Source organism: Streptomyces diastatochromogenes (genome assembly GCF_002242805.1).
Taxonomy (GTDB): Bacteria; Actinomycetota; Actinomycetes; order Streptomycetales; family Streptomycetaceae; genus Streptomyces; species Streptomyces diastatochromogenes.
In genome coordinates, this window is record NZ_MCGQ01000007.1 from 1 (window position 1) to 55684 (window position 55684).

Annotated in this window: 55 protein-coding genes (1 of these 55 cut by a window edge); 17 read left to right on the plus strand and 38 right to left on the minus strand. The window is 70.0% G+C overall.

What is annotated here, in order from left to right; genetic code table 11:
- Positions 1–40: 40 nt before the first annotated feature.
- Positions 41–922: an alpha/beta fold hydrolase gene (locus tag BEK98_RS04595; RefSeq protein WP_094215080.1), complete on the plus strand. Its 882-nt coding sequence runs from the start codon at positions 41–43 to the stop codon at positions 920–922.
- 35 nt (positions 923–957) lie between these two features.
- Here BEK98_RS04595 and BEK98_RS04600 read toward each other — a convergent pair whose 3' ends face one another.
- Positions 958–1854 (minus strand): NYN domain-containing protein, encoded by an 897-nt coding sequence (locus BEK98_RS04600; protein ID WP_167444088.1) that lies wholly within the window; start codon positions 1852–1854, stop codon positions 958–960.
- Between the two features lie 204 nt (positions 1855–2058).
- Between BEK98_RS04600 and BEK98_RS48880 the strand changes: the two genes are divergently transcribed.
- Positions 2059–2211 (plus strand): hypothetical protein, encoded by a 153-nt coding sequence (locus BEK98_RS48880; protein ID WP_094215082.1) that lies wholly within the window; start codon positions 2059–2061, stop codon positions 2209–2211.
- Between the two features lie 44 nt (positions 2212–2255).
- Here BEK98_RS48880 and BEK98_RS04610 read toward each other — a convergent pair whose 3' ends face one another.
- The 4 genes from BEK98_RS04610 to BEK98_RS04625 form a co-directional block, all read right to left on the minus strand.
- A complete protein-coding gene (locus BEK98_RS04610) occupies positions 2256–2861 on the minus strand; it encodes a MarC family protein (RefSeq protein ID WP_094215083.1) in 606 nt (201 codons plus the stop codon).
- Between the two features lie 57 nt (positions 2862–2918).
- The gene (locus BEK98_RS04615) at positions 2919–3776 is read right to left on the minus strand and encodes a PHP domain-containing protein (protein WP_094215084.1); all 858 of its coding nucleotides are present in this window, start codon (positions 3774–3776) and stop codon (positions 2919–2921) included.
- A gap of 189 nt (positions 3777–3965) precedes the next feature.
- Positions 3966–4607, minus strand: a complete 642-nt coding sequence (locus BEK98_RS04620) for a DUF6758 family protein (RefSeq protein ID WP_094215085.1) — start codon at positions 4605–4607, stop codon at positions 3966–3968.
- Positions 4608–4881: 274 nt separating this feature from the next.
- The gene (locus tag BEK98_RS04625) at positions 4882–5466 is read right to left on the minus strand and encodes a suppressor of fused domain protein (RefSeq protein ID WP_094215086.1); all 585 of its coding nucleotides are present in this window, start codon (positions 5464–5466) and stop codon (positions 4882–4884) included.
- Positions 5467–5933: 467 nt separating this feature from the next.
- Between BEK98_RS04625 and BEK98_RS04630 the strand changes: the two genes are divergently transcribed.
- On the plus strand, positions 5934–7064 hold the full coding sequence (locus BEK98_RS04630) for a magnesium and cobalt transport protein CorA (protein ID WP_094215087.1): 1131 nt from the start codon (positions 5934–5936) through the stop codon (positions 7062–7064).
- Positions 7065–7086: 22 nt separating this feature from the next.
- Complete coding sequence (locus BEK98_RS04635; protein WP_094215088.1) at positions 7087–7599, plus strand: hypothetical protein; 513 nt, start codon at positions 7087–7089, stop codon at positions 7597–7599.
- Between the two features lie 78 nt (positions 7600–7677).
- Here BEK98_RS04635 and BEK98_RS04640 read toward each other — a convergent pair whose 3' ends face one another.
- A complete protein-coding gene (locus BEK98_RS04640; RefSeq protein WP_208643005.1) occupies positions 7678–8415 on the minus strand; it encodes a hypothetical protein in 738 nt (245 codons plus the stop codon).
- Positions 8416–8605: 190 nt separating this feature from the next.
- Between BEK98_RS04640 and BEK98_RS04645 the strand changes: the two genes are divergently transcribed.
- Genes BEK98_RS04645 through BEK98_RS04655 form a run of 3 tightly spaced genes read left to right on the plus strand, consistent with a single transcriptional unit; the run spans position 8606 to position 11694 of the window.
- The gene (locus BEK98_RS04645) at positions 8606–9925 is read left to right on the plus strand and encodes a magnesium transporter MgtE N-terminal domain-containing protein (protein ID WP_094215089.1); all 1320 of its coding nucleotides are present in this window, start codon (positions 8606–8608) and stop codon (positions 9923–9925) included.
- A complete protein-coding gene (locus BEK98_RS04650) occupies positions 9915–10517 on the plus strand; it encodes a DUF1003 domain-containing protein (RefSeq protein WP_094215090.1) in 603 nt (200 codons plus the stop codon). Before BEK98_RS04645 ends, BEK98_RS04650 begins: the two co-directional genes overlap by 11 nt.
- A gap of 43 nt (positions 10518–10560) precedes the next feature.
- Positions 10561–11694, plus strand: a complete 1134-nt coding sequence (locus tag BEK98_RS04655) for an Mrp/NBP35 family ATP-binding protein (protein WP_094215091.1) — start codon at positions 10561–10563, stop codon at positions 11692–11694.
- An 88-nt stretch (positions 11695–11782) separates the two neighbouring features.
- On the opposite strand, the gene BEK98_RS04660 is transcribed toward BEK98_RS04655, so the two are convergent.
- Complete coding sequence (locus tag BEK98_RS04660) at positions 11783–12181, minus strand: hypothetical protein (RefSeq protein ID WP_094215092.1); 399 nt, start codon at positions 12179–12181, stop codon at positions 11783–11785.
- A 209-nt stretch (positions 12182–12390) separates the two neighbouring features.
- On the opposite strand from BEK98_RS04660, the gene BEK98_RS04665 reads away from it, so the two are divergent.
- On the plus strand, positions 12391–14994 hold the full coding sequence (locus BEK98_RS04665; protein ID WP_244201778.1) for a DUF6185 family protein: 2604 nt from the start codon (positions 12391–12393) through the stop codon (positions 14992–14994).
- Between the two features lie 60 nt (positions 14995–15054).
- Here BEK98_RS04665 and BEK98_RS04670 read toward each other — a convergent pair whose 3' ends face one another.
- The 5 genes from BEK98_RS04670 to sigE form a co-directional block, all read right to left on the minus strand.
- A complete protein-coding gene (locus tag BEK98_RS04670) occupies positions 15055–15726 on the minus strand; it encodes a hypothetical protein (RefSeq protein ID WP_244201747.1) in 672 nt (223 codons plus the stop codon).
- Positions 15727–15950: 224 nt separating this feature from the next.
- Complete coding sequence (locus BEK98_RS04675) at positions 15951–16397, minus strand: sec-independent translocase (RefSeq protein ID WP_094215095.1); 447 nt, start codon at positions 16395–16397, stop codon at positions 15951–15953.
- 86 nt (positions 16398–16483) lie between these two features.
- Positions 16484–18157 (minus strand): S1C family serine protease, encoded by a 1674-nt coding sequence (locus BEK98_RS04680; RefSeq protein ID WP_425276594.1) that lies wholly within the window; start codon positions 18155–18157, stop codon positions 16484–16486.
- Between the two features lie 688 nt (positions 18158–18845).
- Complete coding sequence (locus BEK98_RS04685; RefSeq protein WP_094215097.1) at positions 18846–19805, minus strand: zf-HC2 domain-containing protein; 960 nt, start codon at positions 19803–19805, stop codon at positions 18846–18848.
- A complete protein-coding gene (gene sigE, locus BEK98_RS04690) occupies positions 19802–20515 on the minus strand; it encodes an RNA polymerase sigma factor SigE (protein WP_094215098.1) in 714 nt (237 codons plus the stop codon). Before sigE ends, BEK98_RS04685 begins: the two co-directional genes overlap by 4 nt.
- A gap of 249 nt (positions 20516–20764) precedes the next feature.
- Here sigE and BEK98_RS04695 point away from each other — a divergent pair, with 249 nt between their 5' ends.
- A complete protein-coding gene (locus tag BEK98_RS04695; protein ID WP_279635451.1) occupies positions 20765–21448 on the plus strand; it encodes an O-methyltransferase in 684 nt (227 codons plus the stop codon).
- A gap of 87 nt (positions 21449–21535) precedes the next feature.
- Here the strand turns inward: BEK98_RS04695 and BEK98_RS04700 are convergent, their stop codons facing one another.
- Positions 21536–21703: a DUF3117 domain-containing protein gene (locus BEK98_RS04700; RefSeq protein WP_018544333.1), complete on the minus strand. Its 168-nt coding sequence runs from the start codon at positions 21701–21703 to the stop codon at positions 21536–21538.
- Between the two features lie 374 nt (positions 21704–22077).
- Here BEK98_RS04700 and chcB point away from each other — a divergent pair, with 374 nt between their 5' ends.
- Positions 22078–22881: a 2-cyclohexenylcarbonyl CoA isomerase gene (chcB, locus tag BEK98_RS04705; protein WP_094215100.1), complete on the plus strand. Its 804-nt coding sequence runs from the start codon at positions 22078–22080 to the stop codon at positions 22879–22881.
- A gap of 4 nt (positions 22882–22885) precedes the next feature.
- Here chcB and BEK98_RS04710 read toward each other — a convergent pair whose 3' ends face one another.
- Together BEK98_RS04710 and BEK98_RS04715 are read right to left on the minus strand one after the other, a co-directional pair.
- Positions 22886–23482: a DNA-3-methyladenine glycosylase I gene (locus tag BEK98_RS04710; protein WP_094215101.1), complete on the minus strand. Its 597-nt coding sequence runs from the start codon at positions 23480–23482 to the stop codon at positions 22886–22888.
- A complete protein-coding gene (locus BEK98_RS04715) occupies positions 23479–23832 on the minus strand; it encodes a DivIVA domain-containing protein (protein ID WP_094215102.1) in 354 nt (117 codons plus the stop codon). Before BEK98_RS04715 ends, BEK98_RS04710 begins: the two co-directional genes overlap by 4 nt.
- 138 nt (positions 23833–23970) lie before the next feature.
- On the opposite strand from BEK98_RS04715, the gene folP reads away from it, so the two are divergent.
- Positions 23971–24831, plus strand: coding sequence for a dihydropteroate synthase (gene folP, locus BEK98_RS04720; protein ID WP_094215103.1), 861 nt, complete (start codon positions 23971–23973; stop codon positions 24829–24831).
- Between the two features lie 30 nt (positions 24832–24861).
- Here folP and BEK98_RS04725 read toward each other — a convergent pair whose 3' ends face one another.
- Positions 24862–25620, minus strand: coding sequence for an LOG family protein (locus BEK98_RS04725; protein ID WP_094215104.1), 759 nt, complete (start codon positions 25618–25620; stop codon positions 24862–24864).
- 104 nt (positions 25621–25724) lie between these two features.
- Positions 25725–26804, minus strand: coding sequence for a succinyl-diaminopimelate desuccinylase (gene dapE / locus BEK98_RS04730; RefSeq protein WP_094215105.1), 1080 nt, complete (start codon positions 26802–26804; stop codon positions 25725–25727).
- Positions 26805–26901: 97 nt separating this feature from the next.
- On the opposite strand from dapE, the gene BEK98_RS04735 reads away from it, so the two are divergent.
- Positions 26902–27894: a VldE C-terminal domain-containing protein gene (locus BEK98_RS04735; protein ID WP_208643006.1), complete on the plus strand. Its 993-nt coding sequence runs from the start codon at positions 26902–26904 to the stop codon at positions 27892–27894.
- Between the two features lie 276 nt (positions 27895–28170).
- Positions 28171–28623 (plus strand): ATP-binding protein, encoded by a 453-nt coding sequence (locus tag BEK98_RS04740; RefSeq protein WP_094215107.1) that lies wholly within the window; start codon positions 28171–28173, stop codon positions 28621–28623.
- Between the two features lie 93 nt (positions 28624–28716).
- Here the strand turns inward: BEK98_RS04740 and BEK98_RS04745 are convergent, their stop codons facing one another.
- Entirely contained in the window at positions 28717–29814 is a 1098-nt protein-coding gene (locus BEK98_RS04745; RefSeq protein WP_094215108.1) for a bifunctional succinyldiaminopimelate transaminase/glutamate-prephenate aminotransferase, read from the minus strand.
- 124 nt (positions 29815–29938) lie between these two features.
- Positions 29939–30256, minus strand: a complete 318-nt coding sequence (fdxA, locus tag BEK98_RS04750; RefSeq protein ID WP_010047804.1) for a ferredoxin — start codon at positions 30254–30256, stop codon at positions 29939–29941.
- A gap of 141 nt (positions 30257–30397) precedes the next feature.
- Here fdxA and BEK98_RS04755 point away from each other — a divergent pair, with 141 nt between their 5' ends.
- A complete protein-coding gene (locus tag BEK98_RS04755) occupies positions 30398–31450 on the plus strand; it encodes a GNAT family N-acetyltransferase (protein WP_094215109.1) in 1053 nt (350 codons plus the stop codon).
- 29 nt (positions 31451–31479) lie between these two features.
- On the plus strand, positions 31480–32346 hold the full coding sequence (locus BEK98_RS04760; protein WP_094215110.1) for a transglutaminase family protein: 867 nt from the start codon (positions 31480–31482) through the stop codon (positions 32344–32346).
- A gap of 23 nt (positions 32347–32369) precedes the next feature.
- Here BEK98_RS04760 and BEK98_RS04765 read toward each other — a convergent pair whose 3' ends face one another.
- The 8 genes from BEK98_RS04765 to BEK98_RS04805 all read right to left on the minus strand — a co-directional run bounded on the left by BEK98_RS04765 (position 32370) and on the right by BEK98_RS04805 (position 39879).
- The gene (locus tag BEK98_RS04765) at positions 32370–32984 is read right to left on the minus strand and encodes a response regulator transcription factor (RefSeq protein ID WP_094215111.1); all 615 of its coding nucleotides are present in this window, start codon (positions 32982–32984) and stop codon (positions 32370–32372) included.
- A complete protein-coding gene (locus tag BEK98_RS04770; RefSeq protein ID WP_425276587.1) occupies positions 32981–34174 on the minus strand; it encodes a sensor histidine kinase in 1194 nt (397 codons plus the stop codon). Before BEK98_RS04770 ends, BEK98_RS04765 begins: the two co-directional genes overlap by 4 nt.
- The gene (locus BEK98_RS04775; protein WP_094215112.1) at positions 34171–34911 is read right to left on the minus strand and encodes an ABC transporter permease; all 741 of its coding nucleotides are present in this window, start codon (positions 34909–34911) and stop codon (positions 34171–34173) included. Before BEK98_RS04775 ends, BEK98_RS04770 begins: the two co-directional genes overlap by 4 nt.
- A complete protein-coding gene (locus BEK98_RS04780; protein WP_208643007.1) occupies positions 34908–35837 on the minus strand; it encodes an ABC transporter ATP-binding protein in 930 nt (309 codons plus the stop codon). Before BEK98_RS04780 ends, BEK98_RS04775 begins: the two co-directional genes overlap by 4 nt.
- 138 nt (positions 35838–35975) lie before the next feature.
- A complete protein-coding gene (locus tag BEK98_RS04785) occupies positions 35976–38219 on the minus strand; it encodes a hypothetical protein (RefSeq protein WP_167444089.1) in 2244 nt (747 codons plus the stop codon).
- Positions 38220–38374: 155 nt separating this feature from the next.
- A complete protein-coding gene (locus BEK98_RS04795) occupies positions 38375–38791 on the minus strand; it encodes a DUF6113 family protein (protein WP_094215116.1) in 417 nt (138 codons plus the stop codon).
- A complete protein-coding gene (mshB, locus tag BEK98_RS04800) occupies positions 38788–39648 on the minus strand; it encodes an N-acetyl-1-D-myo-inositol-2-amino-2-deoxy-alpha-D-glucopyranoside deacetylase (protein WP_094215117.1) in 861 nt (286 codons plus the stop codon). Before mshB ends, BEK98_RS04795 begins: the two co-directional genes overlap by 4 nt.
- 36 nt (positions 39649–39684) lie before the next feature.
- On the minus strand, positions 39685–39879 hold the full coding sequence (locus BEK98_RS04805) for a hypothetical protein (protein ID WP_030346161.1): 195 nt from the start codon (positions 39877–39879) through the stop codon (positions 39685–39687).
- A gap of 201 nt (positions 39880–40080) precedes the next feature.
- Between BEK98_RS04805 and BEK98_RS04810 the strand changes: the two genes are divergently transcribed.
- On the plus strand, positions 40081–42192 hold the full coding sequence (locus BEK98_RS04810; protein WP_094215118.1) for a S9 family peptidase: 2112 nt from the start codon (positions 40081–40083) through the stop codon (positions 42190–42192).
- A gap of 129 nt (positions 42193–42321) precedes the next feature.
- Here the strand turns inward: BEK98_RS04810 and BEK98_RS04815 are convergent, their stop codons facing one another.
- The 5 genes from BEK98_RS04815 to BEK98_RS04835 are packed head-to-tail and all read right to left on the minus strand — an operon-like array spanning position 42322 to position 47891.
- Positions 42322–43380 carry an ABC transporter ATP-binding protein gene (locus BEK98_RS04815; RefSeq protein WP_094215119.1) on the minus strand — a complete coding sequence of 353 codons (1059 nt, stop codon included), beginning with the start codon at positions 43378–43380 and terminating at the stop codon, positions 42322–42324.
- Positions 43373–44347 carry an ABC transporter ATP-binding protein gene (locus BEK98_RS04820; RefSeq protein ID WP_094215120.1) on the minus strand — a complete coding sequence of 325 codons (975 nt, stop codon included), beginning with the start codon at positions 44345–44347 and terminating at the stop codon, positions 43373–43375. The genes BEK98_RS04815 and BEK98_RS04820 overlap by 8 nt, the downstream gene beginning before the upstream one ends.
- Positions 44348–44353: 6 nt before the next feature.
- Positions 44354–45334 (minus strand): ABC transporter permease, encoded by a 981-nt coding sequence (locus tag BEK98_RS04825; RefSeq protein ID WP_094215121.1) that lies wholly within the window; start codon positions 45332–45334, stop codon positions 44354–44356.
- The gene (locus BEK98_RS04830) at positions 45327–46253 is read right to left on the minus strand and encodes an ABC transporter permease (RefSeq protein ID WP_094215122.1); all 927 of its coding nucleotides are present in this window, start codon (positions 46251–46253) and stop codon (positions 45327–45329) included. The genes BEK98_RS04825 and BEK98_RS04830 overlap by 8 nt, the downstream gene beginning before the upstream one ends.
- A 6-nt stretch (positions 46254–46259) precedes the next feature.
- The gene (locus tag BEK98_RS04835; RefSeq protein WP_094215123.1) at positions 46260–47891 is read right to left on the minus strand and encodes a peptide ABC transporter substrate-binding protein; all 1632 of its coding nucleotides are present in this window, start codon (positions 47889–47891) and stop codon (positions 46260–46262) included.
- A gap of 165 nt (positions 47892–48056) precedes the next feature.
- Between BEK98_RS04835 and BEK98_RS04840 the strand changes: the two genes are divergently transcribed.
- Positions 48057–48866: a class I SAM-dependent methyltransferase gene (locus BEK98_RS04840; protein ID WP_094215124.1), complete on the plus strand. Its 810-nt coding sequence runs from the start codon at positions 48057–48059 to the stop codon at positions 48864–48866.
- On the opposite strand, the gene BEK98_RS04845 is transcribed toward BEK98_RS04840, so the two are convergent.
- The 6 genes from BEK98_RS04845 to typA form a co-directional block, all read right to left on the minus strand.
- A complete protein-coding gene (locus BEK98_RS04845) occupies positions 48797–49906 on the minus strand; it encodes an ABC transporter ATP-binding protein (RefSeq protein ID WP_094215125.1) in 1110 nt (369 codons plus the stop codon). The genes BEK98_RS04840 and BEK98_RS04845 overlap by 70 nt on opposite strands.
- Positions 49907–49919: 13 nt before the next feature.
- On the minus strand, positions 49920–50981 hold the full coding sequence (locus tag BEK98_RS04850) for an ABC transporter ATP-binding protein (RefSeq protein WP_094215126.1): 1062 nt from the start codon (positions 50979–50981) through the stop codon (positions 49920–49922).
- A 15-nt stretch (positions 50982–50996) separates the two neighbouring features.
- Complete coding sequence (locus tag BEK98_RS04855; RefSeq protein WP_094215127.1) at positions 50997–51974, minus strand: ABC transporter permease; 978 nt, start codon at positions 51972–51974, stop codon at positions 50997–50999.
- 99 nt (positions 51975–52073) lie between these two features.
- On the minus strand, positions 52074–53882 hold the full coding sequence (locus BEK98_RS04860; RefSeq protein ID WP_094215128.1) for an ABC transporter substrate-binding protein: 1809 nt from the start codon (positions 53880–53882) through the stop codon (positions 52074–52076).
- Positions 53883–53984: 102 nt separating this feature from the next.
- Positions 53985–55031, minus strand: a complete 1047-nt coding sequence (locus tag BEK98_RS04865; RefSeq protein ID WP_094215129.1) for an ABC transporter permease — start codon at positions 55029–55031, stop codon at positions 53985–53987.
- Between the two features lie 361 nt (positions 55032–55392).
- Positions 55393–55684, minus strand: partial view of a translational GTPase TypA gene (gene typA, locus BEK98_RS04870; RefSeq protein WP_094215130.1) — the final stretch only. The gene runs 1616 nt beyond the window's last position; the window shows 292 of its 1908 coding nt (coding positions 1617–1908); the start codon falls outside the window, past its right edge; it ends in the stop codon at positions 55393–55395.

The window sequence follows — 55684 nt, forward strand, 5'->3', positions numbered from 1 at the left end:
TCCCCCGCCCCGCCCGCACCCCGCCCGATAGCCTCTCCCCATGAGCAGGCCAGCCACCTTCGTCCCACCCCCCGGTGCCCGTGCGTACTCCCTGCGCACCGCGCGCGGTGAATTCGCCGTCGTCGACGCGCCCGTGGCCGACGGGGTCGAGCCGAAGGGCGTCGCACTGCTGCTGCCGGGGTTCACCGGGAGCAAGGAGGACTTCAATCCGCTGCATGTGCCGCTGGCCGAGCGCGGATACCGGACCGTGGCCGTGGACGGCCGCGGGCAGTACGAGTCGGACGGGCCCGAACACGATGAATCCGCCTACGCGCAGGAGGAGTTGGCGCGGGACGTGCTGGCGCAGGCGGCGGCGATCGGGACGCCGGTGCATCTGCTGGGGCACTCGCTCGGCGGGCAGATCTCCCGTGCGGCCGTGCTGATCGACCGCTCCCCCTTCCGCTCTCTCACCCTGATGGCCTCGGGCCCGGCGCAGATCTCGCCCTCCCAGCAGCAGCGCGTGAAGCTGCTGCGGGATGCGCTCGGTGTGATGACGATGGCCGAGGTGTGGGACGCGATGCAGGCGATGGAGCCGCCGGAGGAGACCGACACGGGCAAGCTGGACGGCGGCCTGGTCGGCCGGGACGATCTGCGGCGCCGCTGGCTGGGCAACAAGCCCGCCCAACTGCTCGCCACGGGACGTCAGTTGTGCACCGAGCCGGACCGTGTCGCCGAACTGGCCGCCGTACCAATGCCGTTCCACGTGCTGTCGGGCTCGCTGGACGACACCTGGCCGCTGCCGCTGCTCGACGAGATGGCGGTGCGGCTGGGGGGCAAGCGGTCCGTCATCGACGGGGCCGAGCACTCGCCCAACACGGACCGCCCGCTCGCCACGGCCCGCGCGATCGCCGACTTCTGGGACGACACCCCCGCGCGGAACTAGTACGCGAAACCAGTACGAGGAACCAGTACGCGGAACTAGTACAGCGCCTGCAGATGCTCCCAGAAGCCGTCCCTGAGGGCGCGGCGCAGGTCCGCCTGGCCGCGTAGGGAGTACTGGAGCAGGCCCTCCGCCTCGACCAGCAGGTCCTGGTCGACGGAGCCGGGCAGGTAGGGGTGGCCGGGGAGCAGCTCGACCAGGGCCTCACGGCCGCGCGCGGACAGCCACTTCGCGGCGATCTGGGCGCCGACGAAGCGGACGTCCTCACGGGTGGGCCGGGTGCCGGTGACGGCCTCGTAGGCGGCGGCCGTGCGGCGGGAGACGTACGGCTTGAAGAACTCCAGGTCGAGGGTGCGCTGGCTGTCGACCTCCCAGAGCAGCGGCTCGGCCTGGTTGCGGCCCTCGGGTGCCTCGATGCCCCACAGGTGGACGCGGGCGCCGTAGCCCTGGGCCGCCTCCACCGCCGAGACCAGGTCCTCGTCGCCGCCGAGGAGGGCCGCGTCGCTGATCGCGCGGTGGCGGGCCAGGGACTCCAGGTCCGACCGGATCAGCGAATCGACGCCCTTCTGCTGGTTGTTGGCGTTGAGGTTGCCGAGGCGGACCTTGACGTCGGGCAGTTCGGCGATGGACTGCTGCTCGGCGGTGTGGATGCGGCGCCGGGCGCCGTCGTACCAGTAGACGCGCAGCAGCCGGCTGTCGGCGAAGATCGTGCGGGCCTTGTCGATGAGCGCGTCGATCAGGCCCTCGGCGTCGAGGTCGAAGGCCCGGCGGTCCTCGGTTCCGGCGACCAGTCGGCCCGCCGCCGCATACAGATAGCCCGCGTCGACGAAGATCGCGTGGGTCGAGGGCGTCTTCGCCACCTCGGCGAGCATGCGCTGCAGCAGCTCGTTGGTGTGGTCGATGCGGGCGGCGAGGGCCGCCAGGTCGTCGTTCATCGCTTCCATTGTCCCGGCGGTCACGCTGCGAACACAACCGATCCCGGCCAGTCCCGCGGACAGCGCTTACCGGTCAGTAGTTAGACGTTCGAAAAATTTCTTTAGCGTAGGGAATGTTTGTAACACGCAGCCCGTTGACTACCTACGACAGCACGACACACCAGTAGTTCTCCTCAGGAGGATGACCAGACGAAGGGAGAAGCCATGCGCTTCGAAATCATGCGACTCGACGAGGTCAACGGCACCACCGTGGACAGCACCGTCGTGGACGCCGCCTCCGTCAACCGGATCGTTCAGCAGGCCGCCGCCGTCGGACAGCGCCTGTGGATCCGCCCGGCCGAGACCCCGGCCTCGTAACGCGGACCGCCACTCAAGCTTTCCGGGGGAGCCGAGCCCACGTCTCAGCTCCCCCGGATCACCTGAGTGACACCGTTGATGATCTGCTGCACCGCGATCGCGGAGAGCATCATGCCCGCGAGCCGCGTCACGAGGACCACGCCGCCGTCCTTGATGACCCGGATGATCAGCAGCGAGTAACGCATCACCAGCCACAGCACGACATGGATCGCGAGGATCGCGGTCCACACCGAGACCTGCGTGGCCACACTGTCGGCCTTCTGCACGGCCAGGATCACGGACACGATGGCACCGGGCCCCGCCAGCAGCGGCATGCCCAGCGGTACGAGGGCGACGTTCACGTCCTTGGTCTGCTTGGGCTCATCGGTCTTGCCGGTGAGCAGGTCGAGCGCGATCAGCAGAAGCAGCAGACCGCCCGCGATCATCAGCGCGGGGACGGAGACGTGCAGATAGTTCAGGATCTGGTGGCCCAGGAGGCCGAACGTGGCGATGACCCCGCCCGCCACACAGACGGCCTGGAAGGCCATCCGCTTCTGCACCTTGGCGGGGCGCCCCGCGGTCAGCGCGAGGAAGATCGGGGTGATCCCGGGGGGATCCATGATGACAAAAAGGGTCAGGAACAGGGAGCCGAAGACGGCGACGTCGAACATGGGGAAGTACAAGCCTTGCGGAGAGAAGAGAAACGGGCTGGGCGGGTGATCTGAGCGTCAGATCCCGCCGGTCCCCGGGACGGGAAACGCGCCGGTAGCCCGGCGAATGATCTCCCCGTACACCTCGGGGTCCGTCGTGTACTCACCGAGCGACACGGTCTTGCGGCTGCCGTGGTAGTCCGAGGACCCGGTGACCAGCAGCCCCAGCTCCTTCGCGAGGCCCCGCAGCCGTTCCCGGGCGTCGACCTCATGGTCCATGTGGTCGACCTCGATGCCGTCCAGACCGGCCGCGGCCATCTCGGCGATCGCGGACTCCGGCACCGTGCGGCCGCGCTTGGCGGCGGCCGGGTGCGCGAAGACGGCCACGCCGCCCGCGCCCTTGATCAGCCGGATCGCCTCGAAGGGGTCGGTCTCGTGCTTCTCCACGAAGGCCCGCCCGCCGTCGGCCAGCCACTCCTCGGTGAACGCGTCACTCACCGTGGGCACCACGCCCAGCTCGACGAGCGCGGTCGCGACATGCGGACGCCCCACGGAACCGCCGGCGGCGATCCGCTCGACCTGCTCCCAGCTGACCGGCACACCCAGCGCGTTCAGCTTGGCGACCATGCCCTGGGCCCGCGGCACCCGGTCGTCCCGGACCAGCTCCCGCTCGGCGAGCAGAGCGGGCTCCTCGGGGTCGAAGAGGTAGGCCAGCATGTGCATGGAGATGCCGTCGATACGACAGGACAGCTCGGCCCCGGTGACCAGGGTGAGCCCCTCGGGCACCGCGGCGATCGCCTCGGCGTACCCACGAGTGGTGTCATGGTCGGTCAGCGCGACGACGTCCAGCCCGGCGGCAGCGGCATTACGCACCAGCTCAGCCGGGGTGTCCGTACCGTCAGAGGCCGTGGAGTGACAGTGCAGATCGATACGCACGACACAATCTCCAGGCGGTGACGAGACGGAAGGGGACACCTAAGGATAGCGGTGTTTCAAGCCCCGCCTGTCACACCCGAACCCATGAAGCACCCCCTACCGAAGCCACCCCAGGGGCGCGGGGAACTGCGCGACCAGCCCACGACAACCCACACCCGCCACCGAACAGCACCCCCACCCCAGTAGGCGCTACGGCTGAAGCAAGCGCGGCGACAACGCTCCGCAGGGCACCAGATCCAGCTCCGCCCCCGCATCCCGCAGATCCGTCAGCACCAGCTCGTCGTACATGAGCAGCCCGGACTTCTCGGGCCACAGCACCGCCCACAGCCACATCCCAAGCGCCTCACCGGCGAAGACGGCACGGTCATCGGGGGCGCGATAGACGTGCCAGAGCGGGGTCGGGCGGCCGCCGGCCAGGACCTTGGCCTGGGGTGGCTTCTCGACGTTCATGAACGCCCCGGGGTCGGGACCGTCGATACCCGCGTACCGCGCGCCGAGGCCGACGCCGAGCTCCTCGGCGACGAGGATCAGCTCACCCATGCCGCCGAGCGGTCCGGGGCCGGAGCAGGCCACCGCGGTGGCACGGCCGCCGCCGCGGTCGTCCCCCGCGTAGGCCACGCCGGTGAACAGCCACCCGACCGGCAGCGGCCACGGCATCCACACCGGGACCTGCGCGCGGTGCACCACGACACCGAGGGCCTCGACGCTGGGCGGGATCACGGGCTGCAGCGGATACACCGTCCCGTGCACATCACACTGCCAGGAATCGGCGAAGAGTCCGGGAGCCCTGACCCGGCCACCACACTTCGGGCAACTGGGTTCGCCCCTCATAGGGCTCCACGGTCCTACCCGGACCGGCCCACGTCAAGGACGATCACCCGTCCGGGGGGAACGCATGTCCCCACCCCACCAGGGAAAACTAGATGCATCTTGCATTAATTAGCGCGGCCGACTTGATATGTGCATACACCAACCACCTGCTCGCAGGGACGAGAGCACCGAAGAGCGAGGAGCCGGAGACGGCGCACGCCACCGAGGACGGTGTCACCGTCTTTGCCAACTGGCCGAATCCCGCCTTGTGTTGGTGAGATCGGTCACTGCCGGATCAGTCGAGCGGGACGGACCTGCGGGCGGGGTCCCTCAGGTCCGTGCCGTTCGCGAGCCAGCGCTCCTGAAGGGCCTGGGCACCGTGCACCCGCTTCCAGGCGGCCTCGTTCGGGGTCATCGGCAGCAGCGGCAGGAACCGTACGGGATCCATCGGGTCATCCAGCTCCAGATCCTCGACGAGCCCGCCGGGTTCGCCCACCAGGACCGAGGTGAAGGGGGCGCCGGGCCACAGCGGATCGCCCACGTCCAGGGAGGCGCCGGGGGCCACGACCACACCCTCCACCTGCGGGGACGCGGCGAGCGCGGCGAGCGGACGGAGCACCTTGTCGGTCTCCGCGAGGCCCGCGCGGACCGAGAGGACCAACTCGGCGCGGGGGCCCTTGACGGGGTCGGCGAGCATCGCCGTGGGGTCCGTCATGGGGTGCGCGGACATGCCCAGGGAGGCGTAACGGACCACGTCCCCCTCCCGGAAACGGAGCACCTCGATGCGGTCCGTACCGAGGAAGGTGACCGCGGCGCGCGCGTCCGGTTCGCCCAGCGCGGTCGCCAACCGGGCCTCGACCAGAGGAAGAACATCAACCATGCGGTGAGCATAGAACTCGTCAGTAGCGGGCAAAGCGGCGACTTGACACTGAGGGCTGCTGCTACGCTGAGCCGGTGGTTCGGGGCAGCACGCAGAAGCGTCGCTATCAAGTCCCGACGCCGATGAGACTCCCTTACGAGGGACCGGCCGGAGGAGGTGGGGCTGTCATGGATCGAAGTCGACCTGGTAGTACCACTCGCTCTTCCGGCTGCTGATCCAGTTCCCGGCTGGCTGCCGCCTTCCTGTTCGCGTCTTCGTTCGGAAGAGCACTTCGTTTCGCTTTGCCTGATCTGCCTGATCTGTCTGACCTGAATCAGTTCTGCATCAGTAGCGAAGTCGCCACCGCAACGGTGCGGTGCTCCCCGCTTTGTGGACGTGCCAAACATGTGTAGTCAGGACGTCCCCATTCCGGGTAGTTCCACCCGATGCCGTGCGCTTTCGCTGCCCGCCTGCGAAGGAGCCTGCCCATGTCGATGATCCGCGACCTGCGCGCCGTGGTCCGTCCGTCGTCCCGTGTCTCGCTGCGCAAGCAGACGAGCACGAGCGCGTCGTACGACACCACGCGCGACCCCGGCACCCCGTCGGCCGTCGTCGACTGCGCGGTCTACCGCGACGGCGCCCGTGTGCAGAGCGCCAAGCCGCTGACGCCGCAGGAGGCGATGCGGCTGGTGCGTCGCGACGGCGGGTTCGTGTGGATCGGCCTGCACGAGCCGACCGAGGCGGAATTCGCCGGTATCGCGAGCGAGTTCGGGCTCCACCCGCTGGCCGTCGAGGACGCGGTCCAGGCGCACCAGCGGCCCAAGCTGGAGCGGTACGACGACTCGCTGTTCACCGTGTTCAAGACCATCCACTACGTCGAGCACGACCAACTCACCGCCAACAGTGAAGTGGTCGAGACCGGCGAGGTCATGTGCTTCACCGGCCGGGACTTCTTCATCACCGTCCGGCACGGCGGGCAGGGCTCGCTCAGGGCGCTGCGGCACCGCCTGCAGGACGACCCGGAACTGCTGGCCAAGGGCCCCTCCGCCGTGCTGCACGCCATCGCGGACCACGTCGTGGACGGGTACATCGCGGTCGCCGACGCGGTGCAGGACGACATCGACGAGGTGGAGACCGAGGTCTTCTCGCCCGGCCGCCGGGGCGGGGTCTCGCGTGGTGTGGACTCGGCGCGGATCTACCAACTCAAGCGTGAGGTCCTGGAGTTCAAGCGGGCGGTGGCTCCGCTGCTGCGGCCGATGCAACTGCTGAGCGAGCGGCCGATGCGGCTGGTCGACCCGGACATCCAGAAGTACTTCCGGGACGTCGCCGACCACCTCGCCCGGGTCCAGGAGCAGGTGCTGGGCTTCGACGAACTCCTCAACTCCATCCTCCAGGCCAACCTCGCGCAGGCGTCCGTCGCGCAGAACGAGGACATGCGGAAGATCACCGCATGGGCCGCGATCATCGCCGTACCGACGATGGTGTGCGGGGTGTACGGCATGAACTTCAAGTACATGCCCGAGCTGCACTGGAAGTACGGCTACCCGGTGATCATGGGGATCACGGTCGCGCTGTGTCTCGGCATCCACCGCACGCTGAAGCGCAACGGCTGGCTGTGAGCGGGCTGGATAGGCTGGGCACATGACAAGCGAGCTGCTCGACCTGGCCCTCATCGAGGAGGCCAGCAAGAAGTCCGGCCTCATCTGGGTCAAGGGCGCCGACGCCCCGGCCGCGCGTGCGCTGTGGCACGTGTGGCACGAGGGTGCGGTGTGCCTGGTCGGCGACGGGCCCGGAGAGCAGCCGCTGCCCGGTCTCACCGACGGCGGCTCGGCCGAGGTGACCGTGCGCAGCAAGGACAAGGGGGGCCGGCTGGTGAGCTGGCCGGCGACCGTGTCCGAGCTGGCCGCCGGCTCGCCGGAGTGGGAGGCGACGGTGGCCGAGCTGAAGGGGAAGCGGCTGAACGCCCCCGACGGCGAGGAGATGCCGGGCCGCTGGGCGCGCGAGTGCCGGGTGCTCCGCCTGGTGCCGACGGGGTCTGTTGCGACGTTGCCTTCCGACAGCCTGGCGTCACGTCCCCTGCCGTCCCCGGCGACGACGCGTCAGCCGATCCCGGCGGGGCTGCCGAAGCTGCTGGCCAAGCGCCGGAAGAAGTAACGGCCGGGGCCGAGCAGGGTTCGGCCCCGGCGGAAACGTACATCGGGGCCGATCACCGCCGCGGCGGGTTCGGGTGACCTACGACGTCGGCAGCTGCTTGCCGTAGTCCACCGTCTCCGACTTCGCGGGCTCGGTCACGGTGAAGTCCTTGCCCCAGTCCGAGAAGCGGAGCGTTCCTGCGCTGCCGGCCCGGACCAGGCGCAGGGGATACGGCTGGCCCTGGAGGGAGACGTCAAGGGTGCCGCCGGAGCCGGCGTCGCCGGTGATGCGGATCGTGCGGGTGCCGGACTGGTCGTGGTGGCCGTCCGTCGCCAGCTTGCCGTGCAGGGTCAGCAGACCGTCGAGGAGGACAGCCTTGTCCGTGAAACCGCTGAACTTCTTGTACGCGGGATCGCCCTGCGGCACCTTGACGTACTTGCCGTCGAGCTTGCCGGCCGTCCCGGCGTCCCCGCCGTGGCTCCAGAAGTCCGCGTCGGCCTTCAGATACAGCTGCTCGCCGACCCGCAGCAGCCCGAACGTCGCCCCCTCGGACGTGACCGAGCCGGTGCCGCCGTCGGCCTTCAGCCGCATGTCCAGCTTGTACGTACGGCCGCTGGTGACCACGGTCCCGGACAGCCGTAGCGCGGGCGCCGCGTCCGCCGCGGCCCGCGTCTTCGCCTGGATCCGGTCGGGGGCGAGCTTGCCGACCCCGTTGGTCCCCGCGTCCGGGTCCTCGCTGCTGCACCCCGTCAGCACCATCGCCCCCGTCACGGCCAGTGCGCATGCCGCGCTCAGCAGCGCGGTCCGGCGGGTACGGCCCTGGGGAATCGCAGTCACAGGTGACGCTGCCTTTCTGACGAGTCCTGAGCGGAGTACCGCAGCGTACCGGGGGCCCGCCCGCCCGGCGGAGCCAGTCCGTCCGGACCGCCCACCAGGGCGTATCCGATCGGTACGGGCTAGCCTGAAGCGCACGCGAGCGGGCAGAAAACAGCAATTCCCACGCAATGCGATCAAAGGAAGCACAGCCATGGCAGCCGGCGCCCCCCGGATCTTCGTCTCGCACCTCGCCGGGGTCCCCGTCTTCGATCCGACCGGCGACCAGGTGGGTCGCGTACGCGAACTGGTCGTCATGCTGCGCGTCGGGCGACGCCCCCCGCGCGTCCTCGGGCTGGTGGTCGAACTGTCCACCCGGCGCCGTATCTTCCTGCCCATGACCCGGGTGACCGGCATCGAGTCCGGGCAGGTCATCACCACCGGCGTGCTCAACGTGCGCCGCTTCGAGCAGCGGCCCACCGAGCGGCTGGTCTTCGGGGAGCTGCTGGACCGGCGGGTGAAGCTGGTGGAGACCGGCGAGGAGGTCACCGTCCTCGACGTGTCCGTGCAGCAACTGCCCGCCCGCCGGGACTGGGAGGTCGACCGCGTCTTCGTCCGCAAGGGGAAGAAAGGCGGCGCCTTCCGGCGGGCCAAGGGCGAGACGCTGACCGTGGAGTGGTCGGCCGTCACCGGCTTCTCGCTGGAGGAGCACGGGCAGGGCGCCGAGAGCCTGCTCGCCACCTTCGAGCAGCTGCGCCCCGCCGACCTCGCCAACGTCCTGCACCACCTCTCCGCCAAGCGGCGCGCCGAGGTCGCCGCCGCCCTGGACGACGACCGCCTCGCCGACGTCCTGGAGGAGCTGCCCGAGGACGACCAGATCGAGATCCTCGGCAAGTTGAAGGAGGAGCGCGCGGCCGACGTCCTGGAGGCCATGGACCCCGACGACGCCGCCGACCTGCTCTCCGAACTCCCGGAGGAGGACAAGGAGCGGCTGCTGAGCCTGATGGAGCCCGCCGACGCGGCCGAGATGCGGCGCCTGATGTCGTACGAGGAGCACACCGCGGGGGGTCTGATGACCACCGAGCCGATCGTGCTGCGGCCGGACGCCACCGTCGCCGACGCGCTCGCCCGGGTCCGCAACCCCGACCTCTCCCCCGCCCTCGCCGCCCAGGTCTACGTCTGCCGACCGCCCGACGAGACCCCGACCGGCAAGTACCTGGGCACCGTCCACTTCCAGCGCCTGCTGCGGGACCCCCCGTACACCCTGGTCAGCTCACTCGTCGACGACGACCTGCAGCCCCTGGATCCCGACGCCCCGCTACCCGTCGTCGCCGGGTTCTTCGCCACGTACGACATGGTCGCCGCGCCCGTCGTGGACGAGTCCGGTTCGCTGCTCGGGGCGGTGACCGTGGACGACGTACTCGACCACATGCTGCCCGAGGACTGGCGGGAGACGGAGTTCCATCTGAACGAGGAGAACGGGGCGGCGGCGAACGGGGCGGAGAGCGAGGGGGCGAGTGCACATGGCTCCTGAGCGCGAGAGCACCCGTGAGCGCACCCCGGTGGGCGCCACGGCCGCCACCCGGCCCCGCACGCCCCGCCTGGACCAGCCGCGCCCGCCGCGGCGCCGGTTCCTGCCCGAGTGGGACCCGGAGGCCTTCGGCCGGCTGTCGGAGAAGATCGCCCGCTTCCTGGGCACGGGACGCTTCATCGTCTGGATGACGGTCGTCATCATCCTGTGGGTGGTGTGGAACATCTTCGCGCCGGCCGTCCTGCGCTTCGACAACTACCCGTTCATCTTCCTGACCCTGATGCTGTCCCTGCAGGCCTCCTACGCGGCCCCGCTGATCCTGCTCGCACAGAACAGGCAGGACGACCGCGACCGGGTCAACCTCGAACAGGACCGCAAGCAGAACGAGCGGTCCATCGCGGACACCGAGTACCTGACCCGGGAGCTCGCCGCGCTGCGCCTGGGCCTGGGCGAGGTCGCCACCCGCGACTGGATCCGCTCCGAGCTGCAGGACGTGGTCAAGGAGCTGGAGGAGCGACGGCGCCACGACGGCCATGTCGTATTCCCGGCGGAACGGGCAGAACGGTCGCCGGGACGTGACGCAGACGACCGCTGAGGGGCTACCCGCAGGCCCCTCGGCGCGCCGTACCATCGTCCTTATGGCTACGGAAGACGCGGTGCGCGAGGCACTGGCGACGGTGAACGACCCCGAGATCAACCGACCCATCACCGAACTGGGGATGGTCAAATCGGTGGAGATCGGGGAGGACGGCGCGGTCGCGGTCACCGTGTACCTGACGGTCTCCGGCTGCCCCATGCGCGAGACGATCACCCAGCGCGTCACCGAGGCGGTCTCCCGGGTCGAGGGCGTCACCCGGGTCGACGTCACGCTGGACGTGATGAGCGACGAGCAGCGCAAGGAGCTGGCGGCGGCCCTGCGCGGCGGCCAGGCCGAGCGCGAGGTCCCCTTCGCCAAGCCGGGCAACCTGACCCGCGTGTACGCGGTCGCCTCCGGCAAGGGCGGCGTCGGGAAGTCCTCGGTGACGGTGAACCTGGCGGCGGCGATGGCGGCCGACGGCCTCAAGGTGGGCGTCGTCGACGCCGACATCTACGGCCACTCGGTGCCGCGCATGCTGGGCGTGGACGGCCGTCCGACCCAGGTCGAGAACATGATCATGCCGCCGTCCGCGAACGGCGTGAAGGTCATCTCCATCGGCATGTTCACCCCGGGCAACGCCCCCGTCGTCTGGCGCGGCCCGATGCTGCACAGGGCTTTGCAGCAGTTCCTGGCGGACGTGTACTGGGGCGACCTGGACGTCCTGCTCCTGGACCTGCCGCCCGGCACCGGTGACATCGCGATCTCCGTCGCCCAGCTCGTCCCGAACGCCGAGATCCTGGTCGTGACGACGCCGCAGCAGGCCGCCGCCGAGGTGGCCGAGCGGGCCGGCGCCATCGCCGTCCAGACCCACCAGAAGATCGTCGGCGTGGTCGAGAACATGTCCGGCCTGCCCTGCCCGCACTGCGGCGAGATGGTCGACGTCTTCGGCACGGGCGGCGGCCAGATGGTCGCCGACGGCCTGACCCGCACGACGGGCGCGACGGTCCCGGTCCTCGGCAACATCCCCATCGACGTCCGCCTCCGCGAGGGCGGCGACGAGGGCAAGCCGGTGGTCCTGACGGACCCGGAGTCTCCGGCGGGGTCGGCGCTGCGGGGTATCGCGGGGAAGCTGGGCGGTCGGCAGCGGGGGCTTTCGGGGCTGTCGCTGGGGATCACGCCGAGGAACAAGTTCTGAGGCTGCTGAGGCTTCTACAGTCTCTGCGCCAGGGGGCGCCGTCTTTCACCGACGGCGCCCCTCGCCGTATGCCCTTCGCTGATGGCGGTCAGTCGTCGCCCTCGTGCTCGCGCCCCGGACACAGGTCCAGCGTGGTGCACAGCTGGAGCACCTGGTAGGCGCCGTCGTCGGGTTCCGCACCCTGTCCGCCCTGGGCATGCGGCGAGAACCGCCATTGCGAGGCCTTGGTGTGCCGTGTGGCGTCCACCTTCTCCACCTGAGCGTGGAGCGTGCGGGTTCTGGCGTCGTTCGTCTCCACGAGCACCTCGTCGGGGGCGAGCGGGAAATGATCGTGCAACAGGCACAGACCGAAGCGGTTCAGGTTCCCGTGTCTGGCCAGCACCGCCACGAGGTCCCGGACGAACTCCGCGTCCTGGGGGCCCAGAGCCTCGGCTTCCTCGAAGCGGGGAAGCGACGTTCTCGGAGCGGAAACGTTTATGTCGGCCATAATTCCTCCGTCAAGCAGTTGACGGTGATCGGATTCCATTATCAGCCACTGACTGTTTTCCTGCAATTCCGGAGACTGGGGCGAAGGAGTGGGTTGTTCGGACCCCTGCCGTGCGCCTGAGTGTGACCCGTGGAACGCGTGTCTAAATTCTCGGGGGAGGAGGTGCGGGAGCATTGAGGGAGATCAGGTGGTGGCGGCTGTTGTCGCTGGTGGTCCTGGCGGTGATGTGGTGGGGGTGCGCTCCCGCGGAGGCGCGGCAGAATGGTCATGACGCCTGCCGAGAGGACCAGCTCGATTCCAGCACGGTGAACGCGGAGATCCACTTCCGCCAGCATGGCAGGCATTACATCCAGGTCTCTTCGGACATGAAGGTCGAGGTGCCTGCGCGGGAATGGAGCATGGCAAGCCAGTTGACATTCAGCACGGAATCCCCCGAATACCGGACAGCGATGCACTGCCTGTTGCGCGGATCAGATAATTCCCTTCGCAAAACTGAATGGCGCAACGGCAATCCAGTCGCCACCGCCGACGGGGACAAAGTTACGGTGGCGTACAGTTCCTACACCTGGATCAAGGGGTACGGGGATTTTCAGCTCGGCCCCTGGAAGATCACAAGGGACAAGAAGAAGAAAAATAAATGGGAGGTCATCCTCCAGCCGTCGACGCTGCAAAAAGCGCGCTGGAATGTCATGGCCGAACTAGGTGGCCTCAAATTCAAACATTATGGGCGGCCATGGTTTGCCGACAAGACCAAGGCGGTGTGGGCCACTCAGCCGCTCAAGCGCCTCTGTCCGGCGGCAGACCTCGACCGGCGGAGGAAGCTCCCCGAGTACCTGTGCGTCGAAGTCGATCTGCCGTGGCAGAGGTCCTTGGCCCTGAGCTGGGATGAGTCACTTTGGAAACCAGCAGGCATTGCCACGTGGTGGGCGTTCGGCTCCGGTGTGCTCGCACTGGCCGCGCTCCGCACCCAACGTCCGTATGTGTCTCCTGCGTTCGGGACACCGGGATCCAGGTGGCGAATCGGCGGCTTCCGAGGAGAGCGCGGCGAAGGCCTCGCATCATCGGTTCTGCAGTGGGCCCTGCTCAGCGGGGCGGTCGCGCTGACACTGCTTCTGTTCCTCAATGACCCACCACTCGTCAAACTGCGAGAACGAACGCTCATCTGTATCGCGGCCGGCCTGACCTTAACCCTCGTCGCCCGCCCTTGGTACGGCGGCGCGTCACCCACAGTCCCGAGCGCCGGGACCGACGAGTCCGACGGCTCGAAAGGCCATCGGCGCCGTCAGGCATACGCCGTCATCGGGTTCGCTTCGGTCGCGGCGGCGATCGGCACGCTGGTCATCTTCGGCCACCAGCGCATCGGCCTGCCCTATGACCTGGAAACGAAAGCGTCGTCACTCTCCGGCAAGGTCGGGTACGTACTCATGGGCCTGACGACGGTCTGGTTGTGGCTCGCCGCGATGGCCGCATGGGCATGGCGCTTCGCGCGCGAAGGAGGACTGGTCCCCGCTCGCTGGATCAGCAAGTGGGGCAAAGCGCCGGTTCTCTGCGTCGCAGCCGTCTCAGCGCTGCTGGGGCTGATCGCAGGTGGCCTTCTCTGGTGTCTCCACTGGACACTCGAAAATCAATGGAAACGGTCCGCTTGGCTCAGCGACGCAAGTCTTTCTGCAGAGCACGAAAAATACGTCAATCGCTATCTGGCGAATTTCTCCTTCACTGACCTCACCTGGATCTTCACCTACAGCTGGTTTCTGGCAGGTATTGCACTCCTCGCCTTGCTGCACCATCGCTTCACGATCCAACGGGCTCAGGCCATCCGCAAAATGGGGAACATTCCCTTGGGGCCGGACAAACCCGATCTTCTGCTGATCGCCGCGCTATTTGCCTTGACCGTAGGGATGAGGGGTGCAAAGTTCGCGAGCAACAACGCACAGTACGGGATCTGGTTCGTGCTGAACATCATCTCACTCTTCGCGGTCCTTGCCGCGGGGCGACGGTGGTCGGTACTGGGCCAGATGGGAGATCTATTTTGCATGCACACGCCGGGAATCAATAAGCGGAGTGAATTGCTGGAAAAAGCCCATCAATACCGCAACCTCAACCATCAAATGCAACTGCTGGACCAGGGGCGTGCCGGCGGCGTCACCTCCGAGCAATTGGAGGATCAGCTGCGCGGGCTACGCCAGTGGCTGGTTTCGCGATGTCTCAAGAAAAATCCGCCCGCCCAGATTTCCATTCTGGACGTCGCCCTGGCTTGGGGGCCGGACGCCCACTGGTGGTCCAATGCACTGCGGGCCGCACGCCTCGCGTTCTGCTTCGGAGTTCCGGCCAGCGTCGCCCTTCTCTATCTGGAGATGAGGGATCTATATAGCGGGGCGCAACTCACCCTTGAACCCACTGCGATTCCGAGCGTCGTCGCGGGGTTCATCGCCTATCAGATGGCATGGGCCGGCCTCGGCTTCGTCCTCGGCGCCGTGTGGCGTCTGCTGCCCGGCCGCCGCAGTACCGCCCGCGCATGGAGCCTCGCCTTCGCCTACGCCGTGCCGGCCCTTCTGGGCGCTCTGCTCAACCGATACACCGACGTGGCCCCCAGGATGCTGGTCCTGTATTCCGTGCTCACACTCCTCATCCTGACGCTCACCAGTCTCTGGCTGGATACATCGACATTGAGCGAGGAACGGCTGTACTGGCCCAGTCGTTTCGCCTTGCTGCTGTCGATCCACCGACTACGCGGCCTCTCCGGACAGGTCGCCTGGCTTCTCGCCCAGGTGGCGGTGGTCGTGACCATCCTGAAGGAACTGATCAAGCGCTGAGGAACCGCGCTGCAAGCTGGTCACCGCCCCGCGTCGTCAGAGCGCGGGGCGGCGCGGCCCTCAGGCGTACGTCGAGATGTCCTTGATCATCGCGAAGCCGAGCCCGTACGCGCTCATCCCCCGCCCGTACGCCCCCACATGCACACCCTCCGCGGTGGAACCGGCCAGCACCCACCCGAACTCCGACTCCCGGTAGTGGAAGGGCATGGGTACCCCGTCCACCGGAAGAGAGAGCGTGGACCACTCGGGGCCCTCAAGGTCGTCGGCCAGGGCCCACGCCGTCTCCGTCTGCTGCTCCAGCCAGTCGTCACGGAGGCTGTGGTCCATCTGCCCGGGCCACGTGAACGACAGCAGCCCCACCCCCGCCAGCCACGCCGCCGACGACACCGACGTCGCCTCCAGCAGACCCGTACCGTCGGCGCTCCGCCGGGACGGGTTCGCCGCCACGGTCACCACGACCGCGAACTTCTCCCTGGCCTCGTCCGCGGACGAGGCAACGTGCTCGTTGCGTACGGAGGGCTCGTCACCGTGACCGATCGACCCGTGTTCGACGGCACCGTCGGCCGCCGTGCCGACCTGCATCAGCCAGCGCTGCCCGGTGAACGCCTCGTCGAGGCCGTACCACGGGAAGGGCGCCAGCAGGTAGCCGTCGACCGTACGCCGGGCGAAGGGGAGCTGCTGTCCGCCCTCCGCGGCCGGCGCCTGCGCGCCCACCCGACTCGTCGTCTCCATCTGCCCGGACGCCTCCTCGCTCTCGTCGGACCGGGGCGGCCCGCCCCCCTTCGGGCGTACTCGTCCGGTCCGCACAACAACTCGGCAGCATATCCACACCGCTGAGGGCAGCAGGGAAAGCGCCCGGCGCGTGGGTCGTGCAGAAGCCCTGTTCGCGCCGTGTGCGGCGGGTGCGCGCTATGAAACGCGTCACGTCCGCCGCCGGGTGCGCGTGTCGGGTCCGGTCAGGTGGCGTCCGCGTCGAACGGCGGACGGTCGTCCTTGCCGGTGTCCTCGGGCTTCTTGGTCATGTCGATGCGCCCGCCGGACGAGGAGGAGGACGGCGAGGACGAAGACGAGGCTTCGGTGTCGCGGCTGTGGACGGCGTCCGTGACCTCGGCCATCTCCTTCTTCAGGTCGAAGCCGTTGCGGATCTCCTTCAGCCCCAGCTCGTCATTGTCCAGCTGCTTGCGGATGAACGTCTTGGGGTTGAGGTCCTCGAACTCGAAGTCCTTGAACTCCGGACCCAGCTCGTTGCGGATGTCCTGCTTCGCGCTCTCCGAGAACTCGCGGATCTTCCGGACCGTGCGCATCACGTCCTGGATGACCTTCGGGAGCTTGTCGGGACCGAAGACGAGCACAGCGAGCACGATGATCGTCACCAGCTCGAGTGGTCCTATGTCATTGAACACCTGACGCTCCCATTGCGATGTTCTCGGTCGCTCAACGGTACCCGCCGTACCTGGCAGACCGGTACCGTCCCGAGGTGAGACTTCTGTCAGTTCTGGTCCGAAGCGCCCAGCACGAGTGAAACCTCCCGGGTGCCGCCGTGTTCGACCGTCAGACGCAGCCGGTCGCCCGGCCGATGAGCGCGGATCTTCACGATCAGTTCCTCGCCCGAGTGGACGCGCTGTCCGTCGACCTCGGTGATGACGTCGCCCGCGCGCAGGCCTGCCCGGTCGCCGGGGCCGCCCTTGGTGACGGCGGGGCCGCCGTCCCGGGCCTTGGCGTCGATCCGCGCGCCGTCGCCGGTGTAGCCCATGTCGAGGGTGACGCCGATGACGGGGTGGGTGGCGTGACCGTCGTTGATCAGTTCCTCGGCGACCCGACGGGCCTGGTTGACGGGGATGGCGAAGCCGAGGCCGATGGAGCCGGCCTGCCCGGTCCCGGAGTCCGTGCCGTCGGCGGCGGAGCGGATGGCGGAGTTGATGCCGATGACCCGGGCCCGGGAGTCGAGGAGGGGGCCACCGGAGTTGCCCGGGTTGATGGGGGCGTCGGTCTGCAGCGCGTCGACGTACGACACATCGCTGCCGTCGCCCTTCTCGCCGCCGGCCGTGATGGGCCGTTCCTTGGCGCTGATGATGCCGGAGGTGACGGTGTTGGCCAGGTCGAAGGGGGCGCCGATGGCGACGACCGGGTCGCCGACCCGGACGTCGTCGGAGTTGCCGAGGGGCATGGGGGTGAGCCCGTGGACGCCGGTGACCTGGACGACGGCCAGGTCGTATCCGCTGTCGCGGCCCACGACCTTCCCCTTGGCGGTGGCGCCGCTGCTGAACGTCACGGATATCTCGCCGCCGGACGCGGCGGGCTCGACGACATGGTTGTTGGTGAGGATGTGGCCGCGGGCGTCGAGCACGAAGCCGGTGCCGGTGCCCGCCTCGTCGGCCCCGCGTACGTGCAGGGTGACGACGCTGGGCAGCGCCCGGGCGGCGATCCCGGCGACACTGTCCGGCGCCCGTCCGGCGGGCACCTTTCCGGGCTGCGGCAGATGTACGTCGCCCACGCCCTCGCGCTCGACATAGGCGCCGACGAGGCCGCCGATGCCGCTGGAGAGGACGGCGACCAGCAGGGTCCACACCAGGAGCAGCCGCCTGCCCCGCTTACGCCGCTGCTGCTCGGTGGGCACCGCCGCACCGGTCTGCTGCAGCGGCCCGTGCATGGTGGGCTGCTGCCCTGCGGCGGACGCGGCCCAGGGGTCATAGCGCGGCCAGGGGCCGGCGGCCGGCTCCGGCGCGGCTGCAGCGGCCGAATCGGGCAGCTCCCCCGGCGCATACACCGACGACGCGCCCAGCGCGGATCCCGAGGCATCCACGGACGGGGGCGCACCCGGGTCCGCGGGGGCGGACGTGGCCGGAGCCATGTGCCCCGGCGCGGCCGGGACTGCCTGCGCCGGCAACTGTGAAGGCTGGGGTGACTGCGGAGCAGCTTGCGCTGGTGCGGCGGCAGGTGCCTGCGGGGCCGCCGGTGCTTGTGAAACGGCCGGTGCCTGCGGCCCGGCGGGGATTTGCGGAGCGGCCGGTGCCTGTGGAACGGCCGGACCTTGTGCGGCCCCCGGTGCCGGTACGGCCGTCCCCTGCGCCGCTGTCGCGGCCGGGTGCTGGACCGGCGGTGCGGGTGCCCAGGGGCCCGGCTCGCCGTAGGGCGGGGTGCTGTAGGGGTCGGGGTCGTGCAGAGGCTTGAGGCGCTCGGCAGGCGGTACGACGGCGGAGTCCGCCCCGGCCGGCTCTGCCGTGGCCGAACTTGCCCCTGGCGGCTCTGCCGCGGCCGACGCTGCCCCAGCCACCTCTGCCCTGGCCGACACTGCCCCGGGCGGCTCTGCCCCGGGCGGCTCTGCCCCGGGCGGCTCTGCCACAGCCGACGCTGGCCCAGCCACCCCTGCCGCAGCCGACGCTGCCCCAGCCACCTCTCCCACAGCCAACGCCGAATCCGCCGCCACCGGCTCAGCCGCGCCGGACTCAGCCGCAAAAAACTCAGCCACGACAGGTTGAGGCGCAACAGGCTCAGCCACGACAGGCTGAGCCGCGACACGCTCAGCCACGCCGGACGAAGCCCCCACGCTCACAGCCCCGCCCGCCCCCGCGCCGCCCGAGACAGCCGCCGCAGGCTTCGGCTTTGCCAGTTCGAAGTCGCCGTCGGTGGGGCTCGCCGGTGATTCCCCCGTCGACGTCTGCTCCCCGTGTTCCGCCTGCTCCCCCGGCGGGACAGACGTCGGGTTCCCCTCGTTCATGCTCTCCCCACGGCTGGCCGCGGCCGCGCGCGTCGGCGGTGGTCGCGGAACGTCGACTCCGTGCCCGGGTCAGCGCCGCGGGCACGGTTTCACAGGATTCAACCAGGTTCGACGGCCGGGGCGAAGAGGCAGGTCAGGGCGCTTGTGGGGAGGGTGAGGCGGAGGTGGTGTCGGGGGCGGGGGCGGACAGCAGGCCGGGGCCGGTCACCTGGGGCGACGCGGACCCGGGGGTCAGCGAGAACGGGGTGATCTCGCTCAGCGGGCGTATCAGCGGGGAGACCGCGGCCGCGCCCGCCATCACCGGGGCGGTCAGTTCGTGCACGGCGTCCTGGACCTGACCCGTGGCCGGGGCCGGCACTCCGGGCACCAGCGGCGCGGACATGGAGGTCGGCGCGGCCGAGGTCTGGCCGAGCAGGCTGCTGCCCTGGGCGAGCAGCGGTCCCACCGCGCGACGGCGCTGGGAGTCGGGCGTCGCCGCGCCCGTGCCCGCCGAACGCGTCGGGGCCACGTTGCCGCTGCCGGAGCCGCTGCGGGCGTCCGCGGCCAGGTCGCCGGGGATGGCGGTGGTCACGCCGCCGAGGGCGAGCGCGGCCAGCGACACCGCGCCGGCGGCGGCAGCAGCGAACCGCAGTCCGCGCGAGGCGGACCGGTCGGCGTCCGGACGGCCGACGGGATGGATACGGAAACCGCGCTCCTCGGGAGCGGCGGAGTGGGCGGAGGAGGCGGGGACGTAGCCGAACTCGAAGCGCTCGCCGCGGCTCGTGCCGAAGACGCCGGCCCCGGGGTCTCGGCCGAAGAGGCCTCCCCCGGGCTCTGAGGTGCCGTCGCCGTCGGGGTCACCTCCCCCGGGAAGGCCCTGGAGGCGGGCCAGGAAGCTCTCGGAGGGCGACGGCGGGGCCGCCTCCGCGAAGACGCTCTTCAGGCGTCGCTGGGCGTCCGCCTCCGCCTTGCACCGGGCGCAGGTGGCCAGGTGGGCGAGGACGCGCTCACGCGACTCATGACCGAGCTCTCCGTCCACCAGGGCGGAGAGTCGGTCTCCCAGGTGCTGCTCGGCGAAGTGCGCCGGAGCAGGTTTCGGTCGGGATCCACTCACGCGGTCGCGCCCCCTCCCCCCAGAGCGGGGACACGGGCCACAAAGGAGCGCCGCTCGGCCTTGCGCGCCTCGGGCGCACGGTGGGCGAGGGCCTTGCGGAGCTGGGAGCGGCCGCGGTGGATACGGGAGCGGACCGTGCCGAGCTTCACGCCGAGGGTCGCGGCGATCTCCTCGTACGACAGTCCTTCGATGTCGCACAGGACAACCGCGGCGCGGAACTCGGGCGCGAGGGTGTCCAGGGCCTGCTGGACGTCCGCGTCGAAGTGGGCGTCGTTGAAGACCTGCTGCGGGGTGGGCTCACGGCTGGGCAGGCGCTCGGCCGCGTCCTCGCCGAGGGCGTCGAAGCGGATGCGCTGCTTGCGCCGGACCATGTCCAGGAACAGGTTGGTGGTGATGCGGTGCAGCCAGCCCTCGAACGTGCCCGGCGAGTACGTCGACAGCGAGCGGAAAACGCGGACGAAGACCTCCTGGGTGAGGTCCTCGGCGTCGTGCTGGTTGCCCGTGAGGCGGTACGCCAGTCGGTAGACCCGGCCGCTGTGCGTGCTGACGATCTCCTCCCACGTGGGCGGAGTCCAGGCCTGCCCGTCCGCGTCGGTGGAGAAGGTCGCGGTCTGGGTCTCGCCCGCGGCGAAGCGGGCGGAGTGGCTGTCAGCAGCGGTGTCGGTCACGGATTTCGGCCTGCCCGCCGATCCGAGGAAGCGCCGCAGCACTCCTCCCCGGTCCCCGGGCGCGGCCGCACCTCCCCTGTCGGCTCTGGTGGTGTCCAGTGGAGCCCCTACCATAGCCACCTCGCCCGTTAGCTCCGGATAAGCGGTTTTACGAGAATTTGATACGCGCTGATACGGCTCATACGGCTGCGTCAGCATGTGCTTGGCGTCCTGATCCACCTTCTACCCCCCGTCGCGTCCCGGGCCACCGGCTCAACCCTTTAAACGCCCAGTCCCATCTGCGGGTTCCCGGTGCCAACGGATACAGTCACGCCGAGGCAACCACGGGGACAGGAGAGGGTCATTACCGGCAACCGGCCGACGAGCTGGGCGTTCGCGGACGCCTTTGTCGCCGAGGACGAAGCGCTGCACTGGGCCCGGGACCGGGCCCGGGAGGCAGGGCTGCGCTCGGTGTCGCCCGGCACGGGCGCCGCGCTGCGCATGCTCGCCGCCTCCGTGGACGCGAAGGCGGTCGCGGAGATCGGCACCGGCTGCGGGGTGTCCGGAATCCATCTGCTGCACGGCATGCGCCCCGACGGGGTGCTCACCACGGTCGACCCGGAGCCGGAGCACCAGCAGTTCGCCCGGCAGGCCTTCCGCGCCTGCGGCTTCGCCAGCAACCGGGCCCGGTTCATCCCCGGCCGGGCCCTGGACGTGCTGCCCCGGCTCGCGGACGCCGGCTACGACCTCGTGTTCTGCGACGGGGACCGGCTGGAGTACTCGGACTATCTCGCCGAATCGTTGCGCCTGCTGCGTCCGGGTGGCCTGGTCGTCTTCGAGGGCATATTCGCCAACGGCCGTACGGTCGACTCGGGACCGCAGCCCACGGAGGTGCTGCGGCTGCGTGAGCTGCTGCGCACGGTGCGGGAGAGCCAGGAGCTGGTGACGTCGCTGCTGCCGGTGGGCGACGGTCTGCTGTGCGCCGTCAAGCGGTGACGGTCGGGACGCGGGGGCCCGGAAACGCGGCTGCCCCGGCACCGCATACGATGCCGGGGCTGCCGTAAGGACTGGATCGCGGGCTCGTCAGACGACGACCTTCTTGAGGGCGTCGCCGAGCGCCTCGGCCTCGTCAGGGGTCAGCTCGACGACGAGTCGACCGCCGCCTTCGAGCGGAACGCGCATGACGATGCCCCGCCCCTCCTTGGTCACCTCGAGCGGGCCATCACCCGTCCGCGGCTTCATGGCCGCCATGCTCGTTCCCCTTCCTGAAACCAGCTCATCGTCTGCCGACGGCCCCAGGAGGGCACGCGCAATCCGGAACGGACACGCGACACCGGCATCGAACACATTGCTTCCAAGCCATTATCCCGCATCTCAGGACCCGATGACCAACATCAGTCGGCATCGCTTGGGCAACGCGCGCGAGCAAAACCACCCAATTCGGGGATGTGGCTGCGATACTGCGCCGCCCCGCGCACGCCCTCGGAGCGACTCCGCCCCGGTTTTCTTTGACGCAGGTCACACGTCGGGTCCGGCCCTCGGACGGCGATCTCCGCCATGCTGTCCTTCAGACAGCGACGTACTGAGCGGTACGTCACCAGCGAGGACACCGGAGGGGATGCGCCATGGCCGACACCGTGCTCTACGAGGTGAGCGACGGACTCGCGACGATCACGCTGAACCGCCCCGAGGCGATGAACGCGCTGAACATCGCGACCAAGGTCGCCCTCCGGGAGGCGGCGGAATCCGCGGCGCGGGACACCGCCGTACGGGCGATCCTGCTGACCGCCGCCGGCGACCGCGCGTTCTGTGTGGGCCAGGACCTCAAGGAACACATCGGTCTGCTGGTGGCGGACCGGGAGACCGGGTCCGGGCAGACGATGAGCACGGTCAAGGAGCACTACAACCCGATCGTGAAGGCGCTGACCGAGGCGCCGAAGCCGGTGGTCGCCGCGGTGAACGGGGTCGCGGCCGGGGCGGGCTTCGGCTTCGCGCTCGCCGCGGACTACCGGGTGGTGGCCGAGACCGCGGCCTTCAACACCTCCTTCGCGGGTGTCGCGCTCACCGCGGACTCCGGCATCTCCTGGACGCTGCCCCGGGTGGTCGGCCCGGGCCGCGCCGCCGACCTGCTGCTCTTCCCGCGCAGCATCAGCGCGCAGGACGCGCTGGAGCTGGGCATCGCCAACCGCCTGGTGCCGGCCGCCGAGCTGCGTGCCGAGGGCGAGAAGGTGGCGCGGGCCCTGGCCGAGGGCCCGACCGTGGCCTACGCGGCGATCAAGGAGGCGGTGGCCTACGGCATGACGCACTCCCTCGCCGAGACGCTGGAGAAGGAGGACGAGCTGCAGACGCGGGCGGGGCAGTCCGAGGACCACGCGATCGCCGTGCAGGCGTTCGTGAACAAGGAGAAGCCGAAGTACCTGGGCCGGTGAGCGGCTAGCGGGCGGCTGGGCTGGTCCGGCTCACACAGTTCTCCAGGTGGTCGTTGACCAGCCCGCACGCCTGCATCAGTGCGTACGCCGTCGTCGGGCCGACGAATCTGAGGCCGCGTTTCTTCAGCGCCTTCGACAGGGCCGTGGACTCCGGGGTGACCGCGGGGACGTCGGCGAGGGTCTTCGGGGCCGGGCGGGCGGCCGGGTCGGGGGCGTGGGACCAGATGAACTCGTCCAGTTCGCCCTCCGCCCAGTCGGCGAGCACGCGCGCGTTGGCGAGCGTCGCGTCGATCTTGGCGCGGTTGCGGATGATGCCCGGGTCGGCCAGCAGCCGGTCGCGGTCCTCGTCCGTGAAGGCGGCGACCTTCTCGATCCGGAACTCGGCGAAGGCCGTGCGGAAACCCGGGCGGCGGCGCAGGATCGTGATCCAGGACAGGCCCGACTGGAAGGCCTCCAGGCTGATCCGCTCGAAGAGGGCGTCGTCGCCGTGGACCGGGCGGCCCCACTCCTCGTCGTGGTACGACACGTAGTCCTCGGTGGACAGGGCCCACGGGCAGCGCAGCGCGCCGTCGGGCCCGGCGAGGGCGGCCCCGTCGCTCATCGCTGCTCCTCGTGGCCGGGCTTGTCCAGCCGGGCGTGCGCGGCGGCCGCTCTGGCGCCGGCCAGCGCGGACTCCAGGTCGGCGATACGGGCGTCCCGCTCGGCCAGCTCGGCGGCGAGGCGGCCGAGCGCGTCGTCGACGTCGGCCATGCGGTAGCCGCGCGGGGCGATCGGGAGGCGCAGGCTCTCCACGTCCGCCCTGCGGACCGGGCGGTCCGGGGGCAGCGGGTCCTGCAGCCGATCCGGGGCGACCTCCGGGAGCGGTGCGCTCTCACCGCCGCCCACCACGGCGAGTGTCACCGCGCCCACCACGACGGCGAGGGCGACGACCAGGAACAAGAACATAACCATCGCTGAGGTCCCCACGCTCCTTGCGCCCGACGCTGGGCCGGATGCTGAATCTGTCAGGCTCCGATCGTGCCATGCGAGTCTGACAGTTAGGGTCGCAGGCGGCCGTACTGCGGGACGTTCTAGGAGAGGTCACAGCGGATGCTCAGGCTGGGCAGGCGGGAATTCGGGCCTCACGAGCCGGTGATCATGGCGATCGTGAACCGGACCCCGGACTCCTTCTACGACCAGGGGGCCACGTTCCGTGACGAGCCGGCCCTCGCGCGCGTGGAGCACGCGGTGGCCGAGGGAGCCGCGATCATCGACATCGGCGGGGTGAAGGCCGGGCCGGGCGAGGAGGTCACGGCCGAGGAGGAGGCGCGGCGGACGGTCGGGTTCGTCGCGGAGGTACGGCGGCGCTTCCCGGACGTGATCATCAGCGTGGACACCTGGCGGGCCGAGGTCGGCGAGGCGGTGTGCGAGGCGGGGGCGGATCTGCTGAACGACGCGTGGGGCGGGGTCGATCCCCGGCTCGCGGAGGTTGCCGCGCGGTACGGGGTGGGGCTGGTGTGCACGCATGCGGGGGGTGTGCAGCCGCGTACCCGTCCCCACCGGGTGACCTACGACGACGTCATGGACGACATCCTTCAGGTGACCGTGGGGCTGGCCGAGCGGGCCGTTTCGCTGGGGGTGCCCCGGGAGTCGGTGCTGATCGATCCGGGGCACGACTTCGGGAAGAACACGCGGCACAGTCTTGAGGCGACGCGGCGGTTGGACGAGATGGTCGCCACGGGGTGGCCGGTGCTGGTGTCGCTGTCCAACAAGGACTTCGTGGGCGAGACGTTGGACCGCCCGGTGAAGGAACGGCTGATCGGAACGTTGGCGACCACGGCGGTGTCGGCGTGGCTGGGTGCGCAGGTGTACCGGGTCCACGAGGTGGCCGAGACACGCCAGGTACTCGAGATGGTGGCGTCGATCGCCGGCCATCGGGCCCCCGCCGTCGCCAGGCGCGGCTTGGCCTGACCCCGGGGGCGTGGCCCCCGGGGTCAGCGGCTAGCGGGCTGCCTCCTTGGAGACCAGGGCTACCGCTTCCTCCACCTCGTCCGTCACGTGGAACAGGAGCAGGTCCTTCTCGGAGGCCTTGCCCTGGGCCACCAGCGTGTTCTGCAGCCAGGTCACCAGGCCGCCCCAGTACTCGCTGCCGAAGAGGACGATCGGGAAGCGGGTGACCTTCTGGGTCTGGACGAGGGTGAGGGCCTCGAAGAGTTCGTCGAGGGTGCCGAGGCCGCCCGGGAGGACGACGAAACCCTGCGCGTACTTGACGAACATCATCTTGCGGACGAAGAAGTACCGGAAGTTGAGGCCGATGTCGACGTACGGGTTCAGTCCCTGCTCGAAGGGCAGCTCGATGCCGAGGCCCACCGAGATGCCACCCGCCTCCAGCGCACCCTTGTTGGCCGCCTCCATCGCGCCGGGCCCGCCGCCCGTGATGACGGCCCAGCCGGCCTCGACCAGCCCTCGGCCCAGCCGCACCCCCGCGTCGTACTCGGACGAGTCCACCGGCGTACGCGCGGAGCCGAACACGCTGATGGCGGGGGGAAGTTCGGCCAGTGTGCCGAAGCCCTCGATGAATTCCGACTGGATCCGCAGGACCCGCCAGGGGTCGGTGTGGACCCAGTCGGAGGGCCCACCCGCGTCCAGCAGCCGCTGGTCGGTCGTACTGGCGGTGACCTGGCTGCGCCGTCGGAGGACCGGGCCGAGCCGCTGCTCGTCCGGCGGCTGCTTCTTCCCCTCGGGGTTTCCGGTAGCCATGTGCGCTCCCTCCGCTTGCCGGTAGTTCGATCTCAGAGTAGATCTACGCGGGTTACGGAGGGGGGACGTATGCGTGTCCGCCATGAAGCGGCGTACGGGAACCTTTACGCCGTGAGCCAGCTGCGCAGCCGCTCCTCGCCCGCCAGGATCTTGGCCACCTCGACCCGCTCGTCGCGCTTGTGCGCCAAGTGCGGGTTGCCGGGACCGTAGTTGACGGCCGGGACGCCGAGCGCGGAGAAACGGGACACGTCCGTCCATCCGTACTTGGGCTGCGGGGTGCCGCCCACCGCCTCGATGAAGGCGGCGGCGGCCGGGTGGGAGAGGCCGGGCAGCGCGCCGGGGCTGTGGTCGTCGACCACGAACTCCTCCACGCCGCAGTCCGCGAACACCTCGCGGACGTGCGCGATCGCCTCCTCCTCGGTGCGGTCGGGGGCGTACCGGAAGTTGACGCTCACCACGCACTCGTCCGGGATGACGTTGCCCGCGACACCGCCGGTGACGCGGACCGCGTTCAGGCCCTCGCGGTACTCCAGGCCGTCGATGAGCGGGTAGCGGGGCTGGTAGGAGGCCAGCTTGGCCAGGATGGGGGCCGCGGCGTGGATGGCGTTGGAGCCCATCCAGCTGCGCGCCGAGTGGGCCCGCTCGCCGGTGGTCTTCAGCAGGACCCGCAGCGTGCCCTGGCAGCCGCCCTCGACCTGGCCGTCGGAGGGCTCCAGCAGCACCGCGAAGTCGCCCCGCAGCCACTCCGGGTGGGCCTCGGCGACGTGCTTGAGGCCGTTGCGTTCGGCGGCGACCTCCTCGTTGTCGTAGAACACGAAGGTCAGGTCGCGGTTGGGCGCGGGGACCGTGGCCGCGATGCGCAGCTGCACCGCCACGCCGGACTTCATGTCGCAGGTGCCGCAGCCCCAGAGGACGCCGTCCTCGTCCAGCCGGGACGGGACGTTGTCCGCGATCGGCACGGTGTCGATGTGGCCGGCCAGGATGACCCGCTCCGCGCGGCCCAGGTTCGTCCGGGCGATCACGTTGTTGCCGTACCGGTCCACGGTGAGGTGCGGCAGCGCGCGCAGGACGGTCTCGATGGCGTCCGCGAGGGGCTTCTCGGTGCCGCTCTCGGAGGGGAAGTCCACGAGTTGCGCGGTGAGCGCGGCGGCATCCAGCGTGAGGTCAAGCGAGGTGTCGGCCATGGCCTCGACCCTAGCGCGCCCTCACGCGCGGTCCCGTGAGCGCTGCGCTCGGTGGACCCGGGGTGAGGGCCGGGGAGGGCTCCAGTACCTTGTACGCGTGCCAGAGCCGTCCCCCACTCGTCCCAAGCGCCGCGGCCGCCTCCTCCGTATCGGTGCGGCCCTGTTGGTCCTGTGCGGCGTCGCCGCCTATCTCGTGGTGCAGTACGTCACCGGAGGCGGTGGTGCGAGAGGCTGCAAGGTGGTCTCCGCCACGGGTGACGGGGTGTCGTACGAGTTCACGCCCGAGCAGGCGGTGAACGCGGCGACGATCGCCGCCGTCGGCACCGGGCGGGGCATGCCCGAGCGGGCGGTGACCATCGCGCTGGCGACCGCCATCCAGGAGTCGGGGCTGCGCAACATCCAGCACGGCGACCGGGATTCCCTGGGCCTGTTCCAGCAGCGGCCCTCGCAGGGCTGGGGTACCGACCAGCAGGTCATGGACCCGGCGTACGCGGCGGGCATCTTCTACGCGCACCTGGCCAGGGTGCCGAACTACACCGACCTGCCGCTGACGGTGGCCGCGCAGCGGGTGCAGCGCAGCGGCTATCCGGAGGCGTACGCCAAGCACGAGCCGGACGCCACGCTGCTGGCGGCCGCGCTGACCGGGCAGGCGGCGGCCACGCTGACCTGCGACGGGCGTCCGGAGCCCACCGCCGAGGCGACCGGGCCGGACGCGGTACGGGCCGCGCTGGTGCGGGACTTCGGGCGGGACGCGCTGCAGGAGACCGGGGCGGTGGTGGGCGGTACGGAGGTTCCGTCGCCGTCGCCGTCCCCGAGTGTGACCGCGACGGCGCACGGGCGGACCGTGACCGTGCCGGTGCCCGAGGGCCGCAGGACGGACGCCATCGGGCGCGACGAGCGGGAGCGGGGCTGGCAGCTGGCGCACTGGGCCGTGGCCAACTCCTCGCAGTTGCACATCCAGCGGGTGGCGTACGCGGGGCGGGAGTGGACCGCGGGGAGCGACGGCGGCGACTGGCGCACGACCGGCACGCAGGGGGCCGCGGGGGCGGAGAAGGCCGCGGGGGCGGTCCGGATCGTCACCGGACAGTAGTGCGGGGGCTCACTCGGCCGGGTTGTGCGGCTTCGGGGTGGGCGCGATTTCCTGTGAACGGCGGCCTGTTTTCCGGATCCCTTGGAAATCAAGGGCTGTAAGGATTCTGCGAGGCTACACGGCGGCGTTCTTTGCCCGTTTTTATCCACAAACGATAATGCGATGCGTTATCCATTCTTTACCTTTGGCGTCCGCAACCTTCGTCGGCTTCGAGCGGTAGTCACGGCGTCCGACTCAGGACACATTCACCGTTCTCCACCCGTCGAATGGAGCATCATGTCCCTCCCCCTGACCCGCCGGATCGCTCGTGCCGCGCTGCTCGTCGCAGCGGGAGCGGCCGCCGGGGTCGGTGCGGCCGGCTCTGCCGGCGCGGCCACGAACCTGCCGGCTGCCACCCCGAACCTCGGTGGTCTGACCGCCCTGGACGCGGCGAGCGCCGGCACCACCGTCGACGGTGCGACGCAGCACGTCACCGGTCTCGCGGGTGACACGGGCAGCAGCGCGGTCAAGCAGGCGGCGCACACCGCGGGCAAGACCGGCGGCGGTGCCGTGAAGAAGACGACGCCCGAGGTGCAGAAGGCCGCGGGGGACGCGGCCGGGACCGCGGGGGGTGCCCTCGGGGACACCGCGTCCAGCGTGACGAAGGGTGGGCTGCCGACGTCGTCTCTCACCCAGGGTGGGCTGCCGACGTCGTCCCTGCCGACGAAGGGTCTGCCGCTGGGCGGCTGAGCGCCTGGCTGTGACGGCCGACGGGGTCCAGGAGTTCCTGGGCCCCGTCGGCTTTTGCGTACCTACATCGGTAGGGGCCGCCCACGGCGGTAGCTACGCCGTCAGGCGGGCTACCGCTGCTCGGACCCTTTCGTCCGTTGCCGTGAGGGCCACGCGTACGAACTTCTCGCCCGCCTCGCCGTAGAAGTCGCCCGGTGCCACCAGGATGCCGAGGTCGGCCAGGTGGGCCACCGTTTCCCAGCAGGACTCGTCGCGCGTCGCCCACAGGTAGAGGCTGGCCTCGCTGTGTTCGATGCGGAAGCCGTGGTGCAGGAGCGCTTCGCGCAGGAGGGTGCGGCGGGCCGCGTAGCGCTCGCGCTGGACGCGGACGTGCTCGTCGTCGCCCAGGGCCGCCACCACCGCCGCCTGCGTCGGCGCCGAGGTCATCATGCCGCCGTGCTTGCGGATCTCCAGGAGGGGCCCCAGGACCGCCGGGTCGCCGGCCACGAAGGCGGCGCGATAGCCGGCCAGGTTGGAGCGCTTGGAGAGGGAGTGGACGGCGAGGATGCCGTCGTAGGAGCCGCCGTTGACGTCGGGGTGCAGGACCGAGACCGGGTCGGCCTCCCAGCCCAGCTCCAGATAGCACTCGTCGGAGACGAGCAGGACGCCGTGCTCGCGGGCCCAGGCGACGATGCCGGTCAGCTCGTCCTTGGAGAGGACCTTGCCGGTGGGGTTGGACGGCGAGTTCAGCCAGAGGAGCTTCAGGTTCGCCGGGTCCAGGTCGCGCGGGTCGTCGTAGACCTCGTAGTCCGCGCGGGCCAGGCGGGCGCCGACCTCGTACGTCGGGTACGCCAGGCGCGGGTAGGCCACCTTGTCGCCGGGGCCGAGGCCCAGCTGGGTCGGCAGCCAGGCGACCAGCTCCTTGGAGCCGACGATCGGCAGGACGTGGCGGTGGGTGACCTCGCGGGCGCCCAGGCGGCGCTCCAGCCAGCCGGTGATCGCGTCACGCAGCGCGGGGGTGCCCCAGACCGTCGGGTAGCCCGGCGAGTCGGCAGCGTCGACCAGGGCCTTCTGGATCAGTTCGGGGACCGGGTCGACCGGGGTCCCGACGGACAGGTCGACGATGCCGTCCGGGTGCGCGGCGGCCGTCTTCTTGTACGGCTCCAGCTTGTCCCAGGGAAAGACCGGAAGGCGGTCGGAGACTGCGGACACGGGTCTTGCTCGCTTTCGTCGGTACGGCAAACGCCTCGGTCCCGTACGGCGGTGATCAAGGCGATCGGGCCGTACGGGACCGAGGCGGCGCGGCTACGGGGCCGCTGGGCCGCTCAAACGGTCACTAGGCCTGCGGCGGCAGCGCGGCGATGAAGGGGTGGTCCCGCTCGATCAGCCCCAGCTTGCTGGCACCGCCAGGAGAGCCCAGCTCGTCGAAGAACTCGACGTTCGCCTTGTAGTAGTCCTTCCACTCCTCCGGAGTGTCGTCCTCGTAGAAGATCGCCTCGACCGGGCAGACCGGCTCACAGGCACCACAGTCGACGCATTCGTCCGGGTGGATGTACAAGGACCTGGAGCCCTCGTAGATGCAGTCGACCGGGCACTCCTCGATGCACGCCTTGTCCTTCACGTCGACACAAGGCTGCGCAATGACGTAGGTCACGCTGTCGTTCCTCCTCGATAGGGCGCTGGCGGGCCTCCATAGGCTCCGCCGCCTGGGCGCGCGGGAGCGCGGCGTCGTCGATGCCCGCCTCTAGTATCTCCGTTCCGGGGCATGATCCATACAGGAGGGGTGAACTGACCAGTGGAAATCTCGGCGAAAGGACGCCTCGAGGTCCGTATCACCGCTGCTGACGTGGGCAAACGGGTCTCCGTGCGGCGCTTGAGCGAACCTGGGGTGACGGAGGAGAAGTTCACCGACACGGTGGGTGTTCTCACATCATGGGACAACGGCGTGCTCATGATCACACGGCGGGACGGGCAGAGTGTCCGGATCCCGGAGTCCGTGCTGGTCGCGGGCAAGGTGGTGCCGGCCGCACCGGCGCGTCGCCGGGGTCCGGCCGCGAGCTACCCGGAGCTGGCGCGCATCACCGCGCGCGCGTGGCGGCCGGTGGAGAGCGAGCGGCTCGGCGAGTGGGAGCTGCGCGCGGCCGGCGGGTTCACGCGGCGCGCCAACAGTGTGCTGCCGCTCGGTGATCCGGGGCTCGGCCTCGACGCGGCTCTGGAGGCCGTACGGCGCTGGTACGGCGAGCGCGGCCTGCCCGCGTACGTCCAGACGGCGACCGGCGCCGAGGGCACGCAGGAGCTGCTCGGCGCGGAGCTGGAGCGGCGCGGCTGGGTGCGGGAGGTGACCGCCGAGCTGTGGATCGGGGCGCTGGCGCCGGTCGCGGACCGGGCCGAGGGCGCCGGGGTGGTGCTGTCCCGGGAGGCGGACGAGGCGTGGCTCTCCCGGTACCAGCGCAAGGGGATGACCGAGGTGGCTCTGCGGGTGCTGGGCAGCGGCCCGTCGGTGTGGTTCGCGACGGTGCCCGGTGCGCCCGGGGAGCCGCCTGCGGCGATCGGGCGGTGCGTGGTGGACGGGCGCTGGGCCGGTTTCGCCGCCGTCGAGGTCGATCCCGCCCGGCGCCGGCAGGGTCTGGCCACCGAGGTGATGGCCGCGCTGGCCCGCCGCGCCCTGGACGAGGGCGCCTCGGCGGCCTGGCTCCAGGTGGAGGACGACAACGAGGCCGCCCGCGCCCTGTACGCCGACCTCGGCTTCGCCCCGCACCACGCGTACCACCACTACCGGGCACCGGAGGAGAGCGGCGACGAGCACCAGGACCCGGCGCCCGGGAACACCCGCGCCGGACGGTCGTAGGGATCGCCGTGGACGGGCATGAGCCAGGCATGCGGCATCCTCACCTTCCGCCTCCGTATCCGCCCCCGCCGGAGCGGTCCGCCGAGGTGCGGCGGCGGTTCGGGGAGGAGGCGCGGTCGGAGCGGCCGGATCTGTCGGCGCTGTGCCTGCTGATGGGTGCCGAGGCGGACGGGGCGCTGGACGAGGCCGGTATGGACGCGGCCCAGCTGGAGCTGGACCGGCTGGCCGGGCTGCTGCCGTACCGTCCGGGCGGGCCGCGGGCGTGGGCGCAGGCGCTGGCCCGGCTGCTGGGTGAGCGCTACGAGTTCCACGGGACCCCGTCCGACTACCAGCGACTGGAGTCCTCGCTGCTGCACGAGGTGCTGCGGCGCCGGCGCGGGCTGCCGATCCTGCTGTCGGTGGTGTGGCTGGAGGTGGCGAGAAGGGCGGGCGCCCCGGTGTACGGGGTCGCGCTGCCCGGGCACTTCGTGGTCGGGTTCGGGGCGGCCGAGGAGCAGGTGCTGGCCGATCCGTTCGACGGCGGGAAGGTGCTGACCGGGGCGGATGCCGAGCTGCTGGTGGCGGGGGCCACGGGGGCGCCGCTGCAGCCGTCGATGCTGGTGCCCGCGACGCCTCTGGAGGTCGTGCAGCGGATCCTGAACAACGTACGGGCGTGGGCCTCGGTCCGGCCCGAGCGGTCGGATGTCGCGCTGCGGGCCGTGGAGTTGAGCCTGCTGCTGCCCTCGCATCCGGCTCGGTTGCGCTACGAGCGGGGTCAGCTGCTGGTGCAGCGGGGCGAGTTCGTGGCGGGGGCCGAGGAGCTGGACGCGTACGCCCACCTGATCGAGGTCGTCGACGAGTCGGTCGCCCGGCGGGCCCGGCAGCAGGCCCACACGGCCCGGGCGATGCTCAACTGAGCCCCAGGGCCCGTCGGACAGGCCTAGAGCCAGCCCTTCTCCCGGGCGATCCGCACCGCCTCCGCCCGGTTGCGTACCGCGAGCTTCTGGATGGCCGTGGAGAGGTAGTTGCGGACCGTGCCCTGGGAGAGGTGGAGGGCCTTGGCCAGCTCGGCGTTGGTGGAGCCGTCGGCCGCGGCGCGCAGCACCTCGCGTTCCCGGTCGGTGAGGGGGTTGGCGCCCTCGGCCAGGGCGGCCGCGGCCAGGGTGGGGTCGATGACCCGCTCCCCGGACAGCACCTTGCGGACCGCGGCGGCGAGTTGGGCGGCCGGTGCGTCCTTGACGAGGAACGCGTCGGCGCCCGCCTCCATGGCGCTGCGCAGATAGCCGGGGCGGCCGAAGGTGGTGAGGACGACGAGCTTGACCGCGGGGTACTCCCGGTGCACCCGGGCCGCGGCCTCGATGCCGGTGCAGCCGGGCATCTCGATGTCGAGCAGCGCCACGTCGACACCGTGTGCGCCGACGGCCGCCAGCACCTCGTCCCCACGCGCGACCTGGGCGACGACCTCGATGTCGTCCTCCAGGCCGAGAAGTGCGGCCAGTGCCTCGCGGACCATCGACTGGTCCTCGGCCAGCAGGACCTTGATCGTGCTCGTCATGCCCCGGATCCTACGTCCGCCGAGGCGGGCGCCGGCACCCGGGCGACCAGCCGGAACCCGTGCTTGACCCGGCCCGCCTCCAGCGCGCCGCCGGCCTTCTCCAGACGCTCGGTCAGGCCGGTCAGACCGTTGCCCGGGCCGTTGCCGGCACCGCCGGATCCGTTGTCCTCGACGCAGAGTTCGAGGACCGGGCCGTCCAGGGTCTGGCGGCGCAGGACCTGTACGACGCACCGGTCGGCGCCGCTGTGCCGGACCACGTTGGTGACCGCCTCGCGCAGCGCCCAGGCGAGGGCGGACTCGGCCTCCTCGGGGATGCCGGTGAGGTCGGGTTCCCCGGGCATCTCGGCCACCACCCCGGCGGCGGCCAGCGCGACCTGGGTGCCGGCGAGTTCGGCGGCGAGGCGGGGGCGGCGGTAGCCGGTGACGGCCTCGCGGACGTCGACCAGGGCCTGGCGGCTGACCTGTTCGATGTCGGCGACCTGCTGGGCGGCCTTGCCGGGGTGGTCGGGCAGCATCCGGCCGGCCAGCTCGCTCTTCAGCGTGATCAGGGAGAGCGAGTGGCCCAGCAGGTCGTGCAGGTCGCGGGCGAGGCGCAGCCGCTCCTCGTTGGCGGCGAGCTGGGCGACGGTGGCCCGGGCCTTGCGCAATTCGATGGTGGTCCGCACCAGTTGGCCGACGCCGGTCATCGCGAAGCCGATGAGCACCACCAGAAGGAGCAGGCCGCGTGCCTCCTTCTCGTTGGAGTGCAGGCCGATGAGGTACATCACGGCGCCCGACGCCGGGATCGCCCAGTAGGCCGCCCGCACCGGCAGGGTCGCCCCGCAGGCCACCGAGAGGTAGACGAAGAGTCCGAGCCAGGCGCTGCCGAGGGTGTAGGCCAGCACGGGGGCGAGAACGCCGAGGATCGCGCCCAGGGTGAGGACGAGACGCGGGGAGAACGGCCGGCCGATGTTGCGGAAGACCAGCGTCAGATAGACCCCGACGAAGGCCGCGAGGCCGAGCGAGCCGGCCACGGTGGCGCCGGTGGTGTGTCCGCCGTTGATCAGGTCGTCGACCGGCGAGCTGAGGAAGACCAGCCAGACGCCGATCCACAACACCTTGACCAGCAGCTCACGCCGGTTGCGGGGCGGCCAGCCCACGGGCGCGTGATGCGGGTCCCCCGCCGTCCGGTCTTCCGTCATGGTGCTCACGCCTTCAGCGTGTCCTTCCGGTACAGCCAGGCCGCGCCGCCCGCGAAGAGGGCGAAGGAGACGACGAGGATGGCGATGTCCTGGGCTTGCGGGGCCTGGCTCTGCTCGATCGCCCGCCCCAGAGCAGCGTACGCGTGCGTGGGGAGCCACTTGGCGATGTCCTGGAGCCACTGCGGGAAGGTCGTGGTCGGCATCCACAGGCCGCCCAGCATCGACATGCCGAAGTAGGTGATCATCGTGATCGGGCGGACCGCGTCACCGCTGGCGAGGTAGCCGATGGCGACGCCGAGCGCGGCGAAGACCAGGCTGCCGGCCCAGATGGCACCGGTGAGGGCGAGCCACTGCCAGGCGTCCAGGCGTACGTCCTTCACGGCCGCGGCGACGACGAAGACGATGACGATCGACGGGAGGCTGACGACGGCCGCGCTGGCGGTCTTGGCGAGGACGTAGCCGCGCCCCGGGAGGGTGGTCAGCCTGAGCTGCCGTACCCAGCCGCTCTCGCGCTCCTTGGCGATGCGCTCGCTGTTGCCCATCAGGACGGCGGTCAGCGCACCGAAGGAGGCCATGGAGACCATCATGTAGGTCGGCAGGGTGAGGCCGGTGCCGTCGATCTTCGTCTTGGAGTCGGCGTTGCCCGCGATCAGCAGGAACAGCGCCGAGGGGTAGATCACCGAGAAGAACAGGAACTTGCGGTTGCGCAGGGCGCGGGCGAGTTCGAGCTTGATCAGGCTGCTCATGACTGCTTGGCCTCCTCGGCCTCCGTGATGGCGACGAAGGCCTGCTCCAGGCCGAGGCCGGCGACTTCGAGGTTGCGGGGGTAGACGCCGAGGCCGTAGAGGGCGTGGACGGTCGCGTCGGCGTCGGAGGACTGGATGCGGACGGTCTGACCGGATACGTCGACGGAAGTGAGGAAGGGCAGTCCGCGCAGGCCCGCCTCGTCGATCTCGCCCTCCAGGTCGAAGGAGACCCGGCGGGCGCCCGCCTTGGCCTTGATCTCGGCGGCGGTGCCGTCGGCGAGCAGGCGGCCACGGTGCAGCACGAGCACGCGGTCGGCGATGGCGTCGGCCTCTTCGAGGTAGTGGGTGGCGAAGAGGACCGTACGGCCCTGGTCGGCCTGCTCGCGCATGGTGGCCCAGAAGGCGTGGCGGGCGGAGACGTCCATGCCGGTGGTCGGCTCGTCCAGGACGATCAGGTCGCTGTCGCCCGCGGTGGCGAGCGCGAAGCGGACGCGCTGGGCCTGGCCGCCGGAGAGCTTGTTGACCTTGCGGTCGGCGATCTGCGTGAGGCTCGCGCGGGCGAGGACGTCGTCGGCCTTGTACGGTTTCGGGTGCAGCGAGCAGGCCAGCTTCACCAGCTCGGCGACGGTGACCTCGTCCATCAGCCCGCCGCTCTGCAGCATGGCCCCGACCCGCCCGGCGACGATCGCCTCGCGCGGGCTGGTGCCGAACACGCTGACCGTGCCGCCGTCGGCCTGCTTGAGGCCGAGCAGCAGGTCGAGGGTGGTGGACTTGCCGGCCCCGTTCGGGCCGAGGAGGGCGACGGTCTCGCCCGGGTACAGCCGGAGCGAGAGCCCGTCGACGGCCCGCACGCTCCCGTACGTCTTGGTCACCTGGTCGAACCCGACCACCGGGGTGGTGGTGGCCGGTGCCGCTGTCGTTGTCATGCCCACCATGCTGGCCGTGGGGGCCCTGGACGCGGCAGTGTCGGGGGTCCTGAGTGCCGGATGACAGATGTCATGCGCGCGGGGTGACAGACGGAAAGGGGCGCCCGGCGGACACCGGGCGCCCCTTTCCGGGGGGCGCTAGCTCGGGTTGGTCTCGATGACTCCGATGCGCGCCGCCGCCGTCTTGCCGAGCAGGGCCTTGCGCAGCGCGGCGACGACGTCCTGCGGCAGAACGCCACGCTTCCCGGTCGCGGTCTGGATCTGTACGCCGTCGAAGGTGGCGCCGTACGCCTTCTTGAGCGCCTCGAGGTCGTACGTCTCGACGAGCTTGCCGTCGACGGCCTTGACGCCGAGGATCTTCGGCAGTGACACGGGGCCGAGCGGGATGCTGTGCGCCGCGTCGGTCTGGACGTGGACGAGGCCGGACATCGCGGGCTTCGCGAACTCCTTCATCTCCCGGTCGACCTCGGCGTTCGAGACCGTCGGCTGCTGGGTGGTCGTCGGTACGGCGACCGGAGCCGCCGTGCCCGTCTCCACCAGCGTGCGGTAGGCCTGTTCGACCGCCTTGGTCGACTGGGCAGCGTCGATGCCCTTGCCCGCCTTGCCGTAGACGGCCACGGCCTTGCCGGACTCGAATTTGATGGTGCCGTCGACGACCGAACCGGAGCCGCCGCCGGCCTGCTCGAGCGCGGCCTGGAGCTTCTCCTCGTCGACCGGCATGGCCGGTTCGACCACCCGCTTCTGACCGAAGAGGGAGCCGATCACGGAGACCGGGTTGTAGTCGCTCGTCGCGGCCGCGCCGACCGTGCTCTGGAAGTCGAACTGCAGCCCCGCGTTGTCCGGCGTCAGGGACACCGTCTTCCCGCCCACGGACAGCTTCAGCGGCTTGTTCACCCGGCTGCCGAAGGCCTCGTCGAGCTTCTTGACGGCGTCGTCGCGGGTGCCGCCGCCGATGTCGACGCCGAGCACCGTGGTGCCCTTGGGCACGTCGGTGTGGTTCATCAGCAGGCCGGCGCCGTAGACACCGCCCGCGAGGACGAACACGCCGACGCCGAGCAGCACGAGCTTGCTGCGGCCCTTCTTCTTCGGCTTGGCCGCCGCCTTGGGCTGCGGGGCCGGGTCGGGCAGCTTGGGCGCCTGGTGCGGGACCGGGCCGTCGGGGTGCGCACCGGAGCCGAACGGGGCGTTCCCGGCGGACGGGACGATCGGGATGCCGCTGGTGACGGTGTGCCCGGAGACGTTGTCCGGGGCGCGGTAGCCGGGCGTGCCCGGTTCGGGGGCCGGCTTCTGCGGGGTGAGGATCGCGGTGTCGTCGCTGAGGCCGCCGCCGGGTGCCATACCGGGGCCGGCGAGCGGGCCGCCGGGCAGCGGGTGGCTGCCGGTGTCGCCGTAGCCGCCCGGGCTGTCGAAGGACTCGCCCAGATCGCGGTCGAAGTCGCTGAGCGAGCTGCGCGGGGTGGCCGGCGGGACGAACGGTCCGTCGCCGGTGACCGGGCCGCTGGTGGGGCCCGCCGGGCCCTGCGGGCCGCGGCCGCCCTGGGCGTTCGGCCCGTTGAAGCCGCTGGGTCCGCCGGGGCCGCCGGTTCCGCTCGCGCCGGGGGTGCCGCTGCCGCCGAAGCCGCTCTGGCCGCCGCTCTCCGCGAAGTACGGCAGGTCGTCGCGGCTCGGTTCGCCGCCGCCGGTCGCGCCGGGGCGGGAGCCGCCGCGCGGGCCCGCGGCCAGCGCCTCGGTCACGTCGAAGGAGCCGGTGCCGCCGCCGTGCCCCGGGGCCACGGGGCCGCCGGTGGCGCTGGGCAGGCCCGAGCCGTTCGTACCGCCGGGGCGGGAGGAGCCGCCGGGCACGCTCATGGCGCCGACCACACCGCCGGGGCGGCCGCCGCCGGGGCGGGCACCGGTGGCACCAGGACCACCCGGCTGGGCGCTCGGCGCGGCCGCGGAACCGCCGGGCGTCCCGGCCCCGTTCGTGCCGCCGCCGCCCTGACCGCCCTTGGGCGCGCCGGACTTGCGGGGCGCGAACCAGTCGCTGGTCTTCTCCTCGGCCTGCGGAGCGGGTTCGGCGGGGGGTTCGACGGTGCCGGTGGGCGTCGCGGCGGCGGGGGCCGGCCGCTGGTCGGCGCCGGAGTCGTCCCCGGCTCCCTCGCCGTCCCCGACGGGCTTGCGCACGACGACGGGCGGGATGGGCCGGGATCCGGGGATGTTGATCCGGATCCGCGTCGTCAGCGTGGTCTCGGTCTTGCGCTCCTCGGGCTGGGTGGCCGAACGGCCCCCGTCCGCACCGGCGTCGGCAGCCATGGGGGTCCCGTACGGCGGCGTCCCCGAGGGGTATGCGGCTGCGCCGGTCCCGTTGGGCCCGGAGGACGGAGTGTCAGTTTCACGACTCAAGGCAGGTTCTCCCGGTTGGCTCCGCCGCCCGTTACGACCTCAGCGGGCAGCTCGGCGGCGCGCACCACCATACTGGGCACGTCTGGCGCGTATCCCATGACCGCTGAGGAAACCCACACCGGACTCGCACGTGCGCCGCACGGCGAAGTGGTACGTCACTTGCCAAGTCGGACAGGACCGTCGTGGGGTTGCCGTCCGGGGGCGAGGGTGGCGCAGATCACAGCGAGGGCCATGCCACCGAGCAGGAAGAGGTAGGAGCCGAGCCCCGCGCCGAAGAGGAAGTCGCCTTCGGGGCGGGTGGCGGTGAGCAGGACGACGGCGACGATCCAGCCGGCCACCGGCGCGACCGCCCCGGCCCGGCCGCCGAGCGCGTACGCCCCGCCGAGGAACAGCCCGGCGGCGCCCGCGAGGGCGAGCAGCAGGCCGCCCGGGAACCAGGCGGCCTGGACCAGGGTTCCGGCGAGCCCGACGATCGCGCCGAGCAGGAACAGGCCGACGTGGGCGGTGATCCGTCCGGCCGAGGGGCGCCGCATCGGCTGGGCCAGCATCGAGCCGCGTCCGGCGGTGCTCATGACGCCTCCGCGGTGGCGATGCCGGCGAACAGGTCGGTCTCCCCGGGCACGCCGCGGCCGTACACCAACTCGTAGTACTCGGTGGTGAACAGCGGCTGGGCCAGTTCGTTGGAGAGCGCGAAGTACGGCTCGGCCACGTCGATCTGAGTGGCGTGGGCTCGCATCGCGGCGGCCTTGGCGGCGGCGTACGCGCTGCCGTCGATCGCAGTGGTGATCCGCTCGTCGTCGACCACGCCGGGTACGTCGGCCACGGTGGCGCTCTTCGCGAACGGGAGGCCCGGCAGCTCGTCCTGGAGGCGGACGAAGGCGGCCTCGGCGACGGAGCGCGGAACGCGGTTCCAGTAGACCTTCTCGACCCGGTGCCCGTCTTCGGCCGCCAGTTCGACGGCGCGCATGGCCACGCGGTGGGCCTGGATGTGGTCCGGGTGGCCGTACCCGCCGTTGTCGTCGTACGCGACGGCGACCTGCGGGCGGATCTCCAGGATCACCTCGGCGAGCGAGCGAGCGGCGGCGTCCAGGTCGGCCTGCCAGAAGCAGGCGGGGTCCTCGTTGTCGGGAATGCCCATCATGCCGGAGTCGCCGTAACGGCCCGCGCCGCCGAGCAGCCGCCCGTCCTGGACACCCAGCTCGCGCAGGGCGGCGCTCAGCTCGGCGCGCCGGTGTGCGCCCAGCGCGGCGCCGGTCAGATGCCGCAGCTCGGGCGGGATGACCTCGCCGCGCTCGCCCAGGGTGCAGGTGACCAGGGTCACGTGGGCACCCTCGGCCGCGTACCTGGCCATGGTCGCGCCGTTGTTGATCGACTCGTCGTCCGGGTGCGCGTGCACCAGCAGCAGACGCCGAGCGGGCAGTTCCGTCATGGGTCCCACCCTACGAGGTCCGCGCCGGGGCGCCCGTCAGAACTTGATGCTGCCGATCATGCTGGCGACGTTCGTCGTCAGCTCACTGATCGTCGGCGCGACGGTCGAGGAGGCGAGATAGAAGCCGAGCAGCATGCAGACGACCGCATGGCCGCCCTTCAGCCCTGACTTCTTGATCAGCAGGAAGACGATGATCGCCAGCAGCACCACCGCCGAAATCGAGAGTGCCACGGCGGCTCACCTCCAAAGATCCCGGGGACACGGGGGGTTCGGACTATGGGGGTTGTCACTCGGTTGTAGATCAGTAGAGCAAATCCATGCACACGCCAGCGGGTTCATACCCACTCAGCGGTAGTGATCATAACTATCCGTACTCGCGCATCGCTCGGCGCACGGCCGCACAAGGGGGCGCATGGCCAATATGGTCGGGGTATGACGACCGAGGCTGACTCCTTCCCCCGTCGGCACGCCCGCACGCAGCGGTTCACGCTCGGCGCGCCGCGTGCGTTCACCGTGGCACCCGACGGCTCGCGTGTCGCGTTCCTGCGTTCAAGCTCCGGCACGGACCGGGCCAACTCCCTGTGGATCCTCGACCCGACGGACGGCGGCGAGCGCCTGGCGGCCGATCCGCACGCCCTGCTGGAGGGCGCCTCGGAGCAGCTCTCGCCCGAGGAGCGGGCGCGCCGGGAGCGCAGTCGGGAGGGCGGGGCCGGCATCGTCGGCTACGCCACCGACGCGGCGCTGGAGTTGGCGTCTTTCGCCTTGTCAGGGCGGCTTTTCACGGCCGAACTGCGGGCCGGTACGGCACGCGAACTCCGGGTACCCGCACCGGTGATCGACCCGCGTCCGTCGCCGGACGGGCGGCACATCGCGTACGTCGCCCAGGGCGCGCTGCGGGTGACGGGGGCCGAGGGCGCGGACGACCGGGCGCTGGCCGAACCGGAGGCCGACCAGGTCACCTACGGACTCGCCGAGTTCATCGCGGCCGAGGAGATGGGGCGTTCGCGCGGATTCTGGTGGGCACCGGAGTCGGACCGGCTGCTGGTGGCGCGCGTGGACGACACGCCGGTGCGGCGGTGGTGGATCGCCGACCCGGCCCACCCGGAGCGTGAGCCACAACACGTCGCATACCCTGCGGCCGGGACGGAGAACGCGGACGTACGCCTGTTCGTGATCGACCTCGACGGAGGGCGCACCGAGGTCGTGTGGGACCGGGCGCGCTATCCGTATCTGGCGTGTGTGCACTGGTCAGAGGCGGGTGCGCCGCTGCTGCTGGTACAGACGCGGGACCAGCGCGGCCAGGTGTTCCTGGCGGTGGACCCGGACACGGGTTCGACCCGGATGGTGCACGCCGACGAAGATCCAACATGGCTGGAACTTTTCGCCGGAGTGCCCTGCTGGAGCCCGTCCGGGCAGCTTGTCCGCATCGCGGACGAGGGCGGCGCCCGAGTGCTGGCGGTGGGTGAACGGCCGCTGACCGGACCGCAGTTGCACATCCGTGCGGTACTCGACGTGACGGCCGATGACGTGCTGGTCTCGGCGTCGGCGGGCACGGAGGCGGAGTCCCCGGAGACCGGCGAGGTCCATGTCTACCGGGTCAACGAACTCGGCGTGGAGCGCGTGTCACAGGAGCCCGGTGTGCACTCGGCGGTGCGCGCCGGGGGCGTGACGGTGCTGGTGTCCGCGACGCTCGACAGTCCGGGTACCCGTGTCCAGGTGCTGCATGACGGAAAACGTACGGCGACTGTCCGGTCCTATGCCGAAGTTCCCGGTTTGTCCCCGCGGGTGACCCTCACCGAGGGGGGCGCACGCAGAATTCCGTGCGCCGTGCTTATGCCTACGGACTACCCCGGTGACACTCCCCTCCCCGTCCTCCTGGACCCCTACGCCGGCCCGCACGGCCCGCGTGTGGTGGCCGCCCACAACGCGCATCTGACCTCGCAGTGGTTCGCCGACCAGGGCTTCGCGGTGATCGTCGCCGACGGCCGGGGCACGCCGGGCCGCTCGCCGGCCTGGGAGAAGGCGGTCCACCGCGACTTCACGCTCACCCTGGACGACCAGATCGAGGCCCTCCAGGACCTGGCCGAGCGCTACCCCCTCGACCTCTCCCGGGTGGCCGTCCGCGGCTGGTCCTACGGCGGCTACCTGGCCGCCCTCGCCGTCCTGCGCCGCCCGGACGTCATCCACGCGGGCATCGCGGGCGCCCCGGTCACGGACTGGCGCCTCTACGACACCCACTACACCGAGCGCTACCTCGGCAACCCGGTCGAGGACCCGGCGACCTATACGCGCAACTCCCTGGTCACCGACGAAGGCCTCTCCTCCCCCGCCGAACCGCACCGCCCCCTGATGATCATCCACGGCCTCGCCGACGACAACGTGGTGGCCGCCCACACCCTGCGCCTCTCCTCGGCCCTGCTCGCCGCGGGCCGCCCCCACGAGGTGCTCCCGCTGTCCGGCGTCACGCACATGACCCCCCAGGAGCAGGTCGCGGAAAACCTGCTCCTGCTCCAGGTGGACTTCCTCAAGCGTTCACTGGCATAACCGGGCAAATACCCGTGAACCGCGTTTACACGCAGGCAACTTCACCGAAGCGGCACCGATATACGGACGCGCGAGGCTGAACAGCGTACGGCCGTGCGGGTGCCGTAAACGGGCCGGGGATGCGCCATGTCACCCCGGCCCGTTGCCGTGCCCTCCAGGCGCCTCTGGCGGGACTACCTGCTTCTCCGCTGCGAAGTGGCAGGCCGAGTCGTGGGCCGCGGGACCGGTCGTACGGCGGAACTCCTCGGGGACCGCCAGTGCCGGGACCTCCCGGGTGCAGCGCTCCTGGGCCTTCCAGCAGCGGGTGCGGAAGCGGCAGCCCGAGGGGATGTTCGTCGGGGACGGGACGTCGCCGGTGAGGATGATCCGCTCACGGTGTTCGCGGGCCTCGGGGTCGGGGACGGGGACGGCGGACAGGAGCGCCTGGGTGTAGGGGTGGGTGGGGTGGTCGTAGATCTCGGCGTCCCTGCCGATCTCCACGATGCGGCCCAGGTACATGACCCCGACCCGGTCCGAGATGTGCCGGACGATCGACAGGTCGTGCGCGATGAAGACGTAGGAGAGGTCGAACTCCGACTGGAGGCGGTCCAGCAGGTTGATCACCTGGGCCTGGACCGAGACGTCCAGGGCGGAGACCGGCTCGTCGGCGACGATCACCTCGGGGCGCAGGGCCAACCCCCTCGCGATGCCGATGCGTTGGCGCTGGCCGCCGGAGAACTGGTGCGGGTAGCGGTTGATGTACTCGGGGTTGAGGCCGACCACGTCCAGCAGCTCCCGCACCCTGCGCCGGCGGTCGCCCTTGGGGGCGGCTTCGGGGTGGATCTCGTACGGCTCCCCGATGATGTCCCCGACCGTCATCCGGGGGTTGAGGGAGGTGTACGGGTCCTGGAAGACCATCTGGATATTGCGGCGCACCGCTCTCAGGGCCCGGCCCGACAACCGGGTGATGTCCTCGCCCTTGAACCTGATCGAGCCCGCCGTCGGCCGCTCCAGGCTGCACAGCAGCTTCGCCACCGTGGACTTGCCGCAGCCGGACTCGCCGACGATGCCCAGGGTCTCGCCCTTGGCGAGGGTGAAGTCGACGCCGTCGACCGCCTTCACCGCGCCGACCTGCTTCTTGAACAGGATGCCCCGCATCAGCGGGTAGTACTTGACGAGGCCACTGACCTCCAGGATGGGCTCAGCCATGCAGGCACTCCCGCCAGAAGTGGCAGGCGCTGCCGCGGTCCTCGGAGACCTCGTAGAGCGGGGGCACGTCGGTGCGGCACACGTCCTGGGCCATCGGGCAGCGGGGGTGGAAGGCGCAGCCGGGCGGGATGTTCATGAGGTTCGGCGGCAGGCCCTTGATGGCGTACAGCTCCTGCCCCTTCTGGTCCAGGCGCGGGATGGAGTCCAGCAGGCCGCGCGTGTAGGGGTGGGCGGGCGCCTTGTAGATGTCGCGCACCGGCGCCGACTCGACGATCTTCCCCGCGTACATCACGGCGATCCGGTCGGCCACGTCCGCCACGACCCCCAGATCATGGGTGATGAGGATCAGGCCCATGTGGTACTCGCGCTGCAAATCCGCGAGCAGGTCCATGACCTGGGCCTGGACGGTGACGTCCAGGGCGGTGGTGGGCTCGTCGGCGATGATGAGCGCGGGCTCCAGCGCCAGCGCCATGGCGATCATGATGCGCTGGCGCATACCCCCGGAGAACTGGTGCGGGTAGTCCCCGACCCTCTGGGCCGCGCCCGGGATGCGCACCCGCTCCATCAACTCGATCGCCTTGGCCCGCGCCGCCTTCTTCGACATCCCCCGGTGCACGACGAACATCTCGCCGAGCTGGTCGCCCACGGACAGCACGGGGTTGAGCGCCGACAGCGCGTCCTGGAAGATCATCGCCATTCCGGCGCCCCGGATCCTCCGCCGCTCCTCCTCCTTCAGCTTCAGCACGTCCTTGCCCCGGAAGAGGATCTCGCCCCCGGTGATCCTCCCGGGCGGCATGTCGAGGATGCCCATGACGGCCTGCGCGGTGACCGACTTGCCGGAGCCGGACTCACCGAGCACGGCGAGCGTCTCCCCCGCGTCCACGCCGTAGCTGACCCCGTTGACGGCCTTGGCGACCCCGTCCCGGGTCCGGAACTCCACCTGCAGATCACGGACTTCGAGCAACACGGCGGCTCACCTCAGCTTCGGGTCCAGGGCGTCGCGTACCGCGTCGCCGAGCATGATGAAGGCCAGGACCGTGAGGGCCAGGGCTCCTGAGGGCCAGAGCAGGGCGTGGGGGGCGTTGCGGATGTAGGGGGAGGCGGCGGAGATGTCGATGCCCCAGGACACGTTGGGCGGTTTCAGCCCGACGCCGAGGTACGACAGGGTCGCCTCCAGCGTGATGAAGGTGCCGAGGGCGATGGTCGCGACGACGATCACGGGGGCCACGGCGTTCGGGGCGATGTGCCGGACCAGGATGCGGGAGTTGGAGGCGCCGAGGGCGCGGGCGGCCTGGACGTAGTCGTTCTGCTTGGCGGTGATGACCGAGCCGCGCGCGATACGGGCGATCTGCGGCCAGCCGAGCAGCACCATGAACCCGATGACCGGCCAGACCGTGTTGCTGGTCACCACGGAGAGCAGGACGAGACCGCCGAGGACGACCGGGATGGCGAAGAAGATGTCGGTGACGCGGGAGAGGAACGAGTCCGACGTGCCGCCGAAGAACCCGGCAAGGGAGCCGAGCGCGGAGCCCAGGACCGCCACCCCGAGCGTGGCGCAGACGCCGACCGTGACGGACGTACGGGCCCCGTAGACGGTCCGTGTGTAGACGTTGCAGCCCTGACCGTCGTACCCGAAGGGAGCGCCCGGCTGGGAGCCCTCCTGGGCCTTGGAGAGGTCGCACTTGAGGGGGCTGCCGGAGGCGATCGCCGAGGGCCACAGGGAGATGAAGACCAGGAAGAGGATGACCAGGGCGGAGATGAGGAAGACCGGGTTGCGGCGCAGGTCGCGCCAGGCGTCGGACCAGAGGCTGCGGGGCTTGCCCGCCGGGCCCGTCCCTTCCGGCCCTCCTGGCGTCTTCTCCAGGGTCTCCGCCTCGCTCGCCGCCAGGTCCATCGCGCCGCCCGCACCGGTGGGCGCGATCGCGCGCTCGGGGTCGTACGGCCGCTCAGACATAGCGGATCCTCGGGTCGAGTACGGCGTAGAGCAGGTCGACGAGCAGGTTGGCGATCAGGAAGACGAGGACGAGGATCGTGACGAAGCCGACGACGGTCTGGGTGTTCTGGCGCAGGATGCCCTGGTAGAGCTGGTAGCCGACCCCGTGGATGTTGAAGATCCGCTCGGTGAGGATCGCGCCGCCCATCAGCGCGCCGATGTCCGCGCCGATGAAGGTGACGACGGGGATGAGCGAGTTGCGCAGCAGGTGCCGGGTGACGACACGGCGCCTGGGCAGGCCCTTGGCGACGGCCGTACGGACATAGTCGGACCGCTTGTTCTCCGCGACGGAGGTGCGGGTCAGCCGGGTGACGTAGGCGAGGGAGACGGCGGCGAGGACCAGGCCGGGCACGATCAGCTCACTGAAGGTGGCGTCCGGGGAGACCGACGGCTGGATCCAGTGCCACTGGACGCCCAGGAGCAGCTGGAGCAGCAGGCCGGTGACGAAGGTCGGTACGGAGATGACGACCAGGGTGCCGAGGAGCACGCCGGTGTCGAGGGGCCGGCCGCGGCGCAGACCCGAGAACACGCCCAGGGTGATGCCGATGACGATCTCGAAGAGGATCGCGACGATCGTCAGCCGGATGGTCGGCGGGAACGCCGACGCCATCAGCTCGGTGACCGGCTGCCCGTTGAAGGCCGTACCGAAGTCGCCGGTGAAGAGGTGCCCCATGTAGGTGAGGTACTGCTGCGGGAAGACCGGCTTGTCGAGGCCGAACTCCTTCTCGAGCTGGGCGGCGGTCGCCGGGTCGCACGCCCGCTCGCCGCACAGGCCCGCGATGGGGTCGCCCATCACGTTCACCATGAGGAAGATCAGCAGGGTGGACCCGATGAACACCGGGATCATCTGGAGCAGTCGCCGGACGACATAGCGCCCCATGGCGGCTCAGCCGACCTTGATCTCGTTGTAGACGGGGACGCTGAACGGGTTCAGGGCCACGTTCGACAGCCGCTGGGAGTAGCCCGCGCTGCCGTTCTGGTACCAGAGCGGGATGGCGGCCATGTTGTCCCGGACGACCGCCTCGGCCTTCTGGAAGGTGGAGATGGCCTTGGCGGTGTCCGTCTCGGCGTTGGCCTGGTCGACGAGCTGGTCGAAGTCCTTGTTGGACCACTTGCCGTCGTTGGAGGAGGCGTTGGTGTAGTAGAGCGGCTGGAGGAAGTTCTGGATGAGCGGGTAGTCCATCTGCCAGCCCGCCCGGAACGGGCCGCTCATCTTGTGCTGCCCAATCTGGTTGCGGAAGTCGGCGAAGGTGCCGACGGGGTTGCCCACGCAGGCCTTCTCGTTGCCGAGCGCGTTGTTGACGGAGTTGCACACGGCGTCGATCCACTCCTTGTGGGAGCCCGTGTCCGCGTTGTACGTGATCTTGACCTGGCCGCCGGGGAGCCCGCCGCCCTCCTGGATCAGCTTCTTGGCCCCGGTGGGGTCGTAGTCGCAGGCCTTGCCGCACAGGCCGTCCTGGAAGCCGCCGGCCGTGCCGAGAACCGGGGAGGTCCAGTCGGTGGCGGGGGTGCGGGTCTTCTGGAAGATCGTGTCGGTGATCTGCTTGCGGTCGATCGCCATGGACAGACCGGTGCGGACCTTCTCCGAGCCCGCCTTGTTCCAGGCCGGGTCGTAGTACGGGAAGGCGAGGGTCTGGATGATGCCGGCGGGGGTGTTGATGTACCGGCCGCCCAGGTCGCTCTTCACGTTCTTCAGCTGCGCGGCGGGAACGTCGTCGACGAGGTCGAGGTTGCCGGCCATCAGGTCGGTGTAGGCGGTGTTGTTGTCGGTGTAGACCTTCAGGGTCACACCGCCGTTCTGGGCCTTGTCGGCACCCGGGTAGCCGTCCCACTTCTTCAGGGACATCTGCGAGCCCTTCGTGTAGGACTCGATGGCGTAGGGCCCGTTGCCGACCGGCTTGCTGAGCCAGGCCGCGTGGTCGGTGAAGAAGGTCCGCGGCAGCGGGTCGAAGGCCGCGTAGCCGAGGGTGTCCGGGAAGCTGGAGAACTTCTGGTTGAGCTTGACGGTGAAGGTGTGGTCGTCCACGACCTTCAGACCGGACAGGGTGTCGGCGCTCTGCGATCCGCTGTCGGGATGGACCTTGCCGTAGCCCTCGATGTAGCCGAAGAAGTAGGCGTTCTTCTGGTTGTTCTTCAGGCTCGCACCGTAGGTCCAGGCGTCCACGAAGGACTTGGCGGTCACCTTCTCTCCGTTGGAGAAGGTCCAGCCGTCCTTCACCTTGACGGTGAAGTTCTGCGAGTCCTTGGTGTCGATGCTCTCGGCGAGCATGTCCTTGGCCTGGCCGGTCTTCGGGTCGTACCGCTTCAGACCCCGGAAGACCATGTCGAGGACCTTGCCGCCCTGCACCTCGTTGGTGTTGGCCGGCTCCAGCGGGTTCTGCGGGTCGCCCCAGGAGGAGCTGAGCACCCCGGCGGCGTTCCCGCCGCCGCTGCTCCCGCCGCCGCCCCCGCAGGCCGCCGCGGCGAGCGCCACCGCCACCGCGCCGGCGGCCCAGCCGGCGTTCCTGGCTCCGCGCATGGAGCACCTCCTCGTGATCGCCTATCGGCAAATATCACATCAAAAGGTGCGCTGCGCACACGTTCCCTGCCCTTTGGGTGAGCACCCGTCAGGCCGAGTACGGAGAACACGAGAAAATCGCGAAATCGCTTACCGATCAACCGGAGCAACGGGCAGACTCCCGGCATGGTCGATCGTGTCTTCAGCGACGTCGAACTCGCCGCGCTGTACGAGAAACTGAATCCATGGGGCCCCGGTGACGACTTCTACCTGGAACTCGTCATGGCGGCCGGGAGAGTCCTCGACATCGGCTGCGGAACCGGCCGGCTGCTGCGTGCCGCCCGGGCGGCCGGGCACCGGGGACGGCTCACCGGCATCGATCCGGCGGCCGCCATGCTGGTGCAGGCGCGGCGGGCGGAGCCGGGCATCGAGTGGGTGCTCGGGGACGTCACGACGCACCTCTGGGAGGGGGCGTTCGACCTGGTCGTGATGACCGGTCACGCCTTCCAGGAACTCCTCGGGAACGAACAGGTGCGCGGCACGCTGCGCGGGGCGTGCCGGGCGCTGGCCGACGGCGGCCGGTTCGTCTTCGAGACCCGGAATCCGGCCGCGCGGGCCTGGGAGCGCTGGACCCCTGACCGGGTGTACGAGTTCCCCGACGGGGACGGCGACCCCGTACGCGTGTGGTACGACGCCGACCCGGACCCCGTCGGGGACCGGCTGAGCTTCACCGAGACCTACGCCGGGGCGCGCTGGGAGCGGCCGCGGGTGTGCCGGGGCACCCTGCGGTTCCTGGACGCCGCCGCGCTGGACGGCTTCCTCGGCGGGGCCGGACTGGCCGTCGCCGAGCGCTACGGAGACTGGAGGCGGGGGCCGATGGCCCCCGCCTCCAGTCCCGAGATCATCACCGTGGCCACGGCCACGGATCAGTCCTCGGACGCGTGCTCCTCCAGCACCTTCAGCGCCGGGTCGAGGACGACGTCCTCGTCGCGCTGAGTGGTCGGGTCCTCCGGGAAGTGGCAGGCCGTCAGGTGGCCGTCCCGGTTGCCGGAGAGCTGGACCAGGGGCGGCTCCTCGCTCGCGCACTTGTCCTGGGCCTTCCAGCAGCGGGTGCGGAAGCGGCAGCCGGACGGCGGGGAGATCGGCGAGGGCACGTCACCGGCGAGCCGGATCCGCTCGCGGTCCTCGTCCTCGATCCCGACCTCGGGGACGGCCGACAGCAGGGCGTGCGTGTACGGGTGGCGGGGCCGGTTGTAGATCGACTCCCGGTCACCGACCTCGACCACCTTGCCGAGGTACATCACCGCGACGCGCTGCGAGAAGTGCCGCACGATGGCCAGGTCGTGGGCGATGAACAGGAACGCGATGCCCAGTTCCTTCTGGACCTCCTGGAGCAGGTTCACGACCTGCGCCTGGATGGACACGTCCAGCGCCGAGACCGGCTCGTCCGCCACGATCAGCTTCGGGTTCAGCGCCAGGGCGCGGGCGACGCCGATGCGCTGACGCTGGCCGCCGGAGAACTCGTGCGGGAAGCGGTTGTAGTGCTCCGGGTTCAGGCCGACCAGCTCGAGCAGCTCCCGGACCTTCTTCTCCCGGCCGCCCTCCGGCTCGATCCCGTTGACCTCCATCGGCGACTTGATGATCGTGCCGACGGTCTGGCGCGGGTTCAGCGAGGAGTACGGGTCCTGGAAGATCATCTGGATCTCGGACCGCACCGGCGCCAGCTGACGGCGCGAGGCGTGGGTGATGTCCTGCCCGGCGTAGGTGATGCTGCCGGCGGTCGGCTCCAGCAGACGGGTGATGAGCCGGCCCGTGGTCGACTTGCCGCAGCCGGACTCGCCGACCAGGCCGACGCTCTCGCCGTAGCCGACGGTCAGGTCGATGCCGTCGACGGCCTGCACCGCGCCGACCTTCCGCTTGATCGGAAAGCCGCCGAAGATCGGGAAGTGCTTGGTCAGGCCCTTGACCTCGAGGAGCGTCTCCGACGAGGTCGCGGCGGTGCCCTGCTGTTCGGGGAGGGTGAGGTTGTCGCTCATGTCTCGGTTCTCCCTAGCGCAGCCGGGGCTGGATCTTGTCGATGAAGATGGTCTGCTTCTGCTCGGCCGTCAGGTGGCACGCGGAAGCTCGTCCCTCGCCCAGCGGCGGACGCGTGTCCGAGCAGAGGCTGCCCTGCACCTCGTCCTTGAAGGCACAGCGCGGGTGGAAGCGGCAGCCCGAAGGCGGGTTGAGCAGCGAGGGCGGGCTGCCGGGGATCGGCGTCAGCTTCTCGTCCAGGTCGCCGTCCAGGCGCGGCATCGAGCTGAGCAGGCCCCAGGTGTAGGGGTGCTTCGGCTCGTGCAGCACCTCGCGGACGCTGCCGCGCTCCACGGCCCGGCCCGCGTACATCACCAGCAGGTCGTCGGCCATGTGGGAGATGACGCCCAGGTCGTGGGTGATGAAGATGATCGCGGAGCCGAACTCCTGCTGCAGGTCCTTGAGCAGGTCCAGGATCTGCGCCTGCACGGTCACGTCGAGCGCGGTGGTCGGCTCGTCGGCGATCAGCAGGTCGGGGTCGCACATCAGCGCCATGGCGATCATCGCGCGCTGGCGCATACCGCCGGAGAACTGGTGCGGGTAGTCGTCGAAGCGGACCTTGGGCTGCGGGATGCCGACCTTCTCCAGCATCTGGATGGCCCGGTCCTTCGCCTCCTTCTTGGAGGCGCCGCGGTGCTTCATGAACGGCTCGGACAGCTGCCGGCCCACCGTGTAGAACGGCGACAGGGCGGTCAGCGGGTCCTGGAAGATCATCGCCATCTTGTTGCCGCGGAGCTGCTCCAGCTCCTTCTCTTTGGCGGTGACGAGTTCCTTGCCGTCGAGAATGATCTCGCCGTCGACGGTCGAGGTGCGGGGGTTGTGCAGGCCCAGGACCGTCAGGTTGGTGACGGACTTTCCGGAGCCGGACTCGCCGACGATGCCCAGGGTCTTGCCGCGCTCGACGTCGAAGGAGAGGCCGTCGACGGCCCTGACGATGCCGTCCTCGGTGGAGAACTGCACCTTCAGATCGCGGACCGACAGGAAGCTCTCCGCACCGTTCGGGGCCGGAGTGCCCTCGGTCTTGGTCAGTGTGGTCACGGTGGTTCGTTCTTCCTAGGAGAGCCGGACGCGCGGGTCGATCCAGGCGTACGCGATGTCGGTGAGGATGTTGAAGAGCAGGATGAAGAAGGCACCGAACAACATGACGCCCATGGTCAGCGGGAGGTCCTTGTGGACCGCGCCGTCCACGGCGAGCCGACCGATTCCCTGGAGGGAGAAGGTGATCTCGGTGACGACGGCACCGCCGAGCATGCTGCTGAGGTCGATACCGAGCACGGTGACGATCGGGATCATCGAGCCGCGCCAGGCGTAACGGAAGAAGACGTACTTGCGCGACATGCCCTTCGCGCGGGCGGTGCGGACGTGCTCCTCGGCGAGCTGCTCGATCATCGAGGAACGTGCCATACGGGTGTACTGCGCGGTGAAGATGGTGGCCATCACCAGGGTGGGCAGCAGCATGCCCGTGAACCAGCCCCACGGATTCTGGGTGATCGGTACGTACTGGGGGTTGTCCATCCAGCCCGTGCTGTAGACGAAGATGATCAGGACGATCGGACCCAGGAAGTAGATCTGGAACGAGCTCAGCACCATCGACACGCCCGTGGCGACCTTGTCCACCATTGAGCCGCGCCGGAAGGCGGCGACCATACCGGCGCCCACACCGACCACGAGGAAGACGACCGCACCACCGAGGGTGAGGGTCAGCGTCGTCGGGAAGCGGTCCATGATCGTGCCCCAGACCATGTCGCCCGAGTAGAACGACTGTCCGAGGCACGGGGCGCTGCAGTGTCCGGTCGGGAAGTCACGGCCCATCACGATGCCGGTCATGAAGTCCCAGAACTGCTGGACGATGGGCAGGTTGAGACCGAGGGCCTGGCGGATGTCCTCCAGTCTCTGAGGAGAGCAGTCCTTGCCACAGGCCAGGGAGGCGTAATCGGAAGGCGCGGCGACGAACAGGAAGAACGTCGCGGCGGAGATGAGGAACAGGGTGACCAGGGCACCGACCGTGCGCCGGATGATGAACTGAAGCATGGCGGGAGGGCTGCTCTCTGCGGAGACGAGTGGGAGGTTTCACGGAGGTGCGGGGACGCGCTCCGCCTGGTGCGCGTCCCCGCGATCAGCCGTAGAGAGTTACGACTTCTTCAGGAACAGGTGGTTGATGTCGATGAGGCTCGACACCGACCCGTAGCGGGCGCCGCCCACGTTCGACCCGGAGAGCTGGAACTGCTTGGTGTACCACAGCGGAGCGGCCGGAAGGACCTTCTCCATCAGGTAGTGCTGGGCTTCCTTCCAGGTCTTCGCGGCCTCGGTCGGCTGCTCGGACAGGGCCTTCTTGATCAGGGCGTCGACCTTGGGGTCCTTCACGTGCGAGTAGTTCGGCGAGCCGTCGGAGACCTGCGAACCGTCGTAGACCGGCGTGACCACCGTGCCCGGGGACGGCCAGTCCTGGCCCCAGCCCGAGATGTACATGTCGTACGGGTTGTCCAGCTTGCCGATCTGCTCGTAGTAGCTCGCGGCGTCGACCTCCTTGGAGACGACGTTGAAGCCGACCTTGGTGAGCGCGTCCTCGATGGCGACCTTGCGCTTCTGACCGTTCTCGCTGTTGGCGTAGGCGAAGACGACCTTCTTCTCGGACGCCGGAATGCTCTTCAGCAGCTCCTTGGCCTTGGCGATGTTGCCCTGCGGCGTCGCCAGACGGCCGTACGGGTCGTACTTGGCCTCGTAGCCCGGCAGCGTCGGCGCGAAGTAGTTCGGGGCCACGTCACCGCCGTAGACACCACCCTCACCGGCGATGAGCGACTTGGAGTTCACGGCGTAGGTGATGGCCTGGCGGACCTTCAGGTCCTTCACGCGGTCCAGGTTGAAGGTCAGCTGCATCACGTAGGGCTGGTAGCCCTTGGTCACGCGCGCGTTGACCGACGGGTTCTTGATGACGTCCTGGATCTGCGTGGCCTCGACGCCGCCGGTGAGCTGGATGGCGTTCTTGTCGTCGCCCTGGTCGGCGATCAGACGCTTGGTCTGGGTCGACTCGGTCACGCCGAACTGGAAGTTGAAGCCGTCCACGTACTGGTGGCGCACGGAGTCCGTCTTCGGGTCCCAGTTGGTGTTCTTGACGAGCACCAGGGACTTGCCGTTCTTGTACGACTGGATCTTGTACGGGCCGGTGGCGACCGGAGCCTTGTCGTACTTCTCCTTGGTGTCGTCCTTCGTCGGGACGATCGCGTAGCCGGCCATGGCCAGCGTCTGCGGCAGGTCCGGGCGCGCCTGGTCGAAGTGGAAGATGACGGTCTTGTCGTCCGGGGTGTCCAGGACCGACTTCGGCAGGTGCTTGCCGTCGAAGCCACCGCCCGGCAGCAGCTTGCGGTAGTCCTTGGCGTACTTGTCGCCGGCCAGCCAGGTCTGCAGGTAGGGCGGACCGTCGAAAATGAACTTCGCGAACTGGCGCTCGACGGTGTGGCGGACGTCGGCGGACGTGATGACGTTGCCCTTGGCGTCCTTGATGCCGTCCTTGAGCGTGAACGTCCAGGTCTTGCCGCCGTCCGACATCTTGCCGGAGTCGGTCGCGAGGTCACCCGCGACCGAGACGTTGCCCTTGTCGTCCTCCTGGAACTGGGTCAGGCGACGGAAGAGCAGGTTGGCGACCTGGCCGGCGTCGGAGACGTAGGTCTGGCCCGGGTCCAGGTGCGAGAGACCCGCCTCCTGGTAGACCGTGATGGTGCCGCCGCTCTGGGCACCGGCGACGTCCTTGGCCGGACCGGTGGAGCCGGCAGCGTCGGCGTAGGTGACCGCCTTCGACTGGACCGAGGCTTCCTTCTGGTCCTTCTTGGAGTCCTTACCGGTGTTGGTGCCCTTGTTCTCGGAGCACCCGGTGAGCGCGAGGGAACCGGCCGCGATGGCGACGACGATGGCCTGCGCTCTGCGCGAGCTGAACGACTTCATGAGGCGAATGCACCTACCTGTCGGTTGTTATCCATGAGTACTGCCTGACGCGGCTGGTAGGCCGACTCGGGGGCGGCAGTCATCCCCCCTCCAGCGGACGATCTACCGCCCGGACTTGGGGTCGAACGCGTCCCGTACCGAGTCTCCGAGGAGATTGAAGGCCAGGACGAAGATCACCAGTGCCACACCCGGGAAGAAGATGAACGACGGGTCCTGCTCGGCGTACTTGGAGCCGTTGGCGAACAGTCGTCCCCAGTCCGGGGTCGGCTCGACGAAGCCGACACCCGCGAAGGAGAGGAAGGCAATGGTGAGGATGGTGCTGGGCAGTGTGTACGTGAACTGCACCAGGATGGGCGTCACCACGTTCGGCAGGATCTCCTTGCGGACGATCCGCCAGGGCGAGGCACCGGAGACCTTGGCGGCCTCCACGAACTCGCGCTCACGCAGGGACAGCACGGTGGAGCGAACCAGTCGGGCCATGCCCATCCAGCCGAGCACCCACAGCACGATCAGCATCGCCAGCGCCCGGAAGTAGGTCGGCGTCTCCTCCCGCGGGTCCACGAAGAACGCGGTCACCACGGGCATGAAGGCGATGAAGAAGAGCTGCTGCGGGAAGGCGAGGAAGAAGTCGGTGACCCGGCCGATCCAGTAGTCGGTCCTGCCACCGAAGTAGCCGCCGATCAGGCCGAGGATGATGCCCGTGACCATCATCAGGACGGTCACGCCGAGCGCCATGAACAGCGAGGTGCGCATGCCGTACACCAGCATCGCGAAGATGTCGCGGCCGTACTGCGGCTCGACGCCGAACCAGTGCGTTCCGGACAGGCCGCCGAAGTAACCGAGCGGGAGACCGAAGTCGTCGAGGACGGGGGTGTCCTGGTAGGTGGGGTCCTGCCCGTACAGCGTGTACGGGTCCGTCCCGCTGAGCTTGGTCAGCAGCGGAGCGCCCAGCGCGACGACGAAGTAGAAAATCACTACCACGGCACAGATGACACCGGTACGGTCACGCTTGAAGCGCTGCCACATCAACTGGCCGGGAGAGCGACCCTCGAGCTTCTTCTCCTCCTTGGCAGGAGTGGGCTTCGACTCGAGTTCGGGCTCCAAGGCAACCGACGGCCCGGAGCCTTCAGCCTTGGCGGGACTGGTCATGTGTGTTCTTCCCCCGGGGGGTTGGAGAGTTGAGCGCAGCGCAGATACCGGAGAGTTCTGCGGTTTGGGGGAACTTTCGCCAATGTGTTCAACGCGCGTCAAGGGCGGACGACATAGGGATCTCCCTACCGTCAATATTTTGAGCAAAAATTGCAAAGATCGACACCTGTGCGCGCTTGACACCCGCGGCGACAGACCGGCAAATCGGACGCTTCGCCGTATTTTTTTGTTTTACATGTCCGAAACGTGAAGCGTGCTGCTCCGGTATCCGAACACTCGCCCTCTCCAGGGCCCATGAGCATGCCGAAAGCCCGGCCCTCCGGTAGGCGGAGGACCGGGTCTTACGGGGTCTCAGGAGGCGTCAGCCGTGCTTCGCGCGGCTCGCGGCGCGGGCGCGCTCGCGGGCGTCCAGGTTCACCTTGCGGATGCGTACCGCCTCCGGGGTGACCTCCACGCACTCGTCGTCGCGGCAGAACTCCAGCGACTGCTCCAGGGAGAGCTTGCGCGGCGGGACGATCGCCTCGAACGAGTCGGCCGAGGACGACCGCATGTTCGTGAGCTTCTTCTCCTTGGTGATGTTGACGTCCATGTCGTCGGAGCGCGAGTTCTCGCCGACGATCATGCCCTCGTACACCTCGGTGCCCGGGTCGGTG

What these genes read in the sequence shown, in the direction of transcription:
- BEK98_RS04595 (WP_094215080.1), top strand. Translation starts at nt 41, where the DNA reads ATGAGCAGGCCAGCCACCTTCGTCCCACCCCCCGGTGCCCGTGCGTAC.
- BEK98_RS04600 (WP_167444088.1), bottom strand. Translation starts at nt 1,854, where the DNA reads ATGAACGACGACCTGGCGGCCCTCGCCGCCCGCATCGACCACACCAAC.
- BEK98_RS48880 (WP_094215082.1), top strand. Translation starts at nt 2,059, where the DNA reads ATGCGCTTCGAAATCATGCGACTCGACGAGGTCAACGGCACCACCGTG.
- BEK98_RS04610 (WP_094215083.1), bottom strand. Translation starts at nt 2,861, where the DNA reads ATGTTCGACGTCGCCGTCTTCGGCTCCCTGTTCCTGACCCTTTTTGTC.
- BEK98_RS04620 (WP_094215085.1), bottom strand. Translation starts at nt 4,607, where the DNA reads ATGAGGGGCGAACCCAGTTGCCCGAAGTGTGGTGGCCGGGTCAGGGCT.
- BEK98_RS04625 (WP_094215086.1), bottom strand. Translation starts at nt 5,466, where the DNA reads ATGGTTGATGTTCTTCCTCTGGTCGAGGCCCGGTTGGCGACCGCGCTG.
- BEK98_RS04630 (WP_094215087.1), top strand. Translation starts at nt 5,934, where the DNA reads ATGTCGATGATCCGCGACCTGCGCGCCGTGGTCCGTCCGTCGTCCCGT.
- BEK98_RS04635 (WP_094215088.1), top strand. Translation starts at nt 7,087, where the DNA reads ATGACAAGCGAGCTGCTCGACCTGGCCCTCATCGAGGAGGCCAGCAAG.
- BEK98_RS04645 (WP_094215089.1), top strand. Translation starts at nt 8,606, where the DNA reads ATGGCAGCCGGCGCCCCCCGGATCTTCGTCTCGCACCTCGCCGGGGTC.
- BEK98_RS04650 (WP_094215090.1), top strand. Translation starts at nt 9,915, where the DNA reads ATGGCTCCTGAGCGCGAGAGCACCCGTGAGCGCACCCCGGTGGGCGCC.
- BEK98_RS04655 (WP_094215091.1), top strand. Translation starts at nt 10,561, where the DNA reads ATGGCTACGGAAGACGCGGTGCGCGAGGCACTGGCGACGGTGAACGAC.
- BEK98_RS04660 (WP_094215092.1), bottom strand. Translation starts at nt 12,181, where the DNA reads ATGGCCGACATAAACGTTTCCGCTCCGAGAACGTCGCTTCCCCGCTTC.
- BEK98_RS04670 (WP_244201747.1), bottom strand. Translation starts at nt 15,726, where the DNA reads ATGGAGACGACGAGTCGGGTGGGCGCGCAGGCGCCGGCCGCGGAGGGC.
- BEK98_RS04700 (WP_018544333.1), bottom strand. Translation starts at nt 21,703, where the DNA reads ATGGCGGCCATGAAGCCGCGGACGGGTGATGGCCCGCTCGAGGTGACC.
- chcB (WP_094215100.1), top strand. Translation starts at nt 22,078, where the DNA reads ATGGCCGACACCGTGCTCTACGAGGTGAGCGACGGACTCGCGACGATC.
- BEK98_RS04710 (WP_094215101.1), bottom strand. Translation starts at nt 23,482, where the DNA reads ATGAGCGACGGGGCCGCCCTCGCCGGGCCCGACGGCGCGCTGCGCTGC.
- BEK98_RS04715 (WP_094215102.1), bottom strand. Translation starts at nt 23,832, where the DNA reads ATGGTTATGTTCTTGTTCCTGGTCGTCGCCCTCGCCGTCGTGGTGGGC.
- folP (WP_094215103.1), top strand. Translation starts at nt 23,971, where the DNA reads ATGCTCAGGCTGGGCAGGCGGGAATTCGGGCCTCACGAGCCGGTGATC.
- BEK98_RS04725 (WP_094215104.1), bottom strand. Translation starts at nt 25,620, where the DNA reads ATGGCTACCGGAAACCCCGAGGGGAAGAAGCAGCCGCCGGACGAGCAG.
- dapE (WP_094215105.1), bottom strand. Translation starts at nt 26,804, where the DNA reads ATGGCCGACACCTCGCTTGACCTCACGCTGGATGCCGCCGCGCTCACC.
- BEK98_RS04740 (WP_094215107.1), top strand. Translation starts at nt 28,171, where the DNA reads ATGTCCCTCCCCCTGACCCGCCGGATCGCTCGTGCCGCGCTGCTCGTC.
- BEK98_RS04760 (WP_094215110.1), top strand. Translation starts at nt 31,480, where the DNA reads ATGCGGCATCCTCACCTTCCGCCTCCGTATCCGCCCCCGCCGGAGCGG.
- BEK98_RS04765 (WP_094215111.1), bottom strand. Translation starts at nt 32,984, where the DNA reads ATGACGAGCACGATCAAGGTCCTGCTGGCCGAGGACCAGTCGATGGTC.
- BEK98_RS04775 (WP_094215112.1), bottom strand. Translation starts at nt 34,911, where the DNA reads ATGAGCAGCCTGATCAAGCTCGAACTCGCCCGCGCCCTGCGCAACCGC.
- BEK98_RS04780 (WP_208643007.1), bottom strand. Translation starts at nt 35,837, where the DNA reads ATGACAACGACAGCGGCACCGGCCACCACCACCCCGGTGGTCGGGTTC.
- BEK98_RS04795 (WP_094215116.1), bottom strand. Translation starts at nt 38,791, where the DNA reads ATGAGCACCGCCGGACGCGGCTCGATGCTGGCCCAGCCGATGCGGCGC.
- mshB (WP_094215117.1), bottom strand. Translation starts at nt 39,648, where the DNA reads ATGACGGAACTGCCCGCTCGGCGTCTGCTGCTGGTGCACGCGCACCCG.
- BEK98_RS04810 (WP_094215118.1), top strand. Translation starts at nt 40,081, where the DNA reads ATGACGACCGAGGCTGACTCCTTCCCCCGTCGGCACGCCCGCACGCAG.
- BEK98_RS04815 (WP_094215119.1), bottom strand. Translation starts at nt 43,380, where the DNA reads ATGGCTGAGCCCATCCTGGAGGTCAGTGGCCTCGTCAAGTACTACCCG.
- BEK98_RS04825 (WP_094215121.1), bottom strand. Translation starts at nt 45,334, where the DNA reads ATGTCTGAGCGGCCGTACGACCCCGAGCGCGCGATCGCGCCCACCGGT.
- BEK98_RS04830 (WP_094215122.1), bottom strand. Translation starts at nt 46,253, where the DNA reads ATGGGGCGCTATGTCGTCCGGCGACTGCTCCAGATGATCCCGGTGTTC.
- BEK98_RS04835 (WP_094215123.1), bottom strand. Translation starts at nt 47,891, where the DNA reads ATGCGCGGAGCCAGGAACGCCGGCTGGGCCGCCGGCGCGGTGGCGGTG.
- BEK98_RS04840 (WP_094215124.1), top strand. Translation starts at nt 48,057, where the DNA reads ATGGTCGATCGTGTCTTCAGCGACGTCGAACTCGCCGCGCTGTACGAG.
- BEK98_RS04845 (WP_094215125.1), bottom strand. Translation starts at nt 49,906, where the DNA reads ATGAGCGACAACCTCACCCTCCCCGAACAGCAGGGCACCGCCGCGACC.
- BEK98_RS04855 (WP_094215127.1), bottom strand. Translation starts at nt 51,974, where the DNA reads ATGCTTCAGTTCATCATCCGGCGCACGGTCGGTGCCCTGGTCACCCTG.
- BEK98_RS04860 (WP_094215128.1), bottom strand. Translation starts at nt 53,882, where the DNA reads ATGAAGTCGTTCAGCTCGCGCAGAGCGCAGGCCATCGTCGTCGCCATC.
- BEK98_RS04865 (WP_094215129.1), bottom strand. Translation starts at nt 55,031, where the DNA reads ATGACCAGTCCCGCCAAGGCTGAAGGCTCCGGGCCGTCGGTTGCCTTG.